The sequence below is a fragment of the Virgibacillus sp. W0181 genome (genome assembly GCF_051846915.1).
Taxonomy (GTDB): Bacteria; Bacillota; Bacilli; order Bacillales; family Amphibacillaceae; genus JBPYCR01.
This window is the reverse complement of sequence record NZ_JBPYCR010000021.1, coordinates 1-50,222: the sequence shown is the minus strand read 5'-3', so window position 1 is coordinate 50,222 and position 50,222 is coordinate 1. Positions and strand designations below refer to the sequence as shown.

47 protein-coding genes, 1 rRNA gene and 1 other annotated feature are annotated in these 50,222 nt (G+C 37.9%); of the genes, 37 read left to right on the top strand and 11 right to left on the bottom strand.

Annotated features, from left to right (window positions below; all coding sequences use genetic code 11):
- Positions 1-173 (top strand): 23S ribosomal RNA (locus ACLIBG_RS10440); the annotation flags it as partial.
- A gap of 259 nt (positions 174-432) precedes the next feature.
- Here the strand turns inward: ACLIBG_RS10440 and ACLIBG_RS10435 are convergent.
- Both ACLIBG_RS10435 and ACLIBG_RS10430 read right to left on the bottom strand, forming a co-directional pair.
- On the bottom strand, positions 433-615 hold the full coding sequence (locus ACLIBG_RS10435; protein WP_439312705.1) for a hypothetical protein: 183 nt from the start codon (positions 613-615) through the stop codon (positions 433-435).
- Between the two features lie 90 nt (positions 616-705).
- Positions 706-1,962 carry an NAD(P)/FAD-dependent oxidoreductase gene (locus ACLIBG_RS10430; protein ID WP_439312704.1) on the bottom strand — a complete coding sequence of 419 codons (1,257 nt, stop codon included), beginning with the start codon at positions 1,960-1,962 and terminating at the stop codon, positions 706-708.
- Between the two features lie 170 nt (positions 1,963-2,132).
- On the opposite strand from ACLIBG_RS10430, the gene ACLIBG_RS10425 reads away from it, so the two are divergent.
- From ACLIBG_RS10425 to ACLIBG_RS10415, 3 genes are read left to right on the top strand one after another with little or no spacing between them, the layout of a single operon-like run.
- Positions 2,133-3,755, top strand: a complete 1,623-nt coding sequence (locus ACLIBG_RS10425) for a putative polysaccharide biosynthesis protein (RefSeq protein WP_439312703.1) — start codon at positions 2,133-2,135, stop codon at positions 3,753-3,755.
- 12 nt (positions 3,756-3,767) lie between these two features.
- A complete protein-coding gene (locus ACLIBG_RS10420) occupies positions 3,768-4,484 on the top strand; it encodes a pseudouridine synthase (RefSeq protein WP_439312702.1) in 717 nt (238 codons plus the stop codon).
- A 36-nt stretch (positions 4,485-4,520) separates the two neighbouring features.
- The gene (locus tag ACLIBG_RS10415) at positions 4,521-5,453 is read left to right on the top strand and encodes an NERD domain-containing protein (RefSeq protein WP_439312701.1); all 933 of its coding nucleotides are present in this window, start codon (positions 4,521-4,523) and stop codon (positions 5,451-5,453) included.
- Here the strand turns inward: ACLIBG_RS10415 and ACLIBG_RS10410 are convergent.
- The gene (locus ACLIBG_RS10410; RefSeq protein ID WP_439312700.1) at positions 5,450-5,743 is read right to left on the bottom strand and encodes a YtzH-like family protein; all 294 of its coding nucleotides are present in this window, start codon (positions 5,741-5,743) and stop codon (positions 5,450-5,452) included. The genes ACLIBG_RS10415 and ACLIBG_RS10410 overlap by 4 nt on opposite strands.
- Positions 5,744-5,849: 106 nt before the next feature.
- Between ACLIBG_RS10410 and ACLIBG_RS10405 the strand changes: the two genes are divergently transcribed.
- Positions 5,850-6,704 carry a YtnP family quorum-quenching lactonase gene (locus tag ACLIBG_RS10405; RefSeq protein WP_439312699.1) on the top strand — a complete coding sequence of 285 codons (855 nt, stop codon included), beginning with the start codon at positions 5,850-5,852 and terminating at the stop codon, positions 6,702-6,704.
- 48 nt (positions 6,705-6,752) lie between these two features.
- Here ACLIBG_RS10405 and ACLIBG_RS10400 read toward each other — a convergent pair whose 3' ends face one another.
- Entirely contained in the window at positions 6,753-7,073 is a 321-nt protein-coding gene (locus ACLIBG_RS10400; RefSeq protein ID WP_439312698.1) for a PepSY domain-containing protein, read from the bottom strand.
- Positions 7,074-7,290: 217 nt separating this feature from the next.
- Between ACLIBG_RS10400 and ACLIBG_RS10395 the strand changes: the two genes are divergently transcribed.
- Both ACLIBG_RS10395 and ACLIBG_RS10390 read left to right on the top strand, forming a co-directional pair.
- Positions 7,291-8,358: a M42 family metallopeptidase gene (locus tag ACLIBG_RS10395; RefSeq protein WP_439312697.1), complete on the top strand. Its 1,068-nt coding sequence runs from the start codon at positions 7,291-7,293 to the stop codon at positions 8,356-8,358.
- 12 nt (positions 8,359-8,370) lie between these two features.
- Positions 8,371-8,874: a DUF84 family protein gene (locus tag ACLIBG_RS10390; protein WP_439312696.1), complete on the top strand. Its 504-nt coding sequence runs from the start codon at positions 8,371-8,373 to the stop codon at positions 8,872-8,874.
- 621 nt (positions 8,875-9,495) lie between these two features.
- Here the strand turns inward: ACLIBG_RS10390 and ACLIBG_RS10385 are convergent.
- A complete protein-coding gene (locus tag ACLIBG_RS10385) occupies positions 9,496-9,936 on the bottom strand; it encodes a YtoQ family protein (RefSeq protein ID WP_439312695.1) in 441 nt (146 codons plus the stop codon).
- Between the two features lie 220 nt (positions 9,937-10,156).
- On the opposite strand from ACLIBG_RS10385, the gene ACLIBG_RS10380 reads away from it, so the two are divergent.
- The 6 genes from ACLIBG_RS10380 to ACLIBG_RS10355 all read left to right on the top strand — a co-directional run bounded on the left by ACLIBG_RS10380 (position 10,157) and on the right by ACLIBG_RS10355 (position 17,001).
- Positions 10,157-10,963 carry a DUF1444 domain-containing protein gene (locus tag ACLIBG_RS10380; protein WP_439312694.1) on the top strand — a complete coding sequence of 269 codons (807 nt, stop codon included), beginning with the start codon at positions 10,157-10,159 and terminating at the stop codon, positions 10,961-10,963.
- Between the two features lie 220 nt (positions 10,964-11,183).
- Positions 11,184-13,328 (top strand): DNA translocase FtsK, encoded by a 2,145-nt coding sequence (locus ACLIBG_RS10375; protein WP_439312693.1) that lies wholly within the window; start codon positions 11,184-11,186, stop codon positions 13,326-13,328.
- A 60-nt stretch (positions 13,329-13,388) separates the two neighbouring features.
- Entirely contained in the window at positions 13,389-14,498 is a 1,110-nt protein-coding gene (locus ACLIBG_RS10370) for a nicotinate phosphoribosyltransferase (protein ID WP_439312692.1), read from the top strand.
- A 131-nt stretch (positions 14,499-14,629) separates the two neighbouring features.
- The gene (murC, locus tag ACLIBG_RS10365) at positions 14,630-15,958 is read left to right on the top strand and encodes a UDP-N-acetylmuramate--L-alanine ligase (RefSeq protein ID WP_439312691.1); all 1,329 of its coding nucleotides are present in this window, start codon (positions 14,630-14,632) and stop codon (positions 15,956-15,958) included.
- A 237-nt stretch (positions 15,959-16,195) separates the two neighbouring features.
- The gene (locus ACLIBG_RS10360; protein ID WP_439312690.1) at positions 16,196-16,603 is read left to right on the top strand and encodes a DUF948 domain-containing protein; all 408 of its coding nucleotides are present in this window, start codon (positions 16,196-16,198) and stop codon (positions 16,601-16,603) included.
- 23 nt (positions 16,604-16,626) lie between these two features.
- Positions 16,627-17,001: a YtxH domain-containing protein gene (locus ACLIBG_RS10355; protein ID WP_439312689.1), complete on the top strand. Its 375-nt coding sequence runs from the start codon at positions 16,627-16,629 to the stop codon at positions 16,999-17,001.
- Between the two features lie 119 nt (positions 17,002-17,120).
- On the opposite strand, the gene ACLIBG_RS10350 is transcribed toward ACLIBG_RS10355, so the two are convergent.
- The gene (locus ACLIBG_RS10350) at positions 17,121-19,250 is read right to left on the bottom strand and encodes a cell division protein FtsA (RefSeq protein WP_439312688.1); all 2,130 of its coding nucleotides are present in this window, start codon (positions 19,248-19,250) and stop codon (positions 17,121-17,123) included.
- 140 nt (positions 19,251-19,390) lie between these two features.
- Here ACLIBG_RS10350 and ACLIBG_RS10345 point away from each other — a divergent pair, with 140 nt between their 5' ends.
- From ACLIBG_RS10345 to motS, 4 genes are all read left to right on the top strand, one after another.
- On the top strand, positions 19,391-20,467 hold the full coding sequence (locus ACLIBG_RS10345) for a bifunctional 3-deoxy-7-phosphoheptulonate synthase/chorismate mutase (protein WP_439312687.1): 1,077 nt from the start codon (positions 19,391-19,393) through the stop codon (positions 20,465-20,467).
- A gap of 120 nt (positions 20,468-20,587) precedes the next feature.
- A complete protein-coding gene (ccpA, locus tag ACLIBG_RS10340) occupies positions 20,588-21,589 on the top strand; it encodes a catabolite control protein A (protein WP_439312686.1) in 1,002 nt (333 codons plus the stop codon).
- Positions 21,590-21,648: 59 nt separating this feature from the next.
- On the top strand, positions 21,649-22,476 hold the full coding sequence (gene motP, locus ACLIBG_RS10335) for a flagellar motor protein MotP (protein WP_439312685.1): 828 nt from the start codon (positions 21,649-21,651) through the stop codon (positions 22,474-22,476).
- Complete coding sequence (gene motS, locus ACLIBG_RS10330) at positions 22,466-23,233, top strand: flagellar motor protein MotS (RefSeq protein ID WP_439312684.1); 768 nt, start codon at positions 22,466-22,468, stop codon at positions 23,231-23,233. The genes motP and motS overlap by 11 nt, the downstream gene beginning before the upstream one ends.
- Before the next feature lie 495 nt (positions 23,234-23,728).
- On the opposite strand, the gene ACLIBG_RS10325 is transcribed toward motS, so the two are convergent.
- Positions 23,729-26,737, bottom strand: a complete 3,009-nt coding sequence (locus ACLIBG_RS10325; RefSeq protein ID WP_439312683.1) for a transglycosylase domain-containing protein — start codon at positions 26,735-26,737, stop codon at positions 23,729-23,731.
- Between the two features lie 122 nt (positions 26,738-26,859).
- Positions 26,860-27,073, top strand: a binding site (T-box leader).
- Between the two features lie 57 nt (positions 27,074-27,130).
- Here ACLIBG_RS10325 and tyrS point away from each other — a divergent pair.
- Positions 27,131-28,396, top strand: coding sequence for a tyrosine--tRNA ligase (gene tyrS / locus ACLIBG_RS10320; protein ID WP_439312682.1), 1,266 nt, complete (start codon positions 27,131-27,133; stop codon positions 28,394-28,396).
- Between the two features lie 41 nt (positions 28,397-28,437).
- Here tyrS and ACLIBG_RS10315 read toward each other — a convergent pair whose 3' ends face one another.
- Positions 28,438-29,706, bottom strand: coding sequence for a DNA polymerase IV (locus ACLIBG_RS10315; protein ID WP_439312681.1), 1,269 nt, complete (start codon positions 29,704-29,706; stop codon positions 28,438-28,440).
- 139 nt (positions 29,707-29,845) lie between these two features.
- Here ACLIBG_RS10315 and ACLIBG_RS10310 point away from each other — a divergent pair, with 139 nt between their 5' ends.
- The 4 genes from ACLIBG_RS10310 (at position 29,846) to thpR (ending at position 31,743) form a co-directional block, all read left to right on the top strand.
- A complete protein-coding gene (locus ACLIBG_RS10310; RefSeq protein ID WP_439312680.1) occupies positions 29,846-30,061 on the top strand; it encodes a WYL domain-containing protein in 216 nt (71 codons plus the stop codon).
- Positions 30,062-30,063: 2 nt separating this feature from the next.
- Positions 30,064-30,408 (top strand): YolD-like family protein, encoded by a 345-nt coding sequence (locus tag ACLIBG_RS10305; protein WP_439312679.1) that lies wholly within the window; start codon positions 30,064-30,066, stop codon positions 30,406-30,408.
- Positions 30,409-30,742: 334 nt separating this feature from the next.
- The gene (locus tag ACLIBG_RS10300; protein WP_439312678.1) at positions 30,743-31,117 is read left to right on the top strand and encodes a PilZ domain-containing protein; all 375 of its coding nucleotides are present in this window, start codon (positions 30,743-30,745) and stop codon (positions 31,115-31,117) included.
- A gap of 59 nt (positions 31,118-31,176) precedes the next feature.
- Entirely contained in the window at positions 31,177-31,743 is a 567-nt protein-coding gene (thpR, locus tag ACLIBG_RS10295) for an RNA 2',3'-cyclic phosphodiesterase (protein ID WP_439312677.1), read from the top strand.
- A gap of 369 nt (positions 31,744-32,112) precedes the next feature.
- Here thpR and rpsD read toward each other — a convergent pair whose 3' ends face one another.
- Complete coding sequence (gene rpsD / locus ACLIBG_RS10290; protein WP_439312676.1) at positions 32,113-32,715, bottom strand: 30S ribosomal protein S4; 603 nt, start codon at positions 32,713-32,715, stop codon at positions 32,113-32,115.
- A gap of 377 nt (positions 32,716-33,092) precedes the next feature.
- Between rpsD and ACLIBG_RS10285 the strand changes: the two genes are divergently transcribed.
- Positions 33,093-34,949 carry a diguanylate cyclase domain-containing protein gene (locus ACLIBG_RS10285; protein ID WP_439312675.1) on the top strand — a complete coding sequence of 619 codons (1,857 nt, stop codon included), beginning with the start codon at positions 33,093-33,095 and terminating at the stop codon, positions 34,947-34,949.
- Positions 34,950-34,998: 49 nt separating this feature from the next.
- Here ACLIBG_RS10285 and ACLIBG_RS10280 read toward each other — a convergent pair whose 3' ends face one another.
- Entirely contained in the window at positions 34,999-35,484 is a 486-nt protein-coding gene (locus ACLIBG_RS10280) for a GAF domain-containing protein (RefSeq protein WP_439312674.1), read from the bottom strand.
- 124 nt (positions 35,485-35,608) lie between these two features.
- Between ACLIBG_RS10280 and refZ the strand changes: the two genes are divergently transcribed.
- The 11 genes from refZ to ACLIBG_RS10225 all read left to right on the top strand — a co-directional run bounded on the left by refZ (position 35,609) and on the right by ACLIBG_RS10225 (position 46,185).
- Positions 35,609-36,217, top strand: a complete 609-nt coding sequence (refZ, locus tag ACLIBG_RS10275) for a forespore capture DNA-binding protein RefZ (protein WP_439312673.1) — start codon at positions 35,609-35,611, stop codon at positions 36,215-36,217.
- A 202-nt stretch (positions 36,218-36,419) separates the two neighbouring features.
- A complete protein-coding gene (gene ezrA, locus ACLIBG_RS10270) occupies positions 36,420-38,117 on the top strand; it encodes a septation ring formation regulator EzrA (RefSeq protein ID WP_439312672.1) in 1,698 nt (565 codons plus the stop codon).
- Between the two features lie 125 nt (positions 38,118-38,242).
- Positions 38,243-39,382 (top strand): cysteine desulfurase family protein, encoded by a 1,140-nt coding sequence (locus tag ACLIBG_RS10265; protein ID WP_439312671.1) that lies wholly within the window; start codon positions 38,243-38,245, stop codon positions 39,380-39,382.
- 6 nt (positions 39,383-39,388) lie between these two features.
- On the top strand, positions 39,389-40,591 hold the full coding sequence (gene thiI / locus ACLIBG_RS10260; RefSeq protein WP_439312670.1) for a tRNA uracil 4-sulfurtransferase ThiI: 1,203 nt from the start codon (positions 39,389-39,391) through the stop codon (positions 40,589-40,591).
- A 190-nt stretch (positions 40,592-40,781) separates the two neighbouring features.
- Positions 40,782-40,985: a small, acid-soluble spore protein, alpha/beta type gene (locus ACLIBG_RS10255; RefSeq protein WP_439312669.1), complete on the top strand. Its 204-nt coding sequence runs from the start codon at positions 40,782-40,784 to the stop codon at positions 40,983-40,985.
- Positions 40,986-41,627: 642 nt separating this feature from the next.
- Entirely contained in the window at positions 41,628-42,218 is a 591-nt protein-coding gene (locus ACLIBG_RS10250) for a DUF2953 domain-containing protein (protein ID WP_439312668.1), read from the top strand.
- Positions 42,219-42,230: 12 nt separating this feature from the next.
- Complete coding sequence (ytfJ, locus tag ACLIBG_RS10245; RefSeq protein WP_439312667.1) at positions 42,231-42,665, top strand: GerW family sporulation protein; 435 nt, start codon at positions 42,231-42,233, stop codon at positions 42,663-42,665.
- Between the two features lie 104 nt (positions 42,666-42,769).
- Positions 42,770-43,270, top strand: coding sequence for a thiol peroxidase (gene tpx / locus ACLIBG_RS10240; protein WP_439312666.1), 501 nt, complete (start codon positions 42,770-42,772; stop codon positions 43,268-43,270).
- A 194-nt stretch (positions 43,271-43,464) separates the two neighbouring features.
- Positions 43,465-44,451 carry a class I SAM-dependent methyltransferase gene (locus tag ACLIBG_RS10235; RefSeq protein ID WP_439312665.1) on the top strand — a complete coding sequence of 329 codons (987 nt, stop codon included), beginning with the start codon at positions 43,465-43,467 and terminating at the stop codon, positions 44,449-44,451.
- Positions 44,452-44,468: 17 nt separating this feature from the next.
- Positions 44,469-45,656 (top strand): acetate kinase, encoded by a 1,188-nt coding sequence (locus ACLIBG_RS10230; RefSeq protein WP_439312664.1) that lies wholly within the window; start codon positions 44,469-44,471, stop codon positions 45,654-45,656.
- A 19-nt stretch (positions 45,657-45,675) separates the two neighbouring features.
- Positions 45,676-46,185 carry a MogA/MoaB family molybdenum cofactor biosynthesis protein gene (locus ACLIBG_RS10225; protein ID WP_439312663.1) on the top strand — a complete coding sequence of 170 codons (510 nt, stop codon included), beginning with the start codon at positions 45,676-45,678 and terminating at the stop codon, positions 46,183-46,185.
- Between the two features lie 371 nt (positions 46,186-46,556).
- Here the strand turns inward: ACLIBG_RS10225 and ACLIBG_RS10220 are convergent, their stop codons facing one another.
- Positions 46,557-46,991, bottom strand: coding sequence for a universal stress protein (locus ACLIBG_RS10220; RefSeq protein ID WP_439312662.1), 435 nt, complete (start codon positions 46,989-46,991; stop codon positions 46,557-46,559).
- A gap of 128 nt (positions 46,992-47,119) precedes the next feature.
- Between ACLIBG_RS10220 and ACLIBG_RS10215 the strand changes: the two genes are divergently transcribed.
- From ACLIBG_RS10215 to ACLIBG_RS10205, 3 genes are all read left to right on the top strand, one after another.
- A complete protein-coding gene (locus ACLIBG_RS10215) occupies positions 47,120-47,290 on the top strand; it encodes a hypothetical protein (protein WP_439312661.1) in 171 nt (56 codons plus the stop codon).
- A gap of 163 nt (positions 47,291-47,453) precedes the next feature.
- Positions 47,454-48,572: an alanine dehydrogenase gene (gene ald / locus ACLIBG_RS10210; protein WP_439312660.1), complete on the top strand. Its 1,119-nt coding sequence runs from the start codon at positions 47,454-47,456 to the stop codon at positions 48,570-48,572.
- A 491-nt stretch (positions 48,573-49,063) separates the two neighbouring features.
- The coding region (locus ACLIBG_RS10205; RefSeq protein ID WP_439312659.1) for an IS110 family transposase at positions 49,064-50,222 on the top strand (1,159 nt) is incomplete at its 3' end.

Sequence of the window (50,222 nt, the reverse complement as noted above, 5' to 3'; positions counted from 1 at the left end):
TGTGGCACGGATAAGTGCTGAAAGCATCTAAGCATGAAGCCCGCCTCAAGATGAGACTTCCCATCACTTCGAGTGAGTAAGACCCCTCAGAGACGATGAGGTTGATAGGTCCGAGGTGGAAGCGTGGTGACACGTGAAGCTGACGGATACTAATGGTTCGAGGACTTAACTAACTATTTCTGTTGGCGATGCCCATTGATGAAACGATTCTTATTTAGTTTTCAAGGTAGAAAAGCCTGCTTAAAAACGTAATAACTACCTCAACAAAACTGATGATTTTGTGACGAGACATAGTCTAGTCATAAAAAATATAGTAATCCGACATTCGAACGTCGGAAAAACACGTAGAAATGAGTGATAATTCACTATTTCTACGTGTTTTTTGTTTGGTAATATAAAAACGCGCACATAAAATGTGCGCGTTTTAGCCTGTCAGCTCATTCCATATGGCCCTAACTGTCCGCTTCCACTTGTACTACTCATTTGAGAGACATAGGGGATAACTTTTTGGAACGTTTGACCAATCGAATGGTTATTTTTAGAAATTGTGTAATAAGTTACTGCTCCTACTCCAATAGAAGCGACTAAAGGTAACCACATGCTGTTTTTTTGCATCACATACTCACCCTTTCTTAGCTTTCAGACACTATTAGTTTTGCACGATTTATATAAATAAATGCCAGGAATCATCTGCCAACTATTTCATCATAAATTACGGGCGGCATTCCAACCTGCAAGTCTTCCTGTTACAAGAGCGGCAGTTATGTTATAGCCACCAGTATAACCATGAATATCCAAAATTTCACCACAGAAGAATAGGTTGTCCATTATTTTTGATTCCATTGTCTTTGGAATGATCTCCTTTATACTTACACCACCACCTGTTACAAATGCTTTTTCTATCGGTAATGAACCATTGACGTAAAAAGTGAATTTTTTTATATTGCCAACAATTAAATGAATTGTTTCTTTGGATATATTCGCTGCTTTTTGTTCGCTGTTTATTTCATTTACGTTAAGGATAAATTCTAAAAATCGTTCGGGAACGATTCCTTTAAACGTATTTTTAAGTGATTTTTTCGGATTATTTTTTGCAGAATTAAATAATGTATCTTGCAGCTGTTGCATGTTAGTGTCAGGTAATAGATCGATGGACAAGAGTACTCGATTTTGATTATTCTTTAATAATTCTTTTACAACAAATTGGGAACAACGTAGTACAGCAGGTCCTGAAATTCCGAAATGAGTAAAGACCATGTCCATACGATGAGTGACAATTGGTTTTGTTTTTTTATTGAAGACTGTTAATTCTATATCACGTAAGGAAAGTCCTTGTAAGCTTTTATTTTTAATAAAAGCCTCATTTGAAGTTAATGGAACTTCGGTTGGATAGAGCTGTGTAATTGTATGACCGGCTTTTTTAGCCCATGCATATCCATCTCCGGTTGATCCGGTATGTGGTACTGATTTGCCACCGACTGCAAGAATAACTGCTTTTGTTCTAATTTTTTGATTCCCTTCTGTTATTACGGTGTGGTTTTGCTGAGTGTAATGTACTGCATCTACCCGCGTGTTTTTGTGCACGTCTACGTGAAGACTATCCAGTTTATTTATTAGTGTATCGACGACCGTTTTTGCTGAATTAGAAGCAGGAAACATACGGCCGTGGTCTTCTTCTTTCAGTTTTACTCCCATATTTTCAAAAAAGTCAATGATATCGTAATTATTGAATACGGAAAATGGACTATACAAAAACTTGCCATTCCCAGGAATATGTTTTATAACTTCTTCTTCCGGGAGACGATTCGTTACATTACAGCGTCCACCACCGGATATAGCGAGCTTTGTTCCAAGTTTATTTCCTTTTTCAATCAACATCGTTTTGGCGCCTTTTTCTGCTGTGGAAATCGCGGCCATCAGTCCTGATGGTCCACCACCGATTATAATGACATCATATATCAATCAGATTCATTCCTTTCGAGTTAATTTTATCATCTTTGTTATATGATATACTAATCATTGGCGTATGAAGGCGGAAAATAAAAGAAAATGAAAATTGTTCGTGAAGCTGAAATGTATGATAAAATAACACTTAAATGCACGATTATCTTAATTATAATGCAGGTGAAATAATGTCGAATTTTGTAAGAGGCACTATGTTATTAACTGGTGCGTCCTTTTTATCGAAATTTCTCGGAATGATTTATGTTATTCCATTTAATGCCCTTGTAGGTGGACAAGGTGGTGCATTGTATTATTATGCGTATAATCCTTATACGATATTAATTAGTATTTCAACAGTTGGTGTACCGTTGGCAGTTTCTAAGTTCATTTCCAAATATAACTCACTAGGTGATTATGAAACCGGAATGCGCATGTTCCGTGCCGGTTTAACATTAATGGCAATAACAGGTCTTTTGTCTTTTCTCGTATTATTTTTCAGTGCTGATTGGTTAGCTAATATAATGATACATAAAGAAGATACGCATGGAAATACGGTAGAAGATGTTAAAATGGTTATCCAAATGGTAAGTTTTGCATTACTCATTATTCCGGGAATGAGTATTGTGCGAGGTTTTTTTCAAGGTCATCAATCGATGGGACCGACTGCAGTTTCTCAGGTTGTTGAACAGATTATCCGGATCGCATTTGTTTTAATTGGTGTTTTTCTTGTTGTTCAAATATTTGACGGTTCTATCCCAACCGCTGTTGGTTTTGCAACATTTGCAGCCTTTGTTGGCGCATTGGCATCTTGCATTGTTTTATGGATTTATTGGATAAAAAGAAAAGACCGTTTGAGAAATCAGTTAAAGCAGCAAAAAACGTACTATGATCTTTCAAAAAAAGATTTATTCATTGAACTTTTTCAATATGCAGGTCCATTTGTATTAGTAGGGATTGCCATTCCACTATACCAATCGGTGGACACATTTACATTTAACCGGGCGATGGATGCAATAAATCAAAGTGGTATATCTGAATTTGCATTATCTGCGATTAATTTATATGGGCATAAGCTTGTGATCATTCCCGTAACTTTGGCAACCGGGTTATCATTAGCTATTTTACCTGTGCTCACAAAATCTTTTACACAAAATAACCGGGAATTATTATTCCAACAAATTAATCAAGCATTACAAATTATAATCGTACTTGTCGTTCCTGCTGTTATTGGTATGTCTGTTTTATCGGACGTGGCATATGGATCATTTTATGGATTTGAACATTTTGAGTTGACAAGCAGCCTTTTAGCCTGGTATGCGCCGGTTGCATTACTATTTGCTTTATTCACGGTTTCTGCAGCTGTTTTACAAGGAATTAATGAGCAACGATTTTCTTTAGTAAGTCTTGGTGCTGGTTTCTTGATCAAAGCGTTATTTAATATGGTGCTCATTCATACGTTTGGTGCCAAGGGAGCGATAATTGCTACTGGATTGGCAGTAGGTACGGCTGTAGTTTTGAATTTATGGCGGATTAATTATACGATTCATTTCTCTTACAAACAGATAGTGAAGCGTTTTTTATTAGTAATGATTTTTTCAATTATTATGCTTGTAACTATTTTACTCGTTAAGCTTTTACTGGGAATGATAATATCATACGAAGAAAGCCGCTTAGGGGCTATCGTAATGCTAGTTGGCGGGGTTAGTATTGGTGGTATCGTATATTTATGGTTTGCTTATCAATCAACGTTGCTTGAGCGTACATTAGGTAGCCGAATAGCGGTACTGGAACGTTTTATACGAAAATTTTAGGAGAGTGAAAACGTGCGGCTGGATAAAGTTCTTTCCAATATGGGCTATGGAAGTCGTAAAGATGTAAAGGTTATGCTTAAGAAAAAAAGAGTTAAGGTCGATGATAAAGTAATAAAGGATGGAAGCACGCATGTGGAACCTGATTCACAGTGTATAAAAGTAGATGAACATCATGTTCATTATAAAAATTATATTTATCTTATGATGAATAAATTACCGGGGTATATCTCAGCAACAGAAGATACGCGTGAAAAAACTGTTATCGATTTACTGCCGGCAAAATGGCAACTGTTCAACCCCTTTCCCGTCGGTCGTCTGGATAAAGATACGGAAGGCCTGCTTTTATTAACAAATGACGGGAATACTGCTCACTTGTTAACGTCTCCGAGGAAAAATGTTGAAAAAACGTATTACGCTAAAATAAATGGAAAAGTAACAGAAGAAGATGTTGTCCAATTCAAAAGAGGTATTAGGCTGGATGATGGATATGATACAAAACCTGCAACGTTACACATCATTTCGAGTGCGGCACTTTCAGAAATTGAACTAACAATTACAGAAGGAAAATTTCATCAAGTAAAACGAATGTTTGCAGCGATGGGAAAAAAAGTAATCTATTTGAAAAGGATACGGATGGGTGAATTAGTATTGGATGATAATCTCATACCAGGAGAGGTGAGGGAACTAACGAAAAACGAATGTATTTATTTAAATGAACTAAAACAATGATCTTATTAACGTTTGTTCATCACTGGAGGTAAGGGCATGGCACAATTAGTCAAACTAAAGGATTATGTTTCCAGGTATGAATGGAATGCATATCGTTATCCGAGTCAATATATTCGTTTAAAGAAAGATAATTGGCAAAAGCTTGTTCAATTATGGATTAATGAGCAAAATGAAGAGCGAGATAATGAGGAAGAAGCTTTTACAGGTTCTAAATCCCGTAAATTTTTTAAAATGGGTAAAGAACATCCGGATGAGGAGACGCAAGCCAATAAACTGGGCTTACCAAAGGAAAAATTGGAATTGAAACACTACTTTCTTGATCAACTTTTTCCAATCCAATTAAAGTGGGCAACTTCTACGGTGTCAGAGGTTTCTTTTACGGATCAAAAATATAAAAGCGATCGCAATCTCAAATATTTTTTACAACGGATTCCTGATATCTATTTAATGATGTACTATCCTATCTTCAACATTAAAAAGGCCCCCATAGAAGGGGAAATTATTTTAATCAGTCCAATCGGAATTGAAATTATCTATCTAATGGAAGATGATCCTCATGCGACCATCATGGCTGGTAATGATCGAACATGGAGCATCGATAACGGAGATACGGTGATTAAGCATATTAGTCCACTAATTTCCTTGAAACGTACGGAACAAATCATTCGCTCCATTTTAAATACATATAAAATTGATTTTACAATTAAGAAGACGGTAGTGTCTCGTATAAATAATATCATATTCACGACAGAGCCTTACCATACAAAAATTATAGGAAAGGCGCAGTATGATGAGTGGTTTAAGGAAAAGCGCCAACTGAAGACTTCTCTTAAAAGTGTTCAGTTAAAAGCAATGGAAGCCTTATTAAAGCATTGCCAAACGACTTCCATTAAACGACCGGAATGGGAAGAAGTGCACACAGACACTTTTACTCTTCATGAAGAACAAGAAACAGACGGAATAGATTAATATATGGATTTAGCCTGCTGAATCGCTTGGAGCCAATTTTCAATGTTATCTTTATTTGTGTGAATGTGTTCAGTTAAACATTGCACAAACTCGCCTTGGAAACCGTAATGATAAATTTCAGGCAATACTTGAAAAAGTGTTTCATCATCAGGAATTGCATTATTGGCCATCATCGATTGGACGAGACGTTTAATTTGTTGGTATTCTGTAATATTTCCATCGTTTTCTTCCTTTTGCTCATCCAGAATATCATGTAGTAATGTTAGTTGATTATTGACTGTCAGTTTCAAAACAAATCACCTCAATGATATTATGTTTCATTTTTGTTATACTATACAAAATGCTGATAGTGACTGGGTATTAAATCCAATAGCAATTTTTAGGGAGGACGAGAAAATGGAGCAGCTGCAAATCGGGCGTGCAACTTTAACCTGGTTAAATGGGGGAGTTAACTTTCTTGACGGCGGAGCAATGTTTGGTGTAGTGCCTAAGGCATTGTGGAGTAAAAAGTACCCTGTGAATGCAAATAATCAAATTGAATTACGAACAGATCCAATTCTACTCCAAATTGACGGTAAAAATATTTTAATTGACTCAGGTATGGGTAATGGGAAGCTAACAGATAAACAAATGCGCAATTTCGGTGTACTAGAAGAATCAGCGATTGAAACATCGCTTGCGAAGTTAGCTTTACAAATTACGGATATTGACATGATTTTGATGACACACCTTCATTTTGATCACGCATGTGGGTTAACACGTAAAGTATACGATTCTTTTGTCCCGGTTTTTGATCAGACACCTATCTACGTATCAGCTATTGAATGGAATGAAATGAAGAACCCCAATATGCGATCAAAAAATACATACTGGAAAATGAACTGGGAGCCAATTCAGGATTTTGTGCATACATTTGATTATGAATTGGAAATTGTGGATGGGTTAAAGATGATTCACACGAGTGGTCATAGTGATGGGCATTCCATTATCATTTTTGAGGATGATGATAATTGCTTCATTCATATGGCCGATATTATGCCTACGCATGGCCATCAAAATAAGTTATGGGCGCTCGCCTATGATGATTTCCCTGTTACTTCCGTTCACCAAAAGGATAAGTGGATGGATTATGGCTACGAACGAAAAGCCTGGTTTACTTTTTATCACGATGCGTATTATCGTGCGATCAGATTTGATGATCAGGGTGAAAAGTTATCAGAGGTGAAAAGGGAAAGGTATTCGTATACGTAAAAGGAAATAAAATGAAAAAGTAAAAGCCATCCGTGTTAAAGGGTGGCTTTACTCCGTCTGAACAGCACCAATGACGGCGCCGGTTTGTACATCTGTATAAAATTCGTATTGATGATTTTTCCCGTCAATATTTCGTGTAATTCCGCCTCGGTAGGCCGTATAGAGCAGCCCGTTTTGCTCGATTTCCTCCGGTTTCATATAGATCCACGAGCCACTGATCGGTCCGGATTTTTTAAACGTTTCTTTTGCCATAATCAAAGCTTTTTCAGGTGTGACTTTTTGATAGGTTTGCAACTGTTGTTTCAGGATGTAGCCAATAGTTATACCAATTCCTATTGATACGATTGTTCTAGTTAAGTTTTTATGCACAATTATCACCTCTAGCTATAGTCGTCACTTGTCCATAGTATACATGAAAAATTGGTAAAGTAAAAATGAGGAGACCTAACTGTTGCCTGTATCAAAAAAGATAATTACGTGAAAATCTACAACCATTCGGCACGGGAAGTTGGAATGATGTGGATGCTATGAGTTATACTACGTAATAGTACATAAATAAGGAAATCGGAAATGGAGGAGATATAGATTGAAAAAGGATACGACGCAGCTTTTTAAAACATTAACCGAATTACAAGGGGCACCAGGAAATGAACACGCCGTACGGAAATTTATGAAAAATGAATTGGGAAAATATGCGGATGAAATCATTCAAGATAACTTAGGCGGTGTTTTTGGGGTTAAAAATGGCGACGGTCCAACCGTTATGGTTGCGGGTCATATGGATGAAGTAGGATTTATGGTTACCCAAATAACAAAAAATGGGATGATACGCTTTCAGACTCTCGGAGGATGGTGGAATCAAGTACTTTTGGCGCAACGAGTCCAAATTATGACGAAGAATGGTCCAATTATTGGGGTTATTGGCTCTACCCCACCTCATAATTTAACGCCCGAGCAGCGTAAAAAGCCGATGGAATTAAAAAATATGGTCATTGATATAGGTGCAGATGATCAGGATGATGCGTTAAAAATTGGTGTGAAGCCAGGCGATTCTATAGTTCCCATCTGCCCGTTTACGCCAATGGCAAATAGTAAAAAAATCTTGGCTAAAGCATGGGATAACCGTTACGGATGTGGCTTGGCGATCGAATTATTAAAAGAATTGCAAAACGAAAACCTACCGAACCATCTAGTTGCAGGAGCAACTGTCCAAGAAGAAGTAGGTCTTCGAGGAGCAAAAGTTGCGGCACATATGATTCAACCGGATATATTTTATGCATTGGATGCTTCTCCTGCAAATGATATGGACAACAACGAGAAGGCATTCGGAAAATTAGGAGAAGGAGCATTGTTACGCATTTTCGACCGAACAATGATTACGCATCGTGGTTTAAAAGACTTTATACTTGATACTGCTGAATCAAATCATATACCATACCAATATTTTGTGTCACAGGGAGGCACCGATGCCGGACGGGTCCACACAGCAAACGACGGCGTACCGTCTGCGGTAATTGGTATCTGTTCGAGATACATTCATACTTCTGCTTCAATGATCCATGTTGATGATTATGAAGCCGCTAAAGCTTTATTAGTTAAATTAGTAAAATCGACAGATAACAATTTATTAGAACAAATTCGTCAATCAAGTTAAGTCGAGGTGTCTATGAGAATTACGATTGGATCAAAAAATAAGGCGAAAATACAAGCTGTTCAATCCACTTTTCCATCTGCAAATTTACGTTCTCTCAACGTAAGCTCCCATGTTTCTCCCCAACCGTTTTCCGATGCAGAAACAAGATTGGGAGCAATCAATCGGGGAATGGAGTGTATTAAGGATTGGCCGGGAACAGTTGGCATTGGTTTGGAAGGCGGTGTGATGTATGTCGAAAATGAGTTGTTTTTATGCAATTGGGGGGCTCTCGTCACATCTGATGAAAAAGTTTTTACTGCCAGTGGTGCACGAATTGTTTTGCCAGTAGAAATAAAGCACCAGCTTCAAGCGGGTTTCGAACTTGGGGAAGTGATGGATATGTATGCCAAGCAAAAAGAAGTTCGACAAAAGGAAGGCGCCATCGGCATCTTTACAAATAATGAAATCTCCAGACAGGAAATGTTTTCTCATGTTGTTCGTTTACTTAAAGGTCAATGGTTATTTGCTCAAAAATAAAGAGGCTGGGATAGAAGTATTTTATCTAATAAAAAAACCGAACAATGATATTTAGAGTATAATCCCGCTCCGGAAATATACTTCGTTTTCACCCATGGGGCACAAGCGCGACATCCGTTCATGCATTCGCACTCACGGTGTCTTCTTTGCCGCAGGCGGCTAATGAGCCTCTTCAGAGTTAACGCTCTTCCGGGGTCTCACCGATGCCTTTTTTTCTGCAGGAGTCTACGTATGTTTCCGGAGCTAATCTAGTTCATTGTTCGGATTACTAACTTAGCAACTTCGTTATGCCCAGCCTCTTTATTTAAAGACAAGAATGTATATAATTTTCCGCATATCTGTCTAGCTCCGACGTACAATTCTTTTCGGTGGGACGAAAGCGTAGCTACAGTCCCAGAATGTTGTGCTTTTAGCCTGCGAGGTCGCTTGCGCTTTTCTTACAAGGTCAGAAAGTATAAAAATTTTGCGCATAGTTGTCTAGCTTAAGCGCCCAGAAACTAGGCGACTTCCCGCAGCGCCTTACGATAAGTCATCGTCGATTCGCACAGCTCATCGTGATTCCTTTATCTCAGTTGCTTCGGTCCAGTCGCTACGTTTCTAAGCAGGGCGCTTGTGCTTTTCTTACTCATATACGTAACGTAATACTTCTAATGCCTGGTCAACAGATTCAACAGTAATGTTTGCTTTATTTGAAAGTTCTTTTAAAGGGTGGATCAACGACTCAGGGCGAATAATAATAGTCGGTTTGTTCATTGTGATGGCTGCACTCGCATCCATGGCTGTGTTCCATTGACGATAATCTTCTCCGAACAAAGCAATCATTGCGTCCGCTTTTTGCATGAGTATTTGCGTCCGAAAGTTATTAATGTTGGAAGCTGCCTCATCTTTATACAGTTTGTTTGGTTGCTCCCCGAGAATCTTTTCACCAATGTCGTCAGAAACCGCATGCTCTGTTTGCGGTCCGACAAAGTGTAAAGGCAGGTCATTTTCTTTCGCTATTTTCTTCACGTCTTCGCGCCAATTACTGTGGATTTCTCCTGCTAAATAAACCGTTAGTTTCATACTTCATCCCTCCAGCTCCATTATAAATATAGTAAAGCTTTTAAGCAATTATTCATAAAAGGTCTGCAAGAAGCTGATCATTGAATGCAAATCGAAACAACGGTATGATGGGGAGAGCTAAGGAAGTTATTGTGATAAAGGTGGAACAAAGATTTAGATAAGTCATATATTCATACAGCGTATATTAAAAAGTGTTGTTAGTTAGCTAGGAGGTATATTTATGACGATGACAAGTATAAAGCTGAAAAGGATCTTAGAAGAAAGGCTTGCTGATCCCGGGTACCATACATCCTACAACCGGGACAAAGATCGTTTTCGCATTGAGTGGAAGGAATCAAAACAAGGCATAACTATTACAATGCCAAACGTCATTGCTAAGTATAATGAAAGAGGAGAAACTGCCATTGATGATTTGGTAGAGCATATTACCGAGGCGTTGCGGATTATGAATGAAGAACATTACTTAACGGGGATGGAAAAGGATATTTATCCGGTCATTCGTTCTACCTCTTTTCCGACAGAAACGAAAGCAGGTAAGAAATTAGTATTTCTTGATCATACAGCGGAAACAAGAATTTTTTATGCGCTTGACTTAGGAAAGTCGTACCGTCTTATTGATGATGTGATGCTGAAAGAAGAACGATGGTCCAAAGAGAGAATACATGAGATGGCTTTATTTAATATCCGCTCACTCTCAACAGATTATAAAATGGATCAAGTGGCCGGCAATGATTTTTATTTTATAGCGACACAGGACGGTTATGATGCTAGTCGAGTTTTAAATGAGGCTTTTCTCGAAGAAATGAAAGCAAATAGCAAAGGGGAATTGGCTATATCAGTGCCGCATCAGGATGTACTTATTCTTGGCGATATTCAAAATAAAACCGGGTATGATATTTTGGCGCAGATGACAATGAAGTTTTTTGCTGAAGGACGGATTCCGGTCACATCACTTTCCTTTATCTATGATAATAAAAAACTGGAACCTATCTTTATTCTGGCAAAGAATCGGCCGAAAAAAAAGTAAAGACCTGTTATGCCTCAACATTAAATGCCTAGTCATGATATGATTTTATACAGTTGTAATGTATTTGCACCTGTTTCAAAAAGCAATTGATGTTAATCGACACAGATTGCTTTTTCTCTTCATTACTGCTGAAATTAATTCAAAAGGTTCTGCAATGAATTGAGAAACCTGCTAAAATGTGTATTATAAGAATAGTGATATTTTGGAAGAAGGTGAGACAATGTGGAACCGTTGGAAAAGAAAACTGCGTGCATTATTTAGCGATCGCAGCGATCAGGAGGATGATGTTGATGTATACTATCAACAGGATAAAGTACATACACGAATGATGTATCAATATCCAAAACAGACTTCTTTCCGCTTTCCCGTAATTCCGGATGAACCGAACGCTCAACATACAACGGATACCCATGCTGTCAAGCGTACTTCGGAAAATAATCCGGAAAAAGATACAATGAAATCTTCACATACTCATGTTTATCAGCAAAGACCAAAAGATATTGAGAATATTCCTGCATTTTTAAGAAGACAGAAGCACGAGGAAACCGGTTTTAAAAAAGACGAAGCGGTCGAACATACAACAGAGCAAGAAACACCAACCGATCATGATGGTGCTTCGATTATAAATCATGTACTTCAAACAGATGCAGCAACAAAAAGAATAAATGAACGAAAGATGAAAAGGTCGTTATCAACAAATGAAAAACACGAAGACATAAAAACTAAACAACACGAGACACCGGTTAAACGGGAATCGGTTTATTCATTAGAGACTAAAAGAAAAAATAATACGCCCATACATACAGAGCCAACCGTCCATGTGAATAGCGTAACAATGAAATCGACTGCCATAACAGCGCCAATTGAAACAGGGCAGGCAGTAACTGAGACTAGTACTAGTCAAAAACAAATGCCGGCTCTGTCGATTTATCCACAAGTACGAACGCCTGTTAAAGATCAGCCGATACCTAATAACTTATTGAATGAACCGGCACAAGTAAATGACGATGATCAAATATGGCTCGAGGATCAACAGCAATTGCTGGAACGTACATTAAAATATTTTCATGTGCGAGCGAAAGTTGTCAATACAACGAAAGGGCCGTCGGTTGTTCGTTTTGAAGTACAACCCGAATTGGGTGTTAAAGTAAGCAAAATTAAAAATTTAAGTGATGATATTAAACTGAATATGGCAGCGAAAGATATACGGATAGAAGCACCGATACCCGGTAAGCATACGATTGGAATTGAAGTGCCAAACCCGAAACCGGAGATGGTTGGATTACAAGAAATAGTTTCATCCAATGAATTTAAAAATCATCAATCTCCACTTTCGACTATTCTCGGCGTAACGATTGAAGGAGAATCCCTTATCACCGATATCGCAAAAATGCCACACGGATTAATTGCAGGAGCAACAGGATCCGGAAAGAGTGTTTGTATTAATACGATATTAATTAGCTTACTTTATAAAGCACGGCATGATGAGGTGAAGTTTTTACTTATTGATCCAAAGATGGTTGAATTGGCACCGTACAACGGTATTCCACACTTAGCAGCTCCGGTTATAACAGATGCAAAGGCGGCTACGCAAGCATTGAAATGGGCGGTAAAAGAAATGGAAAACCGGTATGAAAGGTTTGTTAAAGCCGGGGTCAGAGATATGGAACGCTTTAATAAAAAAGTGAGCTTAGGACAATTATCTGAGGAAAAGATGCCGTACATTATTATTGTAATTGATGAGTTAGCAGACTTAATGATGGTCGCTCCACAGGATGTGGAGGATGCCATTTGTCGCATTGCACAAAAAGCACGAGCTTGTGGGATCCATCTATTGTTGGCAACACAACGCCCATCCGTTGATGTTATTACTGGATTAATTAAGGCAAATATACCGACAAGAATTGCATTTAGTGTCTCATCCCAGGTTGATTCAAGAACGATTCTTGATGCTAATGGAGCAGAGAAGTTATTAGGGAAAGGTGACATGCTATTTATAGAAAATGGTTCCGGGAAAAGTATTCGTCTACAAGGACCGTTCGTTTCGGATGAAGAAATTGAGCGAGTTACGGATTATTTCCGCACTGTTTCTTCACCTGAATATTTGTTCGAACAGGAAGAATTGCTAAAAGACTTTTCGCTCGATGAAACGGAAGATGAATTACTGGAAACAGTGATACAATTTATAGCAGAACAGGAACATGCAAGCACTTCCTTGCTACAGAGACATTTTCGAATCGGCTATAACCGAGCTGCACGATTAATTGATACTTTGGAAAATAAAGGAGTTATCGCTGCACAAAATGGTACGAAGCCGCGGGAAATCCTATTAACAAAGACGCAAATAGAAGAAAGTATGCTTTAATAGTATACAACGACTTATCCTTAGGGAAAATAAGCGTTAGCTGAGATTGAGGGGTTAGGGATGAAGGAAATAGAACAAAAACTGAACGGCAAAATAAGTCGTTTAACTAATAAAACATTTAAATTCGATGAACGGGTTGGAGAAGGCTGGTTTTCAGCAGTTTACTTTTTAAAAACAAAGGAAATTGCTGAAAAAAAGTTACCGAATAACCATGTAACAATGCAATTTTTTCAAAAAGGCGATGCCGTATTATGTGGCACTGATGAGGCAATAGCGCTCGTCCACACATTTGCGGAAAAACCGGAAGAATTAGAAATGCATTCTTTAAAGGATGGAGATCGTATTAAACCATTCGAAACGGTATTAACGATTTCGGGTCCATATCAATATTTTGGGTTTCTAGAGGGAATTATTGATGGTGTTTTATCAAGAAGAACATCGGTTGCAACAAATGTATATAATGTCGTAAAAGCGGCGCGATTTTCCGGAAAACAAAAACCGATTATCTTTATGGGAGACCGTGATGATCATTTTACACAACAGGCCGGTGATGGCTATGCAGCCTTTATAGGAGGATCGACGGCGCAGGCAACACATGCAATGAGTGAATGGTGGGGGAAAAAAGGAATGGGAACAATGCCTCATGCCATGATTCAAATGTTTCGTGGTGATGTCGTTGCTGCATCTGTTGCATATAAGGAAACATTTCCCGAGGATGATTTAGTTGCACTTGTCGACTATAATAATGATGTTATTACCGACTCGTTAAAGGTAGCACGTAAGTTTGGAAACGAATTAAGCGGTGTTCGGGTGGATACGTCAAGAACACTTGTGGATAAATACTTTTTAAGGAATCATCATCTAATGGGAACTTTTGATCCAAGAGGTGTTAATCCGGAACTCATTTTTGCATTAAGGAAAGCACTTGATGATGAAGGTTTCCAACATGTTGATATTGTTGTGAGTGGCGGGTTTTGCGAAGAACGGATCAGTCACTTTGAAAGTCTTGGCGTACCAGTAGATATGTATGGCGTTGGAAGTAGCTTGTTAAAAATAAATATTGGATTTACGGGTGATAATGTGTTATTGAATGGGACACCATCTGCAAAGGAAGGAAGACGCTATCGACCTAACTCCCGTTTGGAAAAAGTAGTTTATCATGGGTCGTAACTTTTTCCTTTTTGTGCAACAGACAAATAATTATATTTCACTACAGCAAAAACTTTGATATAATTAGTGAATAATGATTCAATTGGAAAGATTGTACGGTTTGTACACCTAACTTTTGGAGGTTCTTTTTTATGACAATTTACCATTTTATTGGTATAAAGGGAACTGGAATGAGTGCGTTAGCTCATATTTTGCACGATTCAGGCGAAAAAGTGCAAGGATCTGATGTTGACAAACACTTTTTTACACAAGCAGCTTTAGATAAAAAAAACATTCCGATCTTCTCTTTTTCCGAAAACAATATCAAAGATGATTATACGGTAATAGCAGGAAATGCATTTACCGAAGACCATATTGAAATTAAAGAAGCTAAAAAACGTGGACTCACTTTTTATAGATATCATGAATTCTTAGGGGAATGGCTAAAACAATATACGAGCATCGCTGTCACTGGTGCCCATGGAAAAACATCAACAACCGGATTGCTTGCACATGTTCTCAACGAAGCAACTCCTATTTCTTATTTAATCGGTGATGGCACAGGGAAAGGTCATATTGACAGTAAATACTTTGTTTTTGAAGCTTGTGAATATAAGCGGCATTTTTTACGCTACCGTCCAGATTATGCGATCATGACAAATATTGACTACGATCATCCGGATTATTTTACAAGTGTAGATGATGTATTTGATGCTTTTCAATCTATGGCCAATCAGGTAAAAAAAGGGATTATTGCATGTGGTGATGATGAATATTTACAGAAAATCCAAGGGAAAGTACCAGTAGTTTATTATGGATTTAATGCTGTAAACGACTTTCAGGCACAAAATGTGATAGAAACAAAAGAAGGTAGCCAATTTGATGTTTATGTACGGAATACGTATTATGATACATTTACGATTCCGTTGTATGGAAACCATCATATTTTAAATGCGCTATCTGTTATTGCTTTTTGTCATTATGAAGGCATGGAAGCAGACAAAATGAAAAGCATACGATCTTTTAAAGGGGTTAAGCGTCGTTTCACTGAAAAAATAGTCGGTAACCAAATATTGATTGACGATTATGCCCATCATCCGATAGAAATCAAAGCAACCATTGAATCTGCGAGAAAAAAATATCCCGACAAGCCTGTTATTGCTATTTTTCAACCACATACGTTCACAAGAACAAAAACATTCTTACATGAATTTGCAGAAAGCCTAAGTTTGGCTGATCATGTCTATTTATGTGATATATTCAGTTCTGCAAGGGAAGCGGATGGCAGTCTTACGATTGAGGATTTAAAAAAGCTGATTAGCGGTAGTTCAGTGTTGGATTTATCTCATACGAATATATTACGATTCTTTAAAAACAGTGTATTAATATTTATGGGAGCAGGAGACATTCAAAAATTCCAAGCAGCTTATGAAGATATTTTAAAACAAGATGATACACTGGGTCGCGTGGAAAGTGTATAGAGTTAAGGCGTTCACATACATTTCTAAATTAAACATATGTGGGCGCTTTACTTGTTGTTAACGGACAGCTGATGTTATTATAATAATAATTACGAAGTACTCTGACTAATGAATTGGACAAGTTAAACACTTCAACTAGTGATGTTTAGTCTGAGCGATTAGGGGTATTAATAGTAAAAGATACAAACATCATTTGTGCTAACTAATAATCTTACATAATTGAAGGAGCTGGACATAATGAATATCGCAATATCAATCGCAGTATTAATTGTTGCTGTAGCATTTGCCGTATTAGTCATTTATTTGGCAATGACATTGAAAGCAACACAACGCACAATGAATAATGTAGCGGATACATTAGAAGGTATGGAGAAACAAATGGAAGGCATTACATCGGAAACAACCGCACTCTTAAACAAGACAAATGAATTGGCAGCAGATGTAAACAACAAATCATCCAAACTTAATGGAGTCTTTGATGGGGTAAAAGGGATTGGCGAAACAATTAAAAATCTCAATCAATCTTTGAATAAGATATCATCAAATATCACAAGATCGGCTGACCAAGATTCGGAAAAGGTTTCCCAGGCAGTAAAATGGGGAATGGGAATGATGGAAATGGTAAAAAGAAAGAAAAATAAATAAAGTAGTATACGAGGAGGAAAAGAATGACAGATAATAATATTAATACAAAGGATTTTATTATTGGAACATTTATTGGTGGAATGGTTGGTGCTACCGTAGCACTTCTATTTGCACCGAAGCCCGGGAAAGAATTGCGTGGGGATATTAATTATGGGGCATCCCAGGCAATGGATCGGGCCAGTGAGTTAAAAGATACTGCACAAGAAAGAAGTTCAGAGTGGAGAGAAAAAGCTTTTGAAAGAGGAACTGAACTAAAACAAAGAGCAAAAGATAAAACGGCACAAATGACTAAAAATGTATCGGAAAAAACACAGGGTATAACTAAAACAGCACAAGATAAAGTTGCAAACTTTCAGAAAAAAACTGAAGAAAAAGCTGAAAACAAAACAAATGAGTAAGTGAAAAAGTCTACGAGCGCATCTTTTAGTGCGGCGTAGACTTTTTTTCATGGTTCTATTCTTTTTGAGTCGGTACAGTTGATACTAGGAATATTCCAATCCCATTAGTCCGCTTTATATTATTCCCACCGAATTGCAAGTTGGTCGCCTTGTGCTAGTTTTTCGTAAAAGGTTGTAGCTTCATTATTTTTATATAATTGATATTTGCCGCTTGCATTCGTCAAATCCAAATCAACGAAGCGAAATACATCTTGGAAAATAAAAGGTTCCAGTGACCGAGAATTAACTTTTATTTGATCATTGTGCTGTAATATGCTGTCTGCATGCAATGTATGACTGTTCCGCGTAACGATTTGCTTTTCGCGTTTTAATGTGACTGGTTTACCATTAAATGTAATGGAAAGGGTATCCCAGTAAGATTTATTTATTTGATCGAGCACGTCGATAACTGTCGGTTGTTTACTAGGTGAAATGGTTAAACGGTCCTGATGTTTTATCGATTCAGTAATTGGAACCTGTTTGCCATTTAACAGTAATTGCGCTTTACCAACCTGCACATGAACTTCCTTGCTATTTACATATACAACGAAGTCGTTTGAAAATTCATCTTTATCCTTGTTGATCAGTGCAAAAAAATCTTCGATCGATTTTGGAGTATAAAAATAAATTTCATCCCGGTCCTGAACTGTGTAGTCACCTGATGCCGCTTGTCCGTTGACAATGTACTTTGTTTTCAATTTGTATGGTGTGTCTTTAAAGTAAATAATATTTGGCGGCATATCACCGGTTAGTTGGTTAATAGTAAAGGTCGGACTTTTGCCGTCAGCTCCCTTTGCGACTTGTATTTCATCGCCATTTTCTATTAAACTATCTGCTGTTCTAACCTCCCCATTTAAATGAATGGAAGGTGCTTGGCCATACTCTCCCGGTAGCGTAAGTTCTTTACCATTTACCCGAATGATAGATGCCAATCCCGGTTTTCCGTAAAGTTTTCTCAACTCAATTCCTGCTTGAATTAAGCAATCTCCAATCGTAAGCTGTTTCATTTCAAACATCCGAACAGGCTTGTTATTTACTTTTACACTAATATAATGAACCGGATTTTGTTTTGCAGCAATCGCAATCCCTATTGGAGTGACAAATTCCGGTCCTTCCGGTATACGGTCATCTTTTTCTAAGCTTTGAATTGCATCAATTCCACGGACAGCTACTCGATTTTTCGGCAGTTGTAACTTGCTTGCCAACGCTTTCGTTATTTCAGGTGTCAGACTGCCGCCTCCAACAAGCATGACTGCCTTAGGAGATTTCGCGTTCAAATTAAAAATTTCTTCTGCAAGAGCGTGAGCTATTTTTTCTACGTGTTCTGATATTGCCTGAATAAGATCTTCATATGTAACGGTCGTTCTCATTCCCAGTATATCTTCTACAACCGCTTCTCTGTCATTAACTAATTGTCGTTTTGTCTTTTCCGCCATAGGAAAATCGAGTAAGTAATGATCGCTAATAGCCTCTGTCACTTCGTCTCCGGCGATAGGAACCATTCCGTAGGCTACGACCGTGCCTTTATCGGTAATTGCTATATCACTAGTACCTGCACCAATGTCAATAAGGGCTACATTAAGGCGGCGCATGGAAGGGGGGATTAAGACACGAATAGCAGCAATTGGCTCTAAGGTGAGAGCTTCCATTTTTAAATTTGCACGATCCAGAGCGGCCAGCAATGATTCGACGACAATCTTCGGTAAAAAGGTCGCTATAATTTCCACCGTTGCTGTATTTCCTGTCTGATCAATAAAAGACCCTATTTCTTCTTGGTCGAGTTTATAATGTAAAACGGAATACCCGACACAATAATAATTCATAAAATCGTTATTCTTTTCTTCAGATGCTAATTGTTGCTGTGCTATTTGAACAGCACTAAGTTCCAAATGTTTTACTGTTTCATCATCTGTAATTGGTTGCTGGTTTAATTGTATGGAAGCTTCGGCTTGAGTTGTTTTTAAAGATCTTCCAGCTGCAGCAACACATACTTTATACAAAGAGCCGTGTCTTTTTTCAAGCTCTGATTTGACTTCTTCGATTACTTGAGAAACGCCAACGACATGATGAATTTGGCCATCCAGCATGGATCTCTTCTGATGTTCCTTTACACAATAATCCACGACACGGAACTTTTCATTTGTTTTTTCTAATAGAATGCCCGTGACGGATTGTGTACCAATATCCAGGGCAAAGATCAGCTCGGTCATTATTCATTATTCCTTTCGGTAGTAATTTGAGAAAGAAGAATATATAATCTATTATAGACTTAATGATGACAAAGAAAAAATTATTCGCTATAATTGTTTCTAAACTAATTTTAGTAATTCAGTTGAGGGAGAGTATAAAAATGAGTCAAAATCGTATGGATGAGTTGAGAGATCAATTAGATGACTTGAACTTGCAGTTATTGGGATTGGTCAACAAGCGAGCTGAGCTGGTTAAGCAAATTGGAGAAATTAAGGGGAAACAGAGCACACAGCGCTTTGATCCTGTCCGTGAGCGGGATATGCTTGATAATATTATTAAAAATAATGATGGACCATTTGCCAATTCCACCATTACGCATATATTTAAGGAAATTTTTAAGGCAGGATTGGATATTCAGGAGGACGATCATAAAAAAGAATTGCTCGTTTCCAGAAAAAAGAAAGCAGAAGATACGGTTATCGACATTAAAGGGGTTAAATTTGGTGACGGAGACACACACTATATTGTAGGCCCTTGTGCGGTGGAAAGCTATGAACAAGTAGCGGAAGTAGCAAAAGCAGTTAAAGGTAAGGGACTTAAACTATTACGTGGGGGAGCGTTCAAACCGCGTACATCTCCTTACGATTTCCAAGGGCTCGGATTAGAAGGCTTGAAAATACTGAAAAAAGTTGCCGATGAGTATGATATGGCAGTTGTAAGTGAAATTGTCAATCCAGCTCACATTGAAGAAGCGGTAGATTATATTGACGTTATTCAAATCGGTGCCCGAAACATGCAAAACTTTGAATTACTGAAAGCTGCAGGAGATGTGAATAAACCGGTCGTTTTAAAAAGAGGACTGTCAGCTACGATTCAGGAATTCATTAACGCCGCTGAATACATTATTTCTCGTGGTAATGGTAATATTATTTTGTGTGAACGTGGTATTAGAACGTATGAAAAAGCGACAAGAAATACATTGGATATCTCATCTGTACCGATTTTAAAACAAGAAACCCATTTACCGGTACTCGTAGACGTCACGCATTCAACAGGTCGAAGAGATTTATTGATTCCAACTGCAAAAGCAGCAATTGCAATTGGGGCAGATGGTATAATGGCGGAAGTCCATCCGGACCCATCAGTAGCACTTTCAGATGCTGCACAACAAATGGATATACCAACATTCAATAACTTTATGAATGAACTAAACCAGTTTTCAAATTCAGTTAAATAAAAATGCAAGATAGGATACGGCTGAATGATAATGTTCGTTCAGCCGTAATCTTTTGTCTTTCTAATCATCGTGCAGTATGATAGACCAAAAGATAGCAGTATGCTGGGAGGCGGATAAAAAATGAGTATTACGATATACGATGTTGCTAGAGAAGCAAACGTATCAATGGCAACGGTTTCCCGTGTTGTGAACGGTAATCCAAATGTAAAACCGACAACACGTAAAAAGGTTTTAGCAACAATTGAGCAGCTTGGTTATCGTCCAAATGCAGTTGCTCGTGGACTTGCAAGTAAAAAGACGACAACGGTAGGCGCGATTATACCTGATATTTCAAGTATTTTCTTTTCCGAACTGGCAAGAGGGATAGAAGATATTGCGACAATGTATAAGTATAATATGATTCTAAGTAACTCGGATCAAAACAAAAATAAAGAAATACAACTCATTAATACGATGCTTGAAAAACAAGTGGACGGGATTTTGTTCATGGGCAGTAATATTACCGAAGAGCATATACAGCAATTTTCCTCCTCCACTGTTCCGGTTGTTCTTGCTGCTACGTATGATGAAACGGATTCCATACCATCGGTCAATATCGACTATGAAGCAGCAGCTTACGAAGCAACGATGTATTTAATCAACCATCAAAACAGTCAACCTGCACTTATTTCAAGCGAGGATGACATTAAAGCAAATGAATTAAAATATAAAGGTTACATCCGTGCGTTGCGAGATTCCTCCATTGAAGTGAATGAATCATTTATTATAAAAGGCGAATCGTCCTATGATGCAGGTGTTAGTGGTGTTAACGAATTACTATCTTTAAACAAGAAGCCGACCTCTGTTTTCGTTGTGTCAGATGAAATGGCGCTGGGAGTTATCCATGGGGCTCAAGATAATGGTTATACGGTACCGGATGATTTGGAGATTTGCGGCTTCAATAATACAAGAATATCGACAATGGTCAGACCAACGTTAACGACCGTCGTGCAGCCAATGTATGACCTGGGTGCCGTAGCGATGCGTCTATTAACGAAGTATATGAATAAAGAAGAGGTTGACGAAACAAAAGTCATTTTGCCACATCGAATTATCGAGAGAAACTCAACAATACAAAAATAATGCCGATATAAAGGATAATCATAAAATGACACCATAAGGTAAATTAGGAGAGGGACCACATGAGAAAAATAGATGTATTAACTCCTATCGGTATTACATTAGGCTTTATCATGATTATGCTTGCAGTTTTATCTAATTCCGGCAGGGAGGGAGTTGCATCATTTCTTGATATAGCTTCTATTTTTGTCGTTATTGGGGGATTAGTCGGCTCTTTATTAATCAACTTTAAATTGGAGCAATTAAAGTTGGTCAGTAAAGTATTGAAAGAGGCGTTTCATAAAAATGATCAACGTTTACCCGAATTAATTGGATTGTTTGTTCGTTTATCGGAACGAGCGAGAAGAGAAGGAATCCTTTCTCTTGAAAATGATCTGGATGAAATTGATGACAAGTTTATAAAAAAAGGTATTCTACTTGCCGTCGATGGTATTGAACCGGAAGTCATTAACGACATTATGAGTGCGGAGATAACAGCGATGGAGGAGAGGCATTACAAAGGTCGATCAATCATCGAAAAGTGTGGGGAATACGCTCCTTCCTGGGGAATGATCGGGACATTAATCGGTCTTGTTCTTATGTTAAGGAATCTTGACGATCCTGCAAGTCTTGGGCCGAATATGGCTGTCGCATTGTTAACGACGCTTTACGGAACGGTACTGGCAAACCTCTTTTTCATTCCAATGGCAAATAATTTGGAAATAAAGACAGAGGAAGAAGTGTTTATTAAACAAATTATTATCGAAGGGGTCATTGGTGTACAATCTGGACAGAACCCAAGAATATTGGAAGAAAAATTAAGTGCTTTTCTTTCTGGAGAAACGACTGTGAATGATGACGAAGAAGACGAACAGTCCGTTTTAATGGGAGAGAGTGTAAATGAGGCGTAGAGAGGCTAGGAAGTCGAAGAAAAACGGCGCTCCTAAGTGGATGGTTACATATTCGGATATGGTTACACTTATTCTTGTTTTTTTTATATTACTTTTTTCATTTTCACAAATTGATTTAGTTAAATTTGAGGCAGTTTCAGAGTCTTTTAGAAATCGGATGATATTTGACTTTTATCCATCTCCGGTTCCAATGGAAAACCCTACAGAAAATACGAGTCATGAAGAAGCGGGGAAAAATTCCAATGAGTTTGACGTTCCAGCGCAAGAGGCGGATGTTATGGATGAAGAAGATTCGTTAAATAACTTAATGAATAACGTGGAGAAATTTTTGAATGAAAATGGGCTGAACGATGTTGTTTCTGCTGATAGAACAGAGCGCGGTATCGTGCTCGTTCTACAAGAAAGAATATTGTTTGATTCTGGGGAAGCTCAGATTCTTCAATCCGGGAAACCATTTCTAAATGAAATGGGAGCTCTTTTGACGAAAATACCAAATCACGTAAAAGTAGAAGGCCATACCGATAACCGACCAATATCGAATTATCGATATCCTTCCAACTGGGAATTGTCGGGAGCAAGAGCCGGAAGTGTTATCCGTTATTTGATTAATAAAAATGACTTTGATGAATCACGTTTTTCCGTAGCCGGATATGGAGATACAAGACCACTTGTTGCAAATGACTCGCCTAAAAACTGGAGTAAAAACCGTCGAGTGGAAATCGTTATATTAGAAGAAGATGCTCAAGTAGATGAATAAAACCAACAGGAGTAAAATGAAAACTCCAGTTGGTTTTTTTATGAAGTCAGAAAGTATAAAAATATTCGCATAGCTGTCTAGCTTCGACGTACAAATGTTTTCGGTGGGGCGAGGAGCATTTATGCGCAGTCTTAGGACGTGGCGTTCTAAGCCTGCCAGCCTAGCCTCTCGAGGTCTAAAGCAATGACTCTTAGTAGGCAAAATCCACTACGACGATTTCTTGCTTAAGCTGGCCTGAGGCTTAACAGGGCGCTTGCGCTTTTCTTATATTGCAATATGTAAATGACAATAGAAGTTATCCAGGAGAAAATTGCGACATTTTTTAGGAGGATTGGGATTGGTGAAAATCTCTGGTAATTGTAATTTTTGAAGTTCGCGGGTCGCTTGTAAAAATGGAGTAATTGCCGGCTGGAAGTAATACATATTAATAAAACGAGGTGAGCATTTTCGGCTCACCCCTATATTGATTAACATAAAATTTTATTTGCTTTTTGATTACTTTTTTTGCTTGTTTTTCTTATCGCTATTATTTTCTTCGTTATTTTTATTATCCCCGTTATTTTTTCCCCCTTCGCCTCCGTCATTTTCGCTATTGTTCTCTTTATCTTCTTTATTTTTTTCGTCTTCTTTGTTCTGCTTGCTTTCTTCGTTCTTCTTTTGTTCCTCTTTTTTATCTTTTTCCTTATCTTCCTTTTTCGGCTTATCTTTTTCTTCCTTTTTCTTCTTCTCTTCGTCGTCAGGTGACTTTCCTTTCAGAACTGCCTCTTTAGATGCCCCAGACTCCAATCCGAAATAATCAACGGCTTTTACATGGTACGTACCGGGATCTTTAGAAATTGGATACGTTGAGTCTATGGTGTGGCCGATTAATTTAAAACCTCCGCCGTCTTTTGGTTTATAAAAGATACGGTAACCGACGACGTCTTTACTGCCTGATTTTTTCCAAGAAAGTTTACTTCCCGATATGTTAACCGCGGAAGGCGCTGTAGGTGCTTTTCCGTCGTCTTTAACAACATCACTTCCCTTTGCACCAGAGTAACCGATCTTTTCCCATAATTCACGGTTCTGTCGTGGGAAAAGCATGGATATGTCTGCCAACTTATCGTATCCATTCCGTTTGATAAAGTCTGGGTTAAATTCCAATCCGACTCCTTCACCAACTGTGAACTCTTGTGGTGTATTTGGCCCGGCAATAACTTCTTTACCGTCTACCATTACCGTTGCGCCACCTTCTCCGGCTATCAAACTATCATCCGTTTTTGATGGTACAAATTTAGCATTAAATAGGTCGGAACGTATTAATCCTGCTTCTTTACATAAATCGGAAGGTAGCATACCTGAAATGGCACAATAGCTCCGACGTACAAGGCCTCCTGGCTGTTTGAACCGTTCTTTCGGTGCAATCAACTCTGGATTAACATCTGCGGCAGCATTAATGAGTGCGGCCCATAATTTTAAGTTTCTTTCGTTATATCTTAAAGAACAACTGCGACACTGGATTGAACTCGGTTCCTTATAGCCGATCCATGTTCCAAATGTTACATTTGGGTTCGTTCCAATAAACCAAGCGTCCCAGTAATCACTTGAAGTACCTGTCTTACCAGCCCAATCTACGCCACCGTGTTTCAACTGTGAGTTTAAGTAAGATGCTGTACCGGCCCTAATGACATCTCGCATCATATCAAGCGTTAAATAAGCCGTTTGCGGTGAAAAGACATCGACCGCCTCTGATTCATGCTCGTAGATGACTTCTCCATCATTTGTTGTGATTTTTTCAACGATATAAGCATCTTTAAATTGACCTTGATTACTTAAAGTTGTATACGCGTTGACGACTTCTGCAACAGTGGCTCCGTGCGTCATTCCGCCAAGTGCCATGGAATAAGATGCTTTGTCATCTTCCGATAAAGAGCTAATGCCCATCTTTTCCAAGTATTCTTCCGCTGGATTACTGTTTAATATTCTGTCATATACTCTTACGGCCGGTCGGTTATAGGAGCTGGCCAATGCTTTTCGAGCCGAAACAAGTCCATACTGCCCACCACCATAGTTCCCAAAACTATGGCCTCTAAAAGTGGTTGGTATATCTGCTAATACGGAACCCGGCTGTACTTCACCTTTTTCCATCGCAGGAGCATAAACAGCAATCGGTTTAGAGGTACTTCCGATTTGCCGTGGACGGAAAGCATAGTTGATTTGATTGTCTTCCGTAAATTCTCGGCTACCTACAAAACTGATGGTTTTCCCTGTTTTATTGTCGATTAAATAAGCACCTGTCTGGATCTGTTCGATTTCTCCCGTTTCGGGATCTTTTTTATCCGGGCCATAGTATTGATATTCCCGAGCCGCTTTATTCATTGCTTCATAAATATCTTTATCGATGGTTGAGTGGATATTGTATCCGTTCATTGACAATTCTCGTTTTGCCAGCATTTCATATTGTTCATTTAATTCTTCATTTTCTTCCAAGTCTTCCATTGTGTAACCGTTATCTTCTGCTAATTTCTCCATTAAAATTTCCTCGGCTTTTTCTTGGATAGTAATGACTAGGTGAGGAGTTTTATCACGTGGCGATTCTTTTGCCTCGGAAAAATCTGCAACAATATCATATTCTAAAGCCTCTTTATATTTCTCTTCGGTTATATATTCCGCATCATACATTCTTTTTAACACCGATTTCATACGGTTGATGCCCGGTTCCAAGTCTTCCTCGTTTTTTAGCCCACCTGTATTGACAAATGGCGTATACTTTGATGGGCTTTGTGGCAGACCTGCAAGATAGGCTGCTTGAGCAAGATTAATTTCATCTGCGTTAATACCAAATATGCCTTGTGCAGCCGTTTGAATTCCGGCAATATTGTCGCCGGATGCATTTCTTCCATAAGGGATCACATTTAAATATGCTTCTAAAATTTCATCTTTTTCAAAAAAGTTTTCCAAACGAAGGGCAAGTACTATTTCTTTGGCCTTTCGATCAAAAGATACTTCATTTGTTAAAATTTGATTTTTAATAAGCTGTTGAGTCAATGTACTGCCACCTGTTTTTGTATCGGAATTTGTTGCCTCCTGATAAATGGCACGTATAATTGCTTTGGGGACGATCCCTTTATGTTCCCTGAAAAACTCATCTTCTGTTGCAATAACCGCATCAATTAATACGTCGGAAACTTCATCCAACGATATTTCTTCCCGATGCAGGTCAGATCGTACATCACCGATATATTTTTCTCCGGCATAATACAATTTTGATGTTTCTTCGTAATTGTAAATATCTTTTTTCATACTTTCATAGCTTCTCACCGGCTCGTCTTTTACGAGCGAGGCAAAATAACCGGCACCTATTCCACCGGCAAATATAATTCCTACCATACCGACAATAATGAACAATAAAATTACATTCCAGACGACATCATATGTCATTCGGGATGTTCGCTGAATGATGCCCTTTTTCCATGCCGTTTTTAATTTATTCATATATTTATAGGTCCATTGTTTAATATCCATTGTTAAACCTCCTAAAAATCACTATCTATTATAGCATAATCGTTTTTGTACGTGTACAAGAAAGGAGTAAGTATTTGATTTCTGAAATTAATTATGATAAAAATATAGTATAATTATATACGCTATATGCGAAGATGGATTCCAGTAGCATTGCAGATCACTATTTAAGAGAGCTGGCGTTTGGTGAAAGTCGGTATATATGTGCAGGCGAATTACAATTCCGGAGCATTTTTAATTCATTTTACTTATGAAGAAAACGGTGGAACCATCGTTAACAATCTTAAAGTGGCATATGTATGCAACTAGGGTGGTACCGCGAACAATCTCGTCCCTTTTTTGGGAGGGGTTTTTTTTATGTTCAGGTCGAATCAAAAAAATATGGAGTGTGAGGAAATGGATATTTTACAAGATCTGGAAAGCCGAGGGTTAATTCAGCAAACGACAGATCGAGAAGGATTGGAAAAGCATTTAAAAGAAAAGCAAGTCACGTTATATTGTGGTTTTGATCCTACTGCAGACAGCTTGCATATTGGGCATTTACTGCCAATTACGATGTTGAAGCGATTCCAGCAGGCGGGACATAAGCCAATTGCGCTTATTGGCGGAGGAACCGGAATGATAGGTGATCCGAGTGGACGCTCAACCGAACGGTCGTTGAATACAGCCGAAGTGGTCAAAGGATTTAGTGAGAAAATTGAGCAGCAACTAGCCAAATTATTGAACTTTGACAACGGAGAAAATGCAGCAGTGGCACGAAATAATCATGATTGGCTGTCAAGCATGACGGCGATTGATTTTCTCCGAGATGCCGGAAAACATTTTAGCATTAATTACATGCTTGCCAAAGATTCGGTTACGAGTCGAATTGAACATGGAATTACGTATGCCGAGTTCAGTTACATGATTTTGCAATCACTAGATTTTCTGAAATTGTATGAGCAAGAAAATTGCTCATTACAACTAGGTGGCAGTGATCAATGGGGCAATATTACGGCCGGTATGGAATTTATTCGCCGTTCCAAAGGGGAAGAAGAAATAAAGGTATTCGGTTTAACGGTTCCGCTTATTACGAAGGCAGATGGGTCAAAGTTCGGAAAAACAGCCGGCGGGGCGATTTGGCTTGATGCCAGTAAAACAACGCCCTATGAATTTTATCAATTTTGGTTTAACACGGATGATCGGGACGTCATGAAGTTTTTAAATTACTTTACTTTTCTTGATCAAGTAGAGATAAATACATTGCAAACAGAAGTGGACAATAATCCTGGTGATCGGATTGCTCAGAAACGTCTTGCTGAAGAAGTGACGAAAATGGTTCACGGAGAAGAAGCATTAACTCAGGCAATAAAAATATCTGAATCGCTTTTTAGCGGTAATTTGAAACAATTAACTGCAAACGATATTGAACAAGGATTTAAGGATGTACCAACAAAAACATTAGCAAAAGCGGATATTGGCTTAGTGGATCTGCTGGTGGAAGCTTCCATCTCATCTTCCAAACGGCAAGCTCGGGAAGATATTAAAAATGGAGCCATTTATATAAATGGCGAGCGGAATCAGCATATTGACTACGCACTTTCGAAAAATGATCGAATTGAGGACAGATTTACAATTATACGTCGAGGCAGAAAAAAATACTTTCTAATTCGTTTTAGTTAATGGGGAAGACACGCATCGTGCCGAAAAAAGATGCGTGTCTTTTATTCATTTCGTCTGGATTTGGCATAATGCCCGCCAATTTTTTTACTGCGTTCTAGCAATATGCCGGCATCTGTGTAGCTGGAGGCTCGTAAAATAGCAGTGGATCCATATTTATGACGAATGGAGTCCATCACGTATCCGAGATCATGCTTTTTCATTGTTTCTTCAAATAATTGTAATTGCATTTTTTGCTGATCTACCAAGTTTGTTAATGTCACATAAACTCGTCTAATTTTACTGCGCCCATCATAAAACCGATTAAACAATTCCATACAAATATGATAAACTTCCATGGTGATGTTGGTCGGCAAATCGATGGACTGCGAACGGGAAAATCCGCCGCTCGTTTCTTTCGAGTAAGCTATTCCCAAATGAACGGTTTTGCCTGCCTGACGGTTAGCCCTTGCTCTGCGGCAAACTTCTTCACAAAGATCAAGAATACAAATTAGTGCTTCAGATTTGGAGTAATCCCGTAATAAAGATATCCCGTGTCCAAAGCTTTTTTGTTCAGTTTTTAGAAAATCGCCAAATACAGGACTAAGATCTATTCCCCAGGCATGCCAATATAATTGTTCACCCATGACTCCAAATCGTTTTTTTAAGCTATTTCGGTCATAAAGGGCTAGCTGCCCAAGCGTTACAATCCCCATATGATTCAAGTTTCGCTTCATTCGTCCCCCGATCCCCCAAATCGCCTCAACAGGAAATGGCCATAGCTTCTCCTTTACATCTTCATATTTACATTCCGCAATACCAATTTTTTTTGCATGCAGATCCATAACGACTTTTGCAAGAAATTTATTGTCGCCAATACCGATGGAACAAGTTAAGTTAAATGTACGAAGGAGATCTTGTTTGATTTTTTCAGCTACTTCCCAACGGTTTCCAAACAATTTTTCCAAACCATTTACCGTAACCCAAATTTCATCAACCGAGTAAGGGTGGATGGCCTCTTTTGGAGCATATTGATGGAGTAGTTTTACGATATCAATGGAAGCATGAAGGTAGTCTGCCATGTTTGCATCGACGATATATATATCCGGATCGTTCGGCAGTTCAAAAAAACGGCTAACGTTACTGATGCCATATTTTTTCTTTAATGCTGGGGAGGCAGCTAACACAATGCTTCCAGATCGGCTAGTATCTCCAACAACAGCAAGCATAACCTTCATCGGATCCAACCCTAACTTCACCGCTTCCACACTTGCATAAAAAGATCGCATATCAATACAAAGAACGTCATTACGAGGATAAAGCGAATAATCCATAGTTTTCACACCCTTAAACAGAACATGTGTTTCTATTATAAGGAGACTGATTAAAATAATCAATGGAAATTTATGTTTTTGTTTTTAATTTATTTTTGTGATAAAATACGAACAAACGTTCTTTTTTGGAGGGGTTGTAATGAAAAAAGTTATAAAAAGAGCTGTCCAATCCAAAGAGAAAATAGATATGATTTATTTGTCAAATGACAATCAAGTTTCTCGTCGCGTCATTCGAGTATTGACTGTAGCAGATTATTATGTCAAAGCTTACTGTTATTCAAAAAGGAAAGTCAGAACATTTAAATTGGACAATATTTTATCAATAGCATCTATACGGAACAGGACGGGGGCGTAATAATGAGCATGCAGGATCGAGGCACCAAGAAATGGACATCTTTAATGCTGCCCGAGCACGTGGAAATGCTTAAGCAGGTTTTTGCGGAAACATCCTATCAGGAAAAGCCGATGTTGGATGAACAACAAAAGATGAAAATAGATCGGGAGTTGTCGGATGCTTTAAACAGAGGGGGAAGTGTAGAAATCACTGTCTATCAAAATCATCGTTTGGATAAGGTAAGTGGAAAGCCTGTATACGTGGACAAAGGGAGTGGCTATTTGCGCATAAACGATTCAAATAATCCGGAAATTCCTCTCGCTAATATTGTTGACATTGAAATGACGTTTGGGAGTGAACTTGAATAATGGCACATTTTTCAAAAGAAGTTATATTTATTAAATTTTTGGAAAATCATTTTTAATGACGTATAATACTTTTATCACGCATTAACGGGCTGTAATAACGCTATCTCTATGCTTGAAAAATGAAACGTGAAGGTGGGGGGTAAACAGCCCGTAAATCCCTGATTCTGTTCAAGGGCCTTTAGGTCATCCTTTAGGGCTAACATTCCATGGGAGAGGAAAGGAATCCCCCCATTGAATGAAGTTTCACTTTATAAACTTTCGAGATTACTTGTGGTTCCAAACACGAGTAGTTCAATTAGAAATAAAATATGAAATAGTATGGAGGCCGGATAGGATGCGATATAAGCGAAATGAGCTTTTCAGGTACACATTTGAAGAACCAATTTCAGCGCGTTTTCAAATAGGCGAAATTGACGGTAGAAAAACAACAACATCTGAAGGGGAAGCAACGATTATTAATATAAGTCAAGAAGGGCTTAAATTAAATACAAAACTGAATATACCGGAAACAGAGCGCAGAGCTATCCTCTTACTTATCTCATTTAAACTAAATGAGGAGGAGTTCCATGTTCAAGGTAGAATTGTTTGGAAAAAGGAACACTATGACAAAGTAGACTACGTAGACTACGGAATAGATTTAATTATGGATGATGACAAGAAGGAAAAATTGGTGAAACAATTAAAGTTGTATGTTAAAACAAATAAATAAAAACCAAACTTCAAGGGCATAAGATAAGGAACCTGCTCATATAGGGAAGGAGTGATTACATGACGGCTGTAGCCCATTACTTTATTGCAATTCCGCTTCCGCTATCATTAAAAAGCTTTCTTGCAAATTGGCAGGATGTTTTACAAGAAGAATGTAATTATAGAAAATGGACATATAAACACGATCTACATATTACACTTAAGTTTTTAGGAGCAGTTGAAAAAGACGAAATAGAAAATGTGCAAAAGGAATTAAGAAAATTAACGAATTTGCCCTCTTTTTCCACAACAGCAGGCTCAATTGGTGCATTTGGTAAACTGACCAAACCACGGGTACTGTGGGCCGGAGTAGAGAAAACAGAGCAAATGGAAGCGTTATATGAACAAGTGGAGACCCGTGTCGCAGCGTTAGGGTTTGCGAAGGACACAAGACCTTTTCGTCCTCACATTACGTTGGCAAAGCAGTGGGATGGACCAGTAATACCCGATCGATTAACGGAAATGAAGAAACAATATCAAAATATACAGTATGAACTGCATGTGAAAGAAATTGTGTTATATCAAATATACCCGAAGCATACACCAAAATATGAGGTGGTTGAGCAGTATCCTTTAGTGGGTTCATAAATCCGATCTGTGTAGAGAGGCTTAGCTAGGCACTCATTATTTTGCACTATTTTAAATTGCGAAAAAAATAGTGTGGTTTTTTTGTATATCTATAAAGACTACAAACAAAAAGCATAGTAAAATTTATGTGAAGTGCGTGGGGGTAGAAAGCACATCAAATATTTTTGCGATTTCTATTCAAGAATTGAATATTTCCATCCATCCGGTGTATAGAATCCAAAAAATACCACAGAAAATAAAGATACCATACCATTAAGATTGCACCTAAATTACATGAAAAGATTATATTATTCTACAAAATTCGAATAAAAAGCCACAAAACCTTATTTATAAAGGGTTTGCGGCTTTTTAGATAATGCGCTCTACTTATTAACGTGAGTAGTACTCAACAATAAGTGCTTCGTTGATTTCTGCTGGAAGCTCTGCACGTTCAGGTAGGCGTGTATAAACACCTTCCATTTTGTCTGCATCAAAAGTCAAATAATCAGGCACAAAATTGTTAACCTCGATTGCTTCTTTAATAATATCGAGATTTTTCGCTTTTTCACGAAGACCAATTACTTGATTTGGTTTTACGCGGTAAGATGGAATATCAACGCGCTTACCGTCTACTATAATGTGGCCGTGATTAACAAGCTGACGAGCTTGGTTACGTGTACGGGCTAACCCGAAACGATAAACAAGATTATCCAAGCGAGATTCGAGCAAGACCATGAAATTTTCACCATGGATCCCTTTCATTTTGCCTGCTTCATCAAAAAGATTGCGGTATTGACGCTCGTTTAAGCCGTACATAAAACGCAACTTTTGTTTTTCTTGTTGCTGTAACCCATACTCGGAAACCTTTCTTCTTTGATTTGCTCCGTGTTGACCAGGAGCGTAAGGGCGTTTATCTAATTCTTTACCTGTACCAGTTAATGAAATGCCGAGACGACGTGACTTTTTCCAAAGTGAGCCAGTAAATCGTGACATAGGACATTTCCTCCTCTATTTTTTATTGGCATAAAATAAATTTACCGTGTCCCTAACGTTGTTCATTATGTTTTCATGTACCATCGCTCCAGCAGCAGAGAGTTACACGATACACCTCAACGATCGAGGAACAAAATGAGTTCAAGCGTGGTTCACTTAGGCTACCTTTTTATTTTACACAACGTACAGTATATAAGCTTTTCTGACACAAGTCAATTAATTCTAGTTCAAAACGAAAAAAGACTTGCACATTAGACATAAAATACAATTTTAGGGATATATGACTAGGAAAAAATGACTAATTGTTATATAATGGAATGAATAAAGAGAATGTTAAATAAGGCTGAACCGTATACATAAAAGGTGGGTGTAATTGGATGGAAAATGAAAAAAACAGTTTTGCTGAGAAATTAAGAAGCAGTTTTTTTGAACTAACTCATCGCATACCCCAAACCTCCTATGAAGAAATCATTCAACAGCTGACAAAAAGATTAAATGATTTATTGAATGGTAAATATACAAGCATGTATATATACAACAATTGGGACATGGATGAACTGATCAGTCATGACCCAGAGGCACCGGCATTTATCGAAAAGGCAATTGAAAAACTAAAGCAACAAGAAAACATACATTCATTGTTTGATGATTTAAATGTGGCTTCTGAAGTGGATGTTATAAAAATTGACTTGGATAAAGGTATGTGTTGCTATTTATTTTATATATGCAAAGCGACCGAAAGATGTAGAAATTACTTCCTTCAAGCGGCTACGACGGAACTGAAACATTTTTTAAAGATTGTCCAACGTTATTACAAAGGTAAAGTAGTCGATACAAGAAGTGACTATTTGTTTGATTTACAATCCCGGTTTCATCCAACGGTACCGGTAGCGACTATTTTAGAAGAAATAAGTAAAGAAATGCACGTGTTGTATCCAACTTTTTCATATTGTTTTTTGTTATCGCAAGACTATGAGCAGTCGGATAACGTTCCGGTTAAAACAATGGAATATAGTGGTGAAGCAGCGAATTCATTAAGCACAAAGGCATTTATAACCGGTAAAATGCAGCAAAAAACGGACAAGGCTCAAGAAAAAACCTTTTTATATGCCCCATTAAACGGAAGTCAAGGCGTTTATGGGGTGATTCAAATAGCTGTTCCTAGAGTTGTAAGCATACCACACGATGAAATAGAGTTTATTAGAAGATTTGCAAATACAGCAGGATATGCGATTGAACGAGTAACACTTTATCAAAACTCCACAAGACTCGTATCTGACTTGCAACTTATCAACGATACATCTCACAAATTAAACTCTAACTTGAAACTGAATGAAATTATTCAAATAATTAAACACCAAATGGCCGCGAGCTGTCCAGACGCTCAAATAGGTTTTATTTACAGTAATGCTCGCAACGACGGGAGTTTTGAAATTTTACCAGGCAGTACGTCGTATTTTAAGAAAGATGACGGTCGTAAATTTGCAGATTTCATTTTTGGACGGATAATGAAGCAACCGAAATCGATTTTTATTGGGGATTTCACACAAGATATAGGGAAAACACCATATCGTTCTGTAATGGCTGTTCCAATGCAAATGCCAGGAAATATTTACGGTGCAATCATGGTTATGCATGAAGAGCCTTATTCTTTTTCCTTTGAAAAGTTTAAATTGATGGAATCACTTGTCCAACACGCCACATTAGCTATATCAAATACTGTGTTAAAAGAAAAACTCGAGAAAACAGCAATCACTGATTATTTGACAAAGCTTCATTCCAGAAATTATTTGGACGAAGAATTGAATAGGCATATGGCAACCGAACAACAAGGGACATTGGTGTTGTTTGATATTGATAATTTTAAATTAGTTAATGATACGTTTGGACACTATACCGGGGACAAAGTAATTATACAAATTGCTGATACGATTAAAAAATATATTAGAAAAAGTGATACGGCAGCACGATGGGGTGGAGAAGAATTTGCAATATATTTACCGGGGATTACTACTGAAGATGGTATTCAGATTGCAGAGCGAATTCGTGAAAAGGTAGAAGATGTGACCAACCCAAAAGTAACGCTTTCATGCGGGATATCGACTTGGATAGAAAGTCGCGAAGACTCCGTCAGAGATTTGTTTATACGAGCGGATAAAGCACTCTATGAGGCGAAAGGAACAGGTAAAAATCGAGTAGTAAGTGATAAAGAAAAGAAGCAGAAAAGTTCTTGATAAGTAAAAAGATGGAAGGCAGCTGCTTAATAAGATAGCTGCCTTCCACTTATTTGTTTAAAATAGACTCGAGTATACGGACAAATTTTTCGAGATAAAGTTGGTCTGTTTCATTAAATCGAGCTTTAACAGGACTATCAATGTCAAGTACCCCAAATAGCTCGTCTTGTATTATTATAGGGACAACAATTTCGGATTGACTGGCACTGTCGCAAGCGATATGTCCTGGAAAAAGCATAACATCATCAACAAGTTGTGTCGCACGTTCTTTTATTGCTGTACCGCAAACCCCTTTACCATACGGAATCCGAACGCAGGCAGGTAACCCTTGAAAAGGCCCCAATACTAATTCGTTGTGCTTCCATAAATAAAATCCAACCCAATTGACCTCTTCGAGAAACTGATTTAATAGTGCAGATGCATTGGATAAAATAGCAATAGAATTGTCCTCGTCTTCCATTAGACTTTCCAATTGCTTTAACAAGAGTTCATAATCCTTAACGGTATTACCAGAATAAGCAGTTTTTATAAACATAAATCATTATCCCTTTCAGTTATTTTTATTAATATTCGACAATCCATGTAAAAGATGTCGATAACTTCATGCAGGAATCGTCGTTTCTTTGTCGTATTCTATTACTATAAAGGGGTGAAAATCAATGAAAGTGAATCAATCTAAACAAAAAGTAATTGATGCGGCCTCGTTACTGTTTTTTCAAAACGGTTTTCATGGGACATCAGTCAGAGATATTGCAGATAAGGCATCCGTTAACGTTTCGTTAATCAGCTATTACTTTAAAAGCAAACAAGGACTGCTTGAATATGCCGTTACTCGGTATTATGAAAGCTACCTGACAGCAATAGAAGGAACATTACAGCAGAGCAAATCTGAACCAGCGTTGGAACAACTTAAAAAATTGATAGATTCTATCATACAATATAAACAGGCTAATCACCAATTTACATGCTTCGTTCATCGTGAATTGACACTTGACTCGATTTTCGTACGGGAAATGGCCGTCACCTACTTAGCTAAGGAACATCATTTAATTAGTAAAGTATTTTTTGCTACATTGAAAAAAGGAAAACAAACAGATGAGAAAGAGTTTTTATTAATGCAATTAAAAGGAATGCTAATTACGCCTTATGTACTGAAAAATGATTGGAAAGATAAAGTGATTGGCACATATTCCCATCAACAATTTGCCCATAAATATACGGAAATAATTTATCGTTGGCTTGATTATATTATAAAGGGAAGCATGTAAAAATAGCGGACCTTGTTGAAACGACTTCAAGTTTGTCAAAAAAACAATTTTTTTGTATATTTTTAGCCAAAAATGTTGTGAACATGGTATCATTAATTATATAGTGTTAAGTAAGAATAAAATTTTATAATACATATATTTTTCGTGATAGAATGTAAAAAATAATATCCTTCTATATAGAAAAATAGCAAGGAGGTAAGAAATGGCCTACATAATAGGAGTTATCCTGGCTATCATCGTATTAATTATTATTGGCCTTATTTTACGCAAACGAGTTTATGAAACGGTTGACCAGCATGAAAGCTGGAAACTGGATATAATGAATCGGAATGTTGCAGCTGAAATAGCGCGTATGAAAAACTTGAATTTATCTGGAGAGACGAAAGAAAAGTTCGAGATGTGGAAAGATCGCTGGGAATATATCGTAACGAAAGAACTCCCAGATGTGGAAGAATATCTATTTGACGCGGAAGAGGCGGCGGATCGTTATCGTTTTCGAACAGCAAACAAAATCTTGCGTAAAATTGAACAAGTCCTTCATTCGATTGAGAAGGACATTGGTCAAATCCTGCTGGAGCTTGAAGAGCTGTTAAAAACGGAAGAGGAAAGTCGCAAGGAAGTAGAACAACTTCAGCCATTAATCAAAGATTTGCGAAAAACGCTTTCGCAAAACCGTTTTCAGTATGATAAAGCCGAAGTGCGGTTTGATGTAGAGATTGATGAACTGGAAGATGAGCTGAAGGAATATTACGAACAGGTGGCTTCCGGCAGTTATAGTGAAGCAAAAGAAATTGTTAATCAATTGAATGAGCGGATTAATGAGCTTGAAAAAGAGCTAAATGAATTTCCCGAAATATATCGGCTGTGCAGGCATGATTTACCGGCCCAGCTGGATGATTTGCATGCCGGATTAAGGAGTATGAAAGAAGAAGGATACCGAGTTGAACATCTCGGTTTTGAAAAAGAGATTAACGACTACCAAAGCCGATTATTGGATTGTGTGCATGCTTTAGAAAAAAGCGGAACGGAAGAAGTGAAAAAAACTCTTCCTGAACTGGAAGAGAGAATACAAGAAATGTATCAGCTTTTGGAAAAAGAAGCCCTTGCGAAAAATTATTTGGAAACAAAGATCCCTGGGTACCAATCGACGCTTAGTGAGTTTTCGAATCTTTTTCAGGGTACGAAAGAAGAAGTGGAACAATTGCGAAGTGCTTACTATTTTGAGGATCATGACACGGAAAAATATTTAACTTTAGAAAAAATGATCGACCAGTTGAACAATCAATTACAAGAAATAAAAGAGGATATGGATAATAAAAGTCTCGCTCATTCCGAATTAAGGAATCGACTTGAAGAAGGTTTCGCGCAGTTGGAAAAACTTCAAGAAGAGCACGAACAATTGAAAAAACGAATTAACAACCTGCGCAAGGACGAGCTGGAGGCAAAAGAAAAACTGACGGAAATGCGCGATCAAATTCAATATATACATCGTAAACTGACCAAAAGTAATATCCCGGGTGTACCAAACTACATATGGAATCTAATGGAAAGTGCAATTGAAAAAAATGATCGTGTATTTCAAGCATTGGAAAAGCAACCATTGGATATAAGTGCAGTTCAGCAAGCGTTATCCAAGGCGAACAAGGCCGTCAGTGAAGCAATGGATAAAACCGACGTTATGCTTGAACAAGCTTATTTAACTGAACAAGTGATTCAATATGCGAACAGATATCGAAGCGCTTATCCCGTATTGGCTGGCAAGCTGCATGAATCGGAGCGGTTATTTCGCTCAAATGAGTATGAGCTTGCGTTGGAACAAGCAGCCGCGGCTGTGGAAGAGATTGAGCCAGGCGCTTTAAAGAAAATCGAAAAAAATCAGGAAGCAATTGCACAATTGTAGTTAAATATTGGCAACATATAAGTAAAAGACTGCCTTTCAGAGAAGAATAACATCAAACGCTTCTGCTCTGGAGTCAGTCTTGTTTATTGCCTGAAATGCCACAGAAGGGTGAGGGACAAAAGAAAATGATTTATTTGGACAATAGTGCCACAACCGAGCCTGATCACTCTGTTGTACAAAGCTTTCAGCAGGTGACAGAACGTTTTTTTGCCAATCCATCCTCTCTTCACCATCTAGGAGGCGAAGCGGAAAAGCTGTTAATAAAGGCAAGAGATCAAGCATCGTATATACTTGGAGTGAATGCAGATGAAATTATTTTTACTTCGGGTGGTACAGAAGGAAACAATCTCGCTATTAAAGGAATTGCATTGCAGCATCAAAAGCGAGGAAAACATATTATTACAACTACAATCGAACATCCATCTGTATTCGATACATTGCGTAGCATGGAGAAACTTGGATTTGATGTCACTTATTTACCTGTTAACAATCAAGGAGTCATTTCAGTAGTTGATCTTGAGCGCGCTATCCGTCCTGATACGATACTTGTAAGTGTGATGCATGTCAATAATGAAATTGGATCTATTCAACCGATAACAGAAATTGGCGATTTATTAAAAAAACATCCCAAAATTTTTTTCCATGTGGATGATGTACAAGGATTGGGTAAAGTATCGCTGGGATTGAAAAAAAACGGTATTGATCTATGTACGTATTCTGGTCATAAAATACACGGTTTAAAAGGGACGGGCATGTTATATGTAAAAAACGGAACAACGTTATTCCCGTTATTTCATGGTGGAAATCAAGAGTTTGGAATTCGTTCAGGAACGGAAAATGTCGCCGGATATGTTTCGTTCGTTAAGGCGTTACGTCTCATAAAAGAAAGCGAAAGCCAAATGAGCGAAAAGCTCTATAAACTCCAACATTATGCAATAGAACAATTGAAAAAGATGGATGAAGTTATCGTAAACACACCATATGGAGCAGCTCCGCATATTATTAATATTTCGGTACCAAAACTAAAGCCGGAAGTCGTTATTCATATGCTAAGTGAAGAAAAGATTTTTGTGTCTACAAAGTCAGCTTGCTCTTCTAAACAAACAGATGAAAGTAGGGTGTTAGCCGCTTGTGGTTACCCGCCTTCCAGAACATCTTCTGGTTTGCGTATCAGTCTGTCTTACCACAACACAAAAGAAGAATTAAGTACCTTTGTACAAGTGTTAGAAAAATCCTTGAAACAATTAAAGACCGTATTGGAGTAGATTATTATGCAATATGACCATATATTAATTCGTTATGGGGAAATTGGTTTAAAAGGAAAAAATATAAGAAAATTTCTAGTTCGTTTACAGGAGAATATCCAGTATAAACTAAAAGAGTTTTCAAATATAAAAGTGAAGCGCACACAAGGAAGAATGTTCGTTTTATTAAACGGTCACGACCCTTATGCAGTTATGGATAAATGTAAACACATCTTTGGCATTTCCAGTCTCAGCTTGGCGATTAAAGCACAAAATGATGTCGACTTAATAAAAGAAGCAGCTTTGTTCGCGTTACAAAACAGTACAGATACTGAAACATTTAAAGTATCTGTCAAACGGGTGAACAAACAGTTCCCGATTCCTTCGCAAGAAATGAATCATGTGCTTGGGAGTCATCTGTTAACGCAAACAACAAATTACCGTGTAAACGTACATGAGCCGGATATTGAAATCAAAGTGGAAATTAGAGAAGAAGCGACCTATATTACATCTGAAACGATTCCCGGCCCCGGTGGCTTACCTGTTGGGACCGGTGGCAAAACATTACTTTTATTATCCGGTGGAATTGACAGTCCGGTTGCCGGTTATTTAGCAATGAAACGCGGTGTTCAAGTAGAGATGATTCATTTTCACTCGCCTCCTTTTACAAGTGAACGTGCAAAACAGAAAGTTATTGACTTAACGAAACAATTAACAGCCTATGGTAGCTCTATCAACATTCATATGATCCCATTTACAAAGCTGCAGCAGGAGATTGTTCGAGTAATTCCAAATGAATACACAATGACAATTATGCGTCGTGTAATGCTTAGAATCAGCGAAGTCGTATGCAAAAAAGAATCAATTTTATCCATGACGACTGGTGAAAATTTAGGACAAGTAGCGAGTCAAACAATGGAAAGTATGCATACCATTAATGAAGTAAGCAATTATCCAATATTAAGACCGTTAATTACAATGGACAAAAAAGACATTATAGACGTTGCAAAGCAAATAAATACGTACGATATATCGATTCGTCCGTATGAAGACTGTTGTACAATTTTTGTTCCAAAGTCACCGAAAACAAATCCGAAACGGGATAAAGCCAGTTACTTTGAAAAGCGAGCCGATTTTTCGGAATTAATTAGTGAAACAGTAAATCAAGCTGAAACGATTACTATTTCTGACTTGGATACAATGGAAAAGTCGATGGAAGATTTATTTTAGCAATGATCACGTAAGAAAATCAGCGTTTTCATCCTTTTCCATTCCCATGTCTATAAGGAAACTTCATTTGTACTATTTTCTATTGTTCTTTCCATATATTCTTCATTTGCTAACAACAACTACCAATTTTTAAAATGCATGAATCATCTTCTTGGTGCACATGATAAGCGTACCAAGGAGGTGAATGATCATGGCAAACCAAAACAATTCAAACCAATTGGTAGTTCCCGGTGCACAACAAGCGTTGGATCAAATGAAAACGGAAATTGCACAAGAGTTTGGTGTCCAGCTTGGTCCTGATACAACATCACGCGGGAATGGTTCTGTAGGTGGAGAAATTACAAAACGTCTTGTTACAATGGCACAACAGCAATTTGGCGGAACTCAACAATAACTGAATATAAAATGGCACAAGAAGGGTTGCTCCAATTTAGGGGTAACCCTTTTTTTAAAAGGTAAGAATGTATAAAATTTTGCGCATAGCTGTCTAGCTTCGACATACAAATGTTCTCGGTGGGACGAGAATTCACGCGCAGTCCCAGGACGCGGCGTTCTAAGCCTGCTAGCCCAGAAACTAGGCAACTTCCCGTAGCTCCTTACGATAAAGTAGACTTGACGATGGCTTTAGACAGAGGCTTAGTCGCCCTTATGCCTTTGGGTGAAATTCATCATCGATTCCATAAGGGAAGGCCAACTAAATACGGCCTCCCGCGCCAACGTTGGCATACCCCTTTTGCAGGGGCATGATTCCTTTATCTGGGATGATTTGGAATGTTCGATTAAAACCGCCACTTTGCGTGGCAAATCTTTACGGTGGGGCGAAAGCGAAGCTACAGTCTCAACATCGAACCACCAGCTCCCGTCTGCGCAGTCGCTACGTTTCTAAGCAGGGCGCTTGCGTATTTCTTATTAATCAAAGCAAACTATTTAGCTGGTTTTGCTAGTTCATTTTTCAATTCGTTGCTCCATTTTTTGTTAATCCCTGCATAAATGAAAAGAAGCTCCACAAAATAGGAGGAAAAAAAGGAGTATACTCGTGCTTCCATACTTTGGAATTGGTATTGTATTGCTTTTATTGTTTATTACCTTTCTATTTATGCGTATATACATCTCATGCAACATCGTCTATACAGTCGACGAGCAATTTATTATAATCCGTATCCACCTATCGCGTTTGCAAGTTTATAAAAAGGTAATTTTGCTTGAAGAAGATATTGAACGAGAACAAACAAAACAATCAAGCATATCTCATTTGTTTCATTCTTTTCGGAATAAAAGCAAGAAATTCATTCAATATTTGAAGCAATTGTCCAATTCGGCAACTATTTTATTTCATTATGTCCACGTTCACCGCGTGAAGTGGCATACAAATATTGGAACAGGGGAGGCAAGTACAACCGCTGTTTCAACAGGCAGTTTATGGAGTCTAAAAGGTATTATTACTCGTATGATTACAGGGCAATCCGTACTTATGTGCCGCCCAGATATTTTCGTCTTTCCAAAATATAATCAAGTTACATTTCAGTCGACATTTGACTGTATGGTATCTTTAAATGTCGGGAAAGCTATTGTTGCGATTTTCAGGATATTAAAAAAGACAAAAATAAAAAAAGAAGTATTTACTTAGGAGGTCATATTAATGGAAGAGCATCCAATTCAAGGTTTAATGACGACAGCAATGGAAAATTTAAAAGATATTGTAGAAGTAAATACGATCATCGGTGATCCTGTTGAATCACCGGATGGAAGCATGATCATACCAGTTTCAAAACTTGGAGTAGGCTTTGCGGCCGGGGGAAGTGAATTCAATGCCAGTCAGAGCAACGACGGCGATAGTAGCTCCAATGAATCGATGTTGCCGTTTGGAGGAGGAAGTGGTGGAGGTGTATCCATTAACCCTGTTGCTTTTCTAGTTGTAAGCAAAAAAGGAGTAAATATTATTCATATTGATGAAAATACCCATATATATGAAAAAATGATCGATCATGCTCCGCAAGTCGTTGAGAAAGTGCGCCAACTGTTAAAAAGTGATAGTAAAGAAAAAGACGATCAATCTGGAAACTATGAAATTTAATTATCGATTATCATCACACTACAACTTGTATCATTGGACAGATAAAAAATACTCCTTCATACTAAAAGCAGAACATTTAAATATATCAAAAAGGAGCGATTAAAATGGTACAAGTAACATTTAATGGTGATCCAGTTACACTTGTAGGGACGGCAATAAAAGTTGGAGATGAAGCACCGGATTTTAACGTGCTCTCAACTGATTTGGGACAAGTAACACTTAGCGACTTCAAGGATAATGTGAAATTAATTAGTGTTGTACCTTCTGTGGATACAGGGGTTTGTGCTACACAAACAAAACGATTTAATGAAGAGGCAGAAAAACTAGGTGATGTTCAGGTGTTGACCGTCAGCATGGATTTGCCATTCGCTCAAAACCGATGGACTGAAAGTAATGATATTCAAAACTTGAAAATATTGTCTGATCATCGTGATGCTGATTTTGGAAAAAAGTATGGTGTGTTAATTAAAGAATTACGCCTATTGTCAAGATCTGTTTTCGTCGTCGATAAAAATAATCAAGTGTCTTATGTGCAATATGTGAATGAAGTAACTGACCATCCCGATTATGATGCAGTGATCGACCATATTAAAAACAAGATGTAAGGAACGGTATAAATTTATATAGTGTACGGAAAAGAAAAGCTCTCCCTTGACTATGGGGAGAGCTTTAGCTGTGTTAGGGCCAATACTTAAATGGACAATCTATTTAAAACACACCTTAAATAAAGCTTTAGTATACAATTTCAAGCAAACATTTGATACAATACGCTTTAGGTATAAAGAATGGAGGTTCAAGCATGCCACAATCAACCGTTGAAGTATTATTTGAATGGATTGATACGACTACAAACATGGTACAAACTCAAGTAAATGAACCGTATTTGGAAAGCTTGATTATATCAATGGAACTGGCGATGTATGGAGAAATACCAGCGGATATAGATGAAGTTTTACTACAAAAATTAAAGCACAAAGATGATAAAATATCCAGCATCGCTTTTCAACCGGAAGAATTACGTAAGGCATTTCAACTGGCTGTTTTAAAAGGAATGAAAGATTCTACACAACCACAACATGTAATGACACCGGACACAATTGCAATGCTGATGGGTTATTTGGCAGAAAAAGTAACTGCAAAAAAAGAGCAGATCCGGATTTTTGATCCTGTTGTCGGTACAGCTAATTTGCTTACTATTGTAATGGATCAACTAAACGCCAATTTAACCGCTTATGCTAATGAAATCGATCCAACATTACTTCGACTATCTGTTCTACAGGCAAATTTACAAAAGAAAGAAATTGAAATTTTCCATCAGGACAGTTTGCGTCCTTTTTTGCTGGATCCGGTTGATGTAGTTGTTGCTGATTTACCGGTTGGCTATTATCCCGATCAAATGCGAGCGCAGGAATTTGAACTAGGTATGAAAAATGAACATTCTTATGCGCATCATTTGTTAATTGAACAAAGCATGATGTACACAAAAAACGGTGGGTTTTTATTATTCCTTATCCCCGAATTTTTGTTTGATAGTGACCAATCCAGCCAATTGCACGAATACTTACATAAGCAGGCACATATCGTTGGGCTGTTTGAACTGCCGGAGAGTGCGTTTAAATCAAAACAGCATAAAAAAAGTATATTACTCTTACAAAAAAAGGGAGACCAAACGGAATCCCCAACGCAACCATTGCTTGTAAAAATACCTGCACTGAATAATACAGCAGCAATGGAAGACATTTTAAATAAAATTAATGCATGGTTTGCGGATATAACAGAGAGATAAAAGAATGGGGGATTCGTGTGACAAAAATATTAGCAATTAATGCAGGTAGCTCCTCTTTGAAATTTCAATTCTTCCAAATGCCGGAGGAAAGCATTTTGGCGAAAGGTTTGATTGAACGGATTGGATTAACGGATTCTATCTTTACAATGGAAGTCAATGGAAGTAAGGAAAAGGAAACAAATGATATAAAAAATCATGAAGCGGCAGTAAAAATTGTCTTGAATAAATTGATAGCGTTTGAGGCGATTAAATCATTGGATGAAATAGATGCAATCGGTCATCGGGTTGTACATGGCGGAGAACATTTCAGTGATTCCGTTTTAATTACAGAAAAGGTTATTCAAATTATTGAAGAAGTATCGGAGCTGGCGCCATTACACAATCCGGCCAATTTGACAGGTATTTATGCTTTCCGGGAATTACTTCCAGAAGTTCCAATGATAGCTGTGTTTGACACAGCGTTTCATCAAACAATGCCGGAAAAATCTTATCTTTACAGCATTCCGTATACATATTATGAAAGTTATAAAATTAGGAAATATGGTTTTCATGGCACTTCACATAAGTATGTTTCTCATCGTGCAGCAGAATTGCTGCAAACACCATTGGATAAATTACGATTAATCTCTTGTCATTTAGGTAACGGTGCGAGTATAACGGCTATTCAAGATGGTAAGTCGATAGATACTTCTATGGGGTTTACTCCACTTGCTGGCGTTACAATGGGGACACGTTCCGGAGATATTGATCCGGCAATTATTCCGTATTTAATGGAAAAAACAAACATGTCAGCAATAGAAGTTATAGATGTTTTAAATAAAAAAAGTGGTATGCTCGCTTTGTCTGGTTTTTCAAGTGATCTACGAGATATTGAAGAACAAATGGACGAAAATAATAGAGCTGAGCTCGCGTTGGAGGTTTTTGCAGCAAGAATTCATCAATTCATTGGTTCATATGCTGCGAAAATGGCAGGAGTAGATGCAATTATTTTCACAGCCGGCGTTGGGGAGAATAGCGATGTCATACGTAAAAAAGTGTTAACCGGTTTGGAGTTTATGGGAGTTTATTGGGATCCATCATTGAATAGAATCCGTGGAAAAGAAGGATTCATTAATTATCCTCACTCACCGGTAAAAGTAATTGTCATTCCAACTGACGAGGAAGTTATGATTGCAAGAGACACGCGAAGACTTATGAATTCATAAATCATGGAGGTGAGAACTGTTGTCTATACATAAACATAAAAAACAGACAAAACCGATAAAATGTATGGTAGTTACCATTAGTGATACTCGTACTATCGAAACAGACAAAAGTGGAAATTTAATTATAGAATTACTGGAAAATGCGGGACATGTTGTCGAAAAGCGAAAAATAATTCCGGACCAACCAGAGAAAATAAGTCAGGTGATCGAAGAAGGCGCTCATACGTCAGAGGTTGATGCGATCATTACGACTGGGGGTACAGGTATTGCTGCACGCGATGTTACAATTGAAGTAGTCCAAAAAATGCTGGATAAAGAAATAACCGGTTTCGGCGAATTATTTCGAATGCTGAGTTATACGGAAGATATTGGTTCTGCGGCACTTTTATCACGAGCAATAGCTGGGGTTTATACCAACACGGCTATCTTTGCGATACCCGGATCTTCCGGAGCAGTAAAGCTGGCAATGAATAAATTGATTTTACCTGAACTTGTTCATATCGTTAATGAAATAAAAAAAGATCTGTAAGACCGAACGTGTTTCAGCATATTGATTTTTTAGTGACAAGTGAGTTTGAAATAAAAAAGGCTGGGACATATCGAAGTTGGTAAGTTTAAAAATCCAAATAATGAACCAAATAAGCTCTGGAAATATACGTAGACTTCTGCAGGAGGAAAGGCATCGGTGAGACACTGGAAGAGCGTTAGCTCTGAGGAGCCTCACCAGCCGCCTGCGGCAAAGAAGACACCGTGAATGCAGCGCATGAACGGATGTCGCGCTTGTGCCCTGCGGGTGAAAGCGAAGTATATTTCCGGAGCGAAGGCATACTCTAAATTTAATTGTTCGGTTTTTTACTTGATAAAATACTTTTGTCCCAACCCCTTATGCGCTATTTAGTATTAACGTACAACTAAAACATCGCAAGAGGCATGTCTTGCAATATTTTCCGATACACTACCGATGAGAAAACGTTCTACAGCGTTTAACCCCGTAGCACCACATATAATTAAATCAGCGTCAAATTCTTTTGCAATATCCTTTGAAATGACAACTCGAGGTGACCCGTATTTAATGGATGTTAAAATATTATGAACACCGTTCGCTTTTGCATCTTCCGAATAACTGTCCAGCAACTCTTTAGCATGGTGTTCGGCTCGCTCAGATAATGTTCTGTCATAAGCTTCAGCGGTGGCAAAAGTTCTGGAGTCAACTACATGTGTAATAATTAAACGTGCATTATTGTCTTTAACCATATCTAATGATTTTTTAAACGCCTTTTCTGCGGCTTCAGATCCATCTACTGCGACGACAATGTTTTTGTAGTTAAGCTTCATCATATAGACCTCCTTTATTATTTACATACCCTCTACACCGAATTATAACCTATCCTACGCCAAAAATGGAATATTTTTAAATGAATTGTTACATATTTTTGTACATACTAAATAAAGAGGTGATATAAATGGAGAAGAAAAAGGGTAATAAAAACGGAAATAAAATTGAAAAATATAAAAATGAAAAAGATATTGATGTAGTAAAAAATCAAGTAATGGAAAGTTATCAAGACGGAGTAATCGAAGACCAGCTGGACAACAACCGAGGTATATATACGTTTAATAACCAAAAAAAATAGTGGAAATCATCCCTTTAAAATGAAAAAGCTGCTCAGATAACAGAATAATGCATAAAAATTATGAATAATTATGATGATTTTTGTATACTTTTTTGTTACAATATAGTAGCTTCAGGTATATATACCAAATAACAGAAAATTTATTAAAGGGATGGTGTACTGAATGAAAATAGGAGTACCAAAGGAAATATTAAATAACGAGAATAGAGTTGCAATGACTCCTTCAGGAGTCCATTCATTAGTAGGTGCTGGTCATGATGTTTATGTACAGGCAGGGGCAGGCCTTGGATCTACTTTTACCGATGAGGAATATGTAGAAGCAGGAGCAACAATTGTATCCACCGCCAAGGAAGCTTGGTCTCAGGAAATGGTTTTGAAAGTAAAAGAGCCTTTAGCGGAAGAATATGATTATTTTTACGAAGGACAAATTATTTTCACTTATTTACACTTAGCTTCTCATCCGGAGTTAACAAAAGCGTTAATGGATAAAAAAGTAACAGCAATAGCATATGAAACAGTTCAACTTGATAACAACGCTTTACCACTTTTGGCACCGATGAGTGAAGTTGCCGGCTATATGGCGACACAAATCGGCGCTCAGTTTTTAGAAAAAACAAAAGGCGGAAAAGGGGTTCTTTTAGGTGGAATTCCAGGGGTTAAAAGAGGAAAAGTAACGGTTATTGGTGGTGGAAACGTCGGTGCTAATGCCGCTAAAATTGCAGTAGGATTAGGCGCTAACGTTACATTGTTTGATTTGAATCCAGCCCGTCTGAAAGAATTGGATGAATATTTTGGTTCTAAAGTAAATGTGCTGATGTCTAATCCAATGGATGTGGCAGAAGCAGTTAAAGCGTCCGATCTAGTGATTGGTTCCGTTCTAATTCCGGGAGCAAAAGCACCAGTGCTTGTATCGGAAGAAATGATCCAAGGCATGTCGGAAGGCTCAGTTGTTGTTGACGTTGCAATTGACCAAGGCGGAAACTTTGCAACAAGTGATCGAATTACGACACATGATGAACCAACTTTTGTAAAACATGGTGTAGTGCACTATACAGTTGCGAACATGCCTGGAGCAGTACCAAAAACGTCGACAATCGGCTTAACAAACGCTACAGTTCCTTACGCAATGCAAATTGCCAATAAAGGATATAAACAAGCTTCTATCGATAATGGTGCATTGCAGAAAGGCATTAACGTTTTGAATGGAAAAATTACTTCTAAAGGTGTCGCTGATGCACTCGGATTTGAGTATCATGCAGCTTCTGATTTAATACAACAATAATAGTAGCGTAAAAAGGGCGTATCACTTATGTGGTGCGTCTTTCTTAAAAGAGAGGAAATTATAAATCTTGCTATAGCTTTCTAACTTAAGCGCACAACCCCTCGAGGTCTTAAGCAATAACCATTCGTGGCAAAAATTGCCCCTACCTACGATTTCTTACTTAAGCATGTCCAGCTGACTAGGGCGCTTGCGCTTTTTTAAAAGGTAAGAAACCACCATGGCTCGCCTTGAGCGAGCCACCATCTATCATGAAAATGAATTTTTAATCTTGATTGGGAGTATACCTTTATTATTTAATGACAATACAGTTAATAACAATACGACCAGATCGAAAATACAATGGTGGATCCTCAAAAGGGATTACCCCGCGTAAGAAACTGGTTGTGGCAGTACAGAAGTACCATCTATTGTGACTTGATCACGTATACAAAAATTTCGCAAGAAAACTACTGTCATTTGTATTGTTAATTTGATGATGAGGTGATTCTCCCATGGAAGCAATGATTGAGAGATGTGCAGGTTTGGATGTGCACCAGGAAACAGTGGTCGCTTGTGTCTTATATGGTCCCTTAGACAAACGACCAAAAAAGTCCATCGAATCTTTTTCAACATCTACAAAAGGTTTATTAAAACTAAATGATTGGTTGACATCGATGAAAGTAACGGATGCCGTGATGGAAAGTACGGGTGTTTATTGGAAACCGGTATGGAATATTCTCGAAAATCACTTTCGTCTTGTGCTTGCCAATGCCAAACATGTAAAGAATGTCCCGGGAAGGAAAACGGATGTTAAAGATGCCGAGTGGTTAGCCAAACTATTACGAAGCGGACTCATTGAAGGTAGCTTTGTCCCACCTGAAGATATTCGGGATTTACGGGACCTTACCCGTTACCGTAAAAAGCTGGTTAATAACCGTACGGCTGAACAGAATCGTATCCATAAAATTCTTCAGGATGCCAACATCAAACTTACTTCTGTTCTATCTAATATTTTTGGTAAATCGGGGCGTAAAATATTAGAGGCCATTATAAATGGTGAAAAAATCGAAGTGAAGGAACTTCAAAAAATGGTGCATAAGCGTGTAAAGGCCAGTCTAACAGACATAGCGGAATCCATCAATGGTCGAATTCGCCGTCATCATCGGGATATGCTTCGCTATCATTGGGAACACATGATATATCTGGAGAAAACATTGAGAAACTTAGAAGAACAAATCGACCAATGTTTAGAACCCTATCGGAAAGAAGTAGAGCTTCTTGATACCATTCCTGGTGTAAACAAGGATTCAGCCGCTGTATTTGTTGCCGAGATGGGTGTTGATATGTCCGTCTTCGATAATTGTCCCAAACGTGCTGCATCGTGGGCAGGTGTAAGTCCAGGGAATAATGAAAGTGCCGGAAAAAAAAAGAACACAAAAGTGCCAAAAGGGAATAAAGCGTTAAAAACGACGGCAATAGAATGTGTATTAGGCACATCGAGACAGCATAATCGAATAACCGCACATCGAAAAAGAATAGCCAAACGACAAGGAAAGAAAAAAGCAAATATGGCTTCGGCACATTTACTTTTAACCATTGCTTTCAATATTTTAAAGACAGGAGAACCTTATCATGAACTGGGACCAAATTATGTACAACAGCACCATAAAA

What these genes read in the sequence shown, in the direction of transcription:
- ACLIBG_RS10435 (WP_439312705.1), bottom strand. Translation starts at nt 615, where the DNA reads ATGCAAAAAAACAGCATGTGGTTACCTTTAGTCGCTTCTATTGGAGTA.
- ACLIBG_RS10425 (WP_439312703.1), top strand. Translation starts at nt 2,133, where the DNA reads ATGTCGAATTTTGTAAGAGGCACTATGTTATTAACTGGTGCGTCCTTT.
- ACLIBG_RS10415 (WP_439312701.1), top strand. Translation starts at nt 4,521, where the DNA reads ATGGCACAATTAGTCAAACTAAAGGATTATGTTTCCAGGTATGAATGG.
- ACLIBG_RS10405 (WP_439312699.1), top strand. Translation starts at nt 5,850, where the DNA reads ATGGAGCAGCTGCAAATCGGGCGTGCAACTTTAACCTGGTTAAATGGG.
- ACLIBG_RS10390 (WP_439312696.1), top strand. Translation starts at nt 8,371, where the DNA reads ATGAGAATTACGATTGGATCAAAAAATAAGGCGAAAATACAAGCTGTT.
- ACLIBG_RS10385 (WP_439312695.1), bottom strand. Translation starts at nt 9,936, where the DNA reads ATGAAACTAACGGTTTATTTAGCAGGAGAAATCCACAGTAATTGGCGC.
- ACLIBG_RS10380 (WP_439312694.1), top strand. Translation starts at nt 10,157, where the DNA reads ATGACGATGACAAGTATAAAGCTGAAAAGGATCTTAGAAGAAAGGCTT.
- ACLIBG_RS10375 (WP_439312693.1), top strand. Translation starts at nt 11,184, where the DNA reads ATGTGGAACCGTTGGAAAAGAAAACTGCGTGCATTATTTAGCGATCGC.
- ACLIBG_RS10370 (WP_439312692.1), top strand. Translation starts at nt 13,389, where the DNA reads ATGAAGGAAATAGAACAAAAACTGAACGGCAAAATAAGTCGTTTAACT.
- murC (WP_439312691.1), top strand. Translation starts at nt 14,630, where the DNA reads ATGACAATTTACCATTTTATTGGTATAAAGGGAACTGGAATGAGTGCG.
- ACLIBG_RS10360 (WP_439312690.1), top strand. Translation starts at nt 16,196, where the DNA reads ATGAATATCGCAATATCAATCGCAGTATTAATTGTTGCTGTAGCATTT.
- ACLIBG_RS10355 (WP_439312689.1), top strand. Translation starts at nt 16,627, where the DNA reads ATGACAGATAATAATATTAATACAAAGGATTTTATTATTGGAACATTT.
- ACLIBG_RS10350 (WP_439312688.1), bottom strand. Translation starts at nt 19,250, where the DNA reads ATGACCGAGCTGATCTTTGCCCTGGATATTGGTACACAATCCGTCACG.
- ACLIBG_RS10345 (WP_439312687.1), top strand. Translation starts at nt 19,391, where the DNA reads ATGAGTCAAAATCGTATGGATGAGTTGAGAGATCAATTAGATGACTTG.
- ccpA (WP_439312686.1), top strand. Translation starts at nt 20,588, where the DNA reads ATGAGTATTACGATATACGATGTTGCTAGAGAAGCAAACGTATCAATG.
- motP (WP_439312685.1), top strand. Translation starts at nt 21,649, where the DNA reads ATGAGAAAAATAGATGTATTAACTCCTATCGGTATTACATTAGGCTTT.
- motS (WP_439312684.1), top strand. Translation starts at nt 22,466, where the DNA reads ATGAGGCGTAGAGAGGCTAGGAAGTCGAAGAAAAACGGCGCTCCTAAG.
- ACLIBG_RS10325 (WP_439312683.1), bottom strand. Translation starts at nt 26,737, where the DNA reads ATGGATATTAAACAATGGACCTATAAATATATGAATAAATTAAAAACG.
- tyrS (WP_439312682.1), top strand. Translation starts at nt 27,131, where the DNA reads ATGGATATTTTACAAGATCTGGAAAGCCGAGGGTTAATTCAGCAAACG.
- ACLIBG_RS10315 (WP_439312681.1), bottom strand. Translation starts at nt 29,706, where the DNA reads ATGGATTATTCGCTTTATCCTCGTAATGACGTTCTTTGTATTGATATG.
- ACLIBG_RS10310 (WP_439312680.1), top strand. Translation starts at nt 29,846, where the DNA reads ATGAAAAAAGTTATAAAAAGAGCTGTCCAATCCAAAGAGAAAATAGAT.
- ACLIBG_RS10305 (WP_439312679.1), top strand. Translation starts at nt 30,064, where the DNA reads ATGAGCATGCAGGATCGAGGCACCAAGAAATGGACATCTTTAATGCTG.
- ACLIBG_RS10300 (WP_439312678.1), top strand. Translation starts at nt 30,743, where the DNA reads ATGCGATATAAGCGAAATGAGCTTTTCAGGTACACATTTGAAGAACCA.
- thpR (WP_439312677.1), top strand. Translation starts at nt 31,177, where the DNA reads ATGACGGCTGTAGCCCATTACTTTATTGCAATTCCGCTTCCGCTATCA.
- rpsD (WP_439312676.1), bottom strand. Translation starts at nt 32,715, where the DNA reads ATGTCACGATTTACTGGCTCACTTTGGAAAAAGTCACGTCGTCTCGGC.
- ACLIBG_RS10285 (WP_439312675.1), top strand. Translation starts at nt 33,093, where the DNA reads ATGGAAAATGAAAAAAACAGTTTTGCTGAGAAATTAAGAAGCAGTTTT.
- ACLIBG_RS10280 (WP_439312674.1), bottom strand. Translation starts at nt 35,484, where the DNA reads ATGTTTATAAAAACTGCTTATTCTGGTAATACCGTTAAGGATTATGAA.
- refZ (WP_439312673.1), top strand. Translation starts at nt 35,609, where the DNA reads ATGAAAGTGAATCAATCTAAACAAAAAGTAATTGATGCGGCCTCGTTA.
- ezrA (WP_439312672.1), top strand. Translation starts at nt 36,420, where the DNA reads ATGGCCTACATAATAGGAGTTATCCTGGCTATCATCGTATTAATTATT.
- ACLIBG_RS10265 (WP_439312671.1), top strand. Translation starts at nt 38,243, where the DNA reads ATGATTTATTTGGACAATAGTGCCACAACCGAGCCTGATCACTCTGTT.
- thiI (WP_439312670.1), top strand. Translation starts at nt 39,389, where the DNA reads ATGCAATATGACCATATATTAATTCGTTATGGGGAAATTGGTTTAAAA.
- ACLIBG_RS10255 (WP_439312669.1), top strand. Translation starts at nt 40,782, where the DNA reads ATGGCAAACCAAAACAATTCAAACCAATTGGTAGTTCCCGGTGCACAA.
- ytfJ (WP_439312667.1), top strand. Translation starts at nt 42,231, where the DNA reads ATGGAAGAGCATCCAATTCAAGGTTTAATGACGACAGCAATGGAAAAT.
- tpx (WP_439312666.1), top strand. Translation starts at nt 42,770, where the DNA reads ATGGTACAAGTAACATTTAATGGTGATCCAGTTACACTTGTAGGGACG.
- ACLIBG_RS10235 (WP_439312665.1), top strand. Translation starts at nt 43,465, where the DNA reads ATGCCACAATCAACCGTTGAAGTATTATTTGAATGGATTGATACGACT.
- ACLIBG_RS10220 (WP_439312662.1), bottom strand. Translation starts at nt 46,991, where the DNA reads ATGAAGCTTAACTACAAAAACATTGTCGTCGCAGTAGATGGATCTGAA.
- ACLIBG_RS10215 (WP_439312661.1), top strand. Translation starts at nt 47,120, where the DNA reads ATGGAGAAGAAAAAGGGTAATAAAAACGGAAATAAAATTGAAAAATAT.
- ald (WP_439312660.1), top strand. Translation starts at nt 47,454, where the DNA reads ATGAAAATAGGAGTACCAAAGGAAATATTAAATAACGAGAATAGAGTT.